General features: G+C 72.2%; 47 protein-coding genes (2 of these 47 cut by a window edge). 22 read left to right on the top strand and 25 right to left on the bottom strand.

The features are described 5' to 3' along the window. Window positions 1-101, bottom strand: partial view of an SGNH/GDSL hydrolase family protein gene (locus tag AB0E24_RS11045; RefSeq protein WP_359376145.1) — the start only. Its footprint begins 1,708 nt before the window's first position; only the first 101 of its 1,809 coding nucleotides appear in the window; it begins with the start codon at window positions 99-101; the stop codon falls past the left edge of the window. Between the two features lie 154 nt (window positions 102-255). Here AB0E24_RS11045 and AB0E24_RS11040 point away from each other — a divergent pair, with 154 nt between their 5' ends. The 5 genes from AB0E24_RS11040 to AB0E24_RS11020 all read left to right on the top strand — a co-directional run bounded on the left by AB0E24_RS11040 (window position 256) and on the right by AB0E24_RS11020 (window position 4,484). Further along, window positions 256-696, top strand: coding sequence for a DUF6278 family protein (locus AB0E24_RS11040; protein ID WP_069867214.1), 441 nt, complete (start codon window positions 256-258; stop codon window positions 694-696). Between the two features lie 588 nt (window positions 697-1,284). Then, the gene (locus AB0E24_RS11035; protein WP_069867067.1) at window positions 1,285-2,031 is read left to right on the top strand and encodes an amino acid ABC transporter ATP-binding protein; all 747 of its coding nucleotides are present in this window, start codon (window positions 1,285-1,287) and stop codon (window positions 2,029-2,031) included. 17 nt (window positions 2,032-2,048) lie between these two features. Beyond that, the gene (locus AB0E24_RS11030) at window positions 2,049-2,963 is read left to right on the top strand and encodes a glutamate ABC transporter substrate-binding protein (protein ID WP_370685071.1); all 915 of its coding nucleotides are present in this window, start codon (window positions 2,049-2,051) and stop codon (window positions 2,961-2,963) included. A 10-nt stretch (window positions 2,964-2,973) separates the two neighbouring features. After that, entirely contained in the window at window positions 2,974-3,618 is a 645-nt protein-coding gene (locus tag AB0E24_RS11025) for an amino acid ABC transporter permease (protein ID WP_069867066.1), read from the top strand. Further along, on the top strand, window positions 3,615-4,484 hold the full coding sequence (locus AB0E24_RS11020; RefSeq protein WP_359376142.1) for an amino acid ABC transporter permease: 870 nt from the start codon (window positions 3,615-3,617) through the stop codon (window positions 4,482-4,484). The genes AB0E24_RS11025 and AB0E24_RS11020 overlap by 4 nt, the downstream gene beginning before the upstream one ends. 22 nt (window positions 4,485-4,506) lie before the next feature. Here AB0E24_RS11020 and AB0E24_RS11015 read toward each other — a convergent pair whose 3' ends face one another. The 3 genes from AB0E24_RS11015 to AB0E24_RS11005 all read right to left on the bottom strand — a co-directional run bounded on the left by AB0E24_RS11015 (window position 4,507) and on the right by AB0E24_RS11005 (window position 7,413). After that, window positions 4,507-6,156, bottom strand: coding sequence for an alpha/beta fold hydrolase (locus AB0E24_RS11015; protein WP_359376140.1), 1,650 nt, complete (start codon window positions 6,154-6,156; stop codon window positions 4,507-4,509). Between the two features lie 310 nt (window positions 6,157-6,466). Then, a complete protein-coding gene (locus AB0E24_RS11010; RefSeq protein ID WP_359376137.1) occupies window positions 6,467-6,772 on the bottom strand; it encodes a DUF6204 family protein in 306 nt (101 codons plus the stop codon). After that, window positions 6,760-7,413 (bottom strand): TetR/AcrR family transcriptional regulator, encoded by a 654-nt coding sequence (locus AB0E24_RS11005; RefSeq protein WP_359376134.1) that lies wholly within the window; start codon window positions 7,411-7,413, stop codon window positions 6,760-6,762. Before AB0E24_RS11005 ends, AB0E24_RS11010 begins: the two co-directional genes overlap by 13 nt. Window positions 7,414-7,504: 91 nt before the next feature. Here AB0E24_RS11005 and AB0E24_RS11000 point away from each other — a divergent pair, with 91 nt between their 5' ends. Both AB0E24_RS11000 and AB0E24_RS10995 read left to right on the top strand, forming a co-directional pair. Further along, a complete protein-coding gene (locus tag AB0E24_RS11000; protein ID WP_079259378.1) occupies window positions 7,505-8,284 on the top strand; it encodes an ABC transporter ATP-binding protein in 780 nt (259 codons plus the stop codon). Between the two features lie 36 nt (window positions 8,285-8,320). Next, window positions 8,321-9,073 (top strand): ABC transporter permease, encoded by a 753-nt coding sequence (locus AB0E24_RS10995; RefSeq protein WP_079259379.1) that lies wholly within the window; start codon window positions 8,321-8,323, stop codon window positions 9,071-9,073. Window positions 9,074-9,088: 15 nt separating this feature from the next. Here the strand turns inward: AB0E24_RS10995 and AB0E24_RS10990 are convergent, their stop codons facing one another. Continuing rightward, the gene (locus AB0E24_RS10990) at window positions 9,089-9,856 is read right to left on the bottom strand and encodes a hypothetical protein (RefSeq protein ID WP_093703880.1); all 768 of its coding nucleotides are present in this window, start codon (window positions 9,854-9,856) and stop codon (window positions 9,089-9,091) included. Between the two features lie 275 nt (window positions 9,857-10,131). Between AB0E24_RS10990 and ggt the strand changes: the two genes are divergently transcribed. Continuing rightward, a complete protein-coding gene (ggt, locus tag AB0E24_RS10985) occupies window positions 10,132-11,907 on the top strand; it encodes a gamma-glutamyltransferase (protein ID WP_079260727.1) in 1,776 nt (591 codons plus the stop codon). 109 nt (window positions 11,908-12,016) lie between these two features. Here ggt and AB0E24_RS10980 read toward each other — a convergent pair whose 3' ends face one another. Genes AB0E24_RS10980 through AB0E24_RS10970 form a run of 3 tightly spaced genes read right to left on the bottom strand, consistent with a single transcriptional unit; the run spans window position 12,017 to window position 14,585 of the window. After that, complete coding sequence (locus AB0E24_RS10980; RefSeq protein ID WP_102937001.1) at window positions 12,017-12,574, bottom strand: isochorismatase family protein; 558 nt, start codon at window positions 12,572-12,574, stop codon at window positions 12,017-12,019. Between the two features lie 53 nt (window positions 12,575-12,627). Then, complete coding sequence (locus AB0E24_RS10975; protein ID WP_359376130.1) at window positions 12,628-14,112, bottom strand: MFS transporter; 1,485 nt, start codon at window positions 14,110-14,112, stop codon at window positions 12,628-12,630. After that, window positions 14,109-14,585 carry a MarR family winged helix-turn-helix transcriptional regulator gene (locus tag AB0E24_RS10970; protein WP_069867057.1) on the bottom strand — a complete coding sequence of 159 codons (477 nt, stop codon included), beginning with the start codon at window positions 14,583-14,585 and terminating at the stop codon, window positions 14,109-14,111. Before AB0E24_RS10970 ends, AB0E24_RS10975 begins: the two co-directional genes overlap by 4 nt. A gap of 162 nt (window positions 14,586-14,747) precedes the next feature. On the opposite strand from AB0E24_RS10970, the gene AB0E24_RS10965 reads away from it, so the two are divergent. From AB0E24_RS10965 to AB0E24_RS10925, 9 genes are all read left to right on the top strand, one after another. Beyond that, entirely contained in the window at window positions 14,748-16,661 is a 1,914-nt protein-coding gene (locus tag AB0E24_RS10965; RefSeq protein ID WP_359376127.1) for a hypothetical protein, read from the top strand. A gap of 917 nt (window positions 16,662-17,578) precedes the next feature. Continuing rightward, entirely contained in the window at window positions 17,579-18,421 is an 843-nt protein-coding gene (locus AB0E24_RS10960; RefSeq protein ID WP_069867056.1) for a nitrilase-related carbon-nitrogen hydrolase, read from the top strand. Next, a complete protein-coding gene (locus AB0E24_RS10955) occupies window positions 18,418-19,905 on the top strand; it encodes an aspartate aminotransferase family protein (protein WP_359376125.1) in 1,488 nt (495 codons plus the stop codon). The genes AB0E24_RS10960 and AB0E24_RS10955 overlap by 4 nt, the downstream gene beginning before the upstream one ends. Continuing rightward, complete coding sequence (gene hydA / locus AB0E24_RS10950) at window positions 19,905-21,305, top strand: dihydropyrimidinase (RefSeq protein WP_069867055.1); 1,401 nt, start codon at window positions 19,905-19,907, stop codon at window positions 21,303-21,305. The genes AB0E24_RS10955 and hydA overlap by 1 nt, the downstream gene beginning before the upstream one ends. A gap of 14 nt (window positions 21,306-21,319) precedes the next feature. Next, on the top strand, window positions 21,320-22,321 hold the full coding sequence (locus AB0E24_RS10945; RefSeq protein ID WP_069867054.1) for a TIGR03842 family LLM class F420-dependent oxidoreductase: 1,002 nt from the start codon (window positions 21,320-21,322) through the stop codon (window positions 22,319-22,321). A 288-nt stretch (window positions 22,322-22,609) separates the two neighbouring features. Beyond that, window positions 22,610-23,647, top strand: coding sequence for a methyltransferase (locus tag AB0E24_RS10940; RefSeq protein WP_069867053.1), 1,038 nt, complete (start codon window positions 22,610-22,612; stop codon window positions 23,645-23,647). Window positions 23,648-23,752: 105 nt separating this feature from the next. After that, window positions 23,753-25,243, top strand: a complete 1,491-nt coding sequence (locus tag AB0E24_RS10935; RefSeq protein ID WP_359376122.1) for an MFS transporter — start codon at window positions 23,753-23,755, stop codon at window positions 25,241-25,243. A 242-nt stretch (window positions 25,244-25,485) separates the two neighbouring features. Continuing rightward, a complete protein-coding gene (locus AB0E24_RS10930) occupies window positions 25,486-26,313 on the top strand; it encodes an inositol monophosphatase family protein (RefSeq protein ID WP_069867051.1) in 828 nt (275 codons plus the stop codon). A gap of 44 nt (window positions 26,314-26,357) precedes the next feature. Continuing rightward, the gene (locus tag AB0E24_RS10925) at window positions 26,358-27,770 is read left to right on the top strand and encodes a phytoene desaturase family protein (RefSeq protein ID WP_173963188.1); all 1,413 of its coding nucleotides are present in this window, start codon (window positions 26,358-26,360) and stop codon (window positions 27,768-27,770) included. 61 nt (window positions 27,771-27,831) lie between these two features. Here the strand turns inward: AB0E24_RS10925 and hemC are convergent, their stop codons facing one another. The 5 genes from hemC to AB0E24_RS10900 form a co-directional block, all read right to left on the bottom strand. Then, a complete protein-coding gene (gene hemC, locus AB0E24_RS10920; RefSeq protein WP_359376119.1) occupies window positions 27,832-28,767 on the bottom strand; it encodes a hydroxymethylbilane synthase in 936 nt (311 codons plus the stop codon). Between the two features lie 30 nt (window positions 28,768-28,797). Then, window positions 28,798-33,291, bottom strand: coding sequence for an SAV_2336 N-terminal domain-related protein (locus AB0E24_RS10915; protein WP_359376116.1), 4,494 nt, complete (start codon window positions 33,289-33,291; stop codon window positions 28,798-28,800). Window positions 33,292-33,294: 3 nt separating this feature from the next. After that, window positions 33,295-34,347, bottom strand: coding sequence for an AAA family ATPase (locus AB0E24_RS10910; RefSeq protein ID WP_359376114.1), 1,053 nt, complete (start codon window positions 34,345-34,347; stop codon window positions 33,295-33,297). A 137-nt stretch (window positions 34,348-34,484) separates the two neighbouring features. Continuing rightward, entirely contained in the window at window positions 34,485-36,704 is a 2,220-nt protein-coding gene (locus AB0E24_RS10905) for a VMAP-C domain-containing protein (protein ID WP_359376113.1), read from the bottom strand. A gap of 4 nt (window positions 36,705-36,708) precedes the next feature. Next, on the bottom strand, window positions 36,709-37,134 hold the full coding sequence (locus AB0E24_RS10900; RefSeq protein ID WP_232638124.1) for a CU044_2847 family protein: 426 nt from the start codon (window positions 37,132-37,134) through the stop codon (window positions 36,709-36,711). Between the two features lie 281 nt (window positions 37,135-37,415). Between AB0E24_RS10900 and AB0E24_RS10895 the strand changes: the two genes are divergently transcribed. Then, entirely contained in the window at window positions 37,416-38,891 is a 1,476-nt protein-coding gene (locus tag AB0E24_RS10895; protein ID WP_359376109.1) for an AlkA N-terminal domain-containing protein, read from the top strand. Between the two features lie 253 nt (window positions 38,892-39,144). Continuing rightward, entirely contained in the window at window positions 39,145-39,669 is a 525-nt protein-coding gene (locus AB0E24_RS10890; protein ID WP_359376107.1) for a methylated-DNA--[protein]-cysteine S-methyltransferase, read from the top strand. Between the two features lie 16 nt (window positions 39,670-39,685). On the opposite strand, the gene AB0E24_RS10885 is transcribed toward AB0E24_RS10890, so the two are convergent. Further along, window positions 39,686-40,438 carry an SIR2 family NAD-dependent protein deacylase gene (locus AB0E24_RS10885; protein WP_359376104.1) on the bottom strand — a complete coding sequence of 251 codons (753 nt, stop codon included), beginning with the start codon at window positions 40,436-40,438 and terminating at the stop codon, window positions 39,686-39,688. A gap of 111 nt (window positions 40,439-40,549) precedes the next feature. Between AB0E24_RS10885 and AB0E24_RS10880 the strand changes: the two genes are divergently transcribed. Further along, window positions 40,550-41,254, top strand: coding sequence for a hypothetical protein (locus tag AB0E24_RS10880; RefSeq protein WP_359376101.1), 705 nt, complete (start codon window positions 40,550-40,552; stop codon window positions 41,252-41,254). Window positions 41,255-41,484: 230 nt separating this feature from the next. Here the strand turns inward: AB0E24_RS10880 and AB0E24_RS10875 are convergent, their stop codons facing one another. Beyond that, window positions 41,485-42,363 (bottom strand): NAD(P)H-binding protein, encoded by an 879-nt coding sequence (locus AB0E24_RS10875; protein WP_359376099.1) that lies wholly within the window; start codon window positions 42,361-42,363, stop codon window positions 41,485-41,487. 101 nt (window positions 42,364-42,464) lie between these two features. Here AB0E24_RS10875 and AB0E24_RS10870 point away from each other — a divergent pair, with 101 nt between their 5' ends. After that, complete coding sequence (locus tag AB0E24_RS10870; RefSeq protein ID WP_359376096.1) at window positions 42,465-43,301, top strand: TetR/AcrR family transcriptional regulator; 837 nt, start codon at window positions 42,465-42,467, stop codon at window positions 43,299-43,301. 155 nt (window positions 43,302-43,456) lie between these two features. Here the strand turns inward: AB0E24_RS10870 and AB0E24_RS10865 are convergent, their stop codons facing one another. Then, a complete protein-coding gene (locus tag AB0E24_RS10865; RefSeq protein ID WP_174886182.1) occupies window positions 43,457-44,536 on the bottom strand; it encodes an ADP-ribosylglycohydrolase family protein in 1,080 nt (359 codons plus the stop codon). 300 nt (window positions 44,537-44,836) lie between these two features. Here AB0E24_RS10865 and AB0E24_RS10860 point away from each other — a divergent pair, with 300 nt between their 5' ends. Further along, window positions 44,837-45,967 carry a glycerate kinase gene (locus AB0E24_RS10860; protein ID WP_099017153.1) on the top strand — a complete coding sequence of 377 codons (1,131 nt, stop codon included), beginning with the start codon at window positions 44,837-44,839 and terminating at the stop codon, window positions 45,965-45,967. Window positions 45,968-47,071: 1,104 nt separating this feature from the next. On the opposite strand, the gene pssA is transcribed toward AB0E24_RS10860, so the two are convergent. The 9 genes from pssA to AB0E24_RS10815 form a co-directional block, all read right to left on the bottom strand. Further along, window positions 47,072-47,938 carry a CDP-diacylglycerol--serine O-phosphatidyltransferase gene (gene pssA, locus AB0E24_RS10855; RefSeq protein ID WP_069867040.1) on the bottom strand — a complete coding sequence of 289 codons (867 nt, stop codon included), beginning with the start codon at window positions 47,936-47,938 and terminating at the stop codon, window positions 47,072-47,074. Beyond that, window positions 47,925-48,572 (bottom strand): phosphatidylserine decarboxylase, encoded by a 648-nt coding sequence (locus AB0E24_RS10850; RefSeq protein WP_069867039.1) that lies wholly within the window; start codon window positions 48,570-48,572, stop codon window positions 47,925-47,927. The genes pssA and AB0E24_RS10850 overlap by 14 nt, the downstream gene beginning before the upstream one ends. A gap of 180 nt (window positions 48,573-48,752) precedes the next feature. Then, window positions 48,753-49,955, bottom strand: coding sequence for an acyl-CoA dehydrogenase family protein (locus tag AB0E24_RS10845; protein WP_079260733.1), 1,203 nt, complete (start codon window positions 49,953-49,955; stop codon window positions 48,753-48,755). Between the two features lies 1 nt (window position 49,956). Further along, window positions 49,957-50,463 carry a MaoC family dehydratase gene (locus tag AB0E24_RS10840; protein WP_069867037.1) on the bottom strand — a complete coding sequence of 169 codons (507 nt, stop codon included), beginning with the start codon at window positions 50,461-50,463 and terminating at the stop codon, window positions 49,957-49,959. A gap of 3 nt (window positions 50,464-50,466) precedes the next feature. Beyond that, window positions 50,467-51,447, bottom strand: a complete 981-nt coding sequence (locus AB0E24_RS10835; protein ID WP_069867036.1) for an HpcH/HpaI aldolase/citrate lyase family protein — start codon at window positions 51,445-51,447, stop codon at window positions 50,467-50,469. Beyond that, window positions 51,444-53,462: an ethylmalonyl-CoA mutase gene (locus AB0E24_RS10830; protein ID WP_359376090.1), complete on the bottom strand. Its 2,019-nt coding sequence runs from the start codon at window positions 53,460-53,462 to the stop codon at window positions 51,444-51,446. Before AB0E24_RS10830 ends, AB0E24_RS10835 begins: the two co-directional genes overlap by 4 nt. Continuing rightward, window positions 53,459-54,871, bottom strand: a complete 1,413-nt coding sequence (ccrA, locus tag AB0E24_RS10825) for a crotonyl-CoA carboxylase/reductase (protein WP_359376087.1) — start codon at window positions 54,869-54,871, stop codon at window positions 53,459-53,461. The genes AB0E24_RS10830 and ccrA overlap by 4 nt, the downstream gene beginning before the upstream one ends. Before the next feature lie 884 nt (window positions 54,872-55,755). Beyond that, window positions 55,756-56,580 carry a TetR family transcriptional regulator gene (locus tag AB0E24_RS10820; protein WP_069867033.1) on the bottom strand — a complete coding sequence of 275 codons (825 nt, stop codon included), beginning with the start codon at window positions 56,578-56,580 and terminating at the stop codon, window positions 55,756-55,758. Between the two features lie 115 nt (window positions 56,581-56,695). Next, window positions 56,696-57,443, bottom strand: partial view of a 3-hydroxyacyl-CoA dehydrogenase family protein gene (locus AB0E24_RS10815; RefSeq protein WP_359376084.1) — the 3' end only. The gene runs 1,091 nt beyond the window's last position; only the last 748 of its 1,839 coding nucleotides appear in the window; its start codon lies off the right edge, out of view; it ends in the stop codon at window positions 56,696-56,698.

Here is a 57,443-nt window from a genome sequence, read left to right as displayed (position 1 = left end):
GCCGGTACGCCGGCCGGTGCGGCGGGGGAGGGTGCCAGGAGTGCGAGGGTGACACCTCCCGCGATGGTCCCGGCCGCTGCCCACGGTCTCGCGACGCGCATAAGTGTCCCCTCTCGCAACCAACCTGACCGGTGATTCGACAGGCGCGGGAAGAACGTAGAAAGGCGGGTGGGTGTCGTCAAGACAAGCAACGCGTCACGGCTCGCGCCGCGCGCCCTGTGGTGCGCCGGTGGCCTGGATGCCACGCTGAGCGGTATGAACATCTCCTTCTTGGGCAACTGGCGCAAGCGACGTGGCCCCGCCTCGGGTACCGCCCTGATGGGCGCCCAGGAGGAGGACCCCCAGGGCGTCGCCCAACTGCTCTCCGAGTGCGAACTGCTGCGTGCGCGGGCCGCGGACGCGGGTATCGGGCTCGATGACTCCACGGCCTCCCTGGAGGCGCTGGACCAGATGGCGCCGCGCTGGCGCGACGACCCGGACGAGCTGACCTGGCTCGGCAACGACGCCGGTCTCTACCTCGGCACGGTCATCGTCCGCACCGTCCCCGGCGCCGTCTGGCAGGTGTGGCCCAACGGCCGACCGGTCGTCAGGCTGTCCTCGGGCCGGGAGGTCGACGTCGTGGAGGCGGGCCAGCAGTGGGCCGCCGACGGCGCCCCCGAACTCTCCCGGCGCTACGCGGAGGTCGCCGAGGCTTAGGGGACGTCTGCCGGATCGCGGCCGCCCGCGGCGGGCTGTCCCCGCCCCGCCCCTTCCCGAAACCGGGGCTCCGCCCCGGACCCCGGTCGGACGACCCGGCTGTGTGCGGGTGCCCGCCCGGCTACCCGCCGCGTCGGCGTGCCAACCGAGATCGGCCCGCCGGTGCGGGGTCACGCCCTCGCTGCCCGCTGTGAACAGCGTCTGCCCCGCGGACGCCTGGCCCACTGCTCACCGGTCGGCCGCTCGACCGCCGCGTCGCAGGCGGCGCGGTCGGCGCCCCGGCCGGTGAGCTGAGCGCGGCGACCGTCGGCTCGCCGACCCCCGGGGTCTGGGGCGGAGCCCCACCACGCGGCGGAGCCGCATGTCGATGCTTCGGGAAGGGGCGGGGAGGGGAACAGCCCGCCGCAGGCGGCAAGCCCCCCGGACCCCGTAGACCCTGTCGGGCGGTATCCGCCCATCGGTGCGTGTCCGTACGTAAAGCTCCGCGTTGGTCTGGATAGCTTGCGCTGACCGGAACACAACTGACCGGGGCACAGCTGACCCGGACACAGCCAACCGGGAGACAGCGGAGAGTGGGTGGGGCCGGGTATGGCCGTCGGTGAGCCGTTGATCGAGCTGCGCGGCGTCAACAAGCACTTCGGCGCGCTGCACGTTCTGCGGGACATCGACCTCACCGTCGGGCGGGGCGAAGTGGTCGTGATCATCGGCCCCTCCGGCGGCGGCAAGTCCACCCTGATCCGCACCATCAACCGTCTGGAGACCGTCCAGTCCGGCTCCATCGTCGTCGACGGCCGGCCGCTGCCGGACGAGGGCAAGGAGCTGGCGCGGCTGCGGGCCGAGGTCGGCATGGTCTTCCAGTCGTTCAACCTCTTCGCCCACCGCTCCGTGCTCGCCAATGTGATGCTCGCCCAGACCAAGGTCCGCCGGCGCGGCAAGCAGGACGCCGAGCGGCGCTCCCGCGAACTGCTGGGCCGGGTCGGACTCGCCGACCAGGCCGGGAAGTTCCCCGCCCAGCTCTCCGGTGGCCAGCAGCAGCGGGTGGCCATCGCCCGCGCGCTGGCGATGGACCCTCAGGTGATGCTCTTCGACGAGCCCACCTCCGCCCTCGACCCGGAGATGATCAACGAGGTGCTGGAGGTGATGCGTCAGCTGGCGCGGGAGGGGATGACGATGGTCGTCGTCACCCATGAGATGGGCTTCGCCCGCTCCGCCGCGAACCGGGTGGTCTTCATGGCCGACGGCCGGATCGTCGAGGACCGCATGCCGGAGGAGTTCTTCCGGGCCCCGGAGAGCGAGCGGGCCCGGGACTTCCTGTCCAAGATCCTCAAGCACTGAGCCGGGTGATGACGGACATGAGGCGTCTGCGCCGCGCGACCGCCGCCCTCACCATCGCCCTGGCCCTGCTGCTCATGCCCGGCTGCGGCAAGGAGGGCAGCCCGCCCGCCAAGGGCCCCCGGGCCGGGCAACTGCCCACCTACAAGGTGGACACCGCCTTCCGGCTGCCCGCCTCTCCCACCTGGCGCAGGGCCAAGCGCCGCGGCCATCTCACCGTCGGGGTCAAGGAGGACCAGCCCTATCTGGGCGAGCGGGACCCGGCCACCGGCCGCTACTCGGGATTCGACATCGAGATCGCCCGCATGATGTCCGCCTCCCTCGGCTTCGACCCGAGGACCATCCGGTTCCAGACCATCGCGTCCGCCAACCGCGAGACCGCGCTCCAGAGCGGCCAGATCGACTACTACGTCGGCACCTACACCATCAATCCGCTGCGCAAACGGCTGGTCGGCTTCGCCGGGCCGTACTTCATGGCCGGGCAGTCACTGCTGGTGCGCACCGACGAGAACGACATCCACGGCCCCGCCGACCTCGCGGGCAGGACCGTCTGCTCGGTGGCTGGCTCCACTCCGCTCCAGCGCATCCAGTCCGACTACCCCAAGGCCCATGCGGTCGCCTACGACACCTACTCGGTGTGCGTGGACAATCTGCTCAGCTTCCAGGTGGACGCGGTGACCACCGACAACACCATCCTGCTCGGCTACGCGGCCAAGGCCCCGAACGAGCTGAAGGTGGTGGGCCGCCCCTTCTCCAAGGAGCCGTACGGCATCGGCGTGCCCAAGCGGGACAACGCGCTGCGCTTCGCGCTGGACGACGCGATCCGGACCCATGAGCGCAACGGCAACTGGAAGAAGGCGTACAACGCGACCCTCGGCCTCTCCGGTGTGCCCGCCCCCCAACCGCCCCCCGTCGACCGCTACCGCACCGGCTGAAGGCCATCCCATGGACGTGCTCACCCAGAACTTCTCGCTCTACGGCAAGGGCTTCCTCGGCACCGTGCAGCTGACCGTCTACGCCTCGCTGCTCGCCCTCGCGCTCGGCGTCCTCATGGCCGGATTCCGGGTGGCGCCGGTCGCCTCGCTGCGCGCGTTCGGTACCGGCTGGGTGACCGTGCTCCGCAACACCCCGCTGACGCTGCTGTTCTTCGCGGTGATGCTGGGGCTGCCGCGGTTCGGTCTTGTGCTGCCGTTCACCGTCTTCGCGGTGCTCGCGCTCGGCTGCTACACCTCGGCCTTCATCTGCGAGGCGGTGCGCTCGGGCATCAACACGGTGCCGGTGGGGCAGGGCGAGGCGGCCCGCAGCCTGGGCATGACGTTCGACCAGACGCTGAGCGCGGTGGTGCTGCCACAGGCGTTCCGCTCGGTCATCCCGCCGATCGGCTCGACCCTGATCGCGCTCGCCAAGAACTCCGCCATCGCCGGGTCGTTCAGCGTCACCGAGCTGCTCGGCACCTACAAGCCGCTCAACGAGCGGGGCTACAGCATCATCTGGTCCTTCGTCTGGATCGCCGTCGGGTACCTGATCATCACCCTCGCCATCAGCGCGATCTTCTCCATCCTGGAACGGCGCTGGGGGGTGCGGCGATGACCGCCCCCTCGACCACCGCCCTCTACGACGTCCCCGGGCCCCGCACCCGGCGCCGGCACCGGCTCTACGCGCTGGCCGGGACGACCGTGCTGCTGGCCCTGCTCGGCTGGGTCGTCTATCTCCTCGTCCACACCGGCCAGTTCGCCTACCGCAAGTGGATGCCCTTCGAGTACAAGGGCATCCAGGAGCTGCTGCTGAACGGGCTCGCGGGCACCCTCAAGGCATTCGGCATGGCCGCCGTCCTCTCGCTCGCGCTCGGCGGGGTGCTGGCCGCCGGCCGGCTCTCCGAGCACCGCCCGGTGCGCTGGGTGGCCACGCTGGTGGTGGAGTTCTTCCGGGCGATGCCCGTCCTGGTGATGATCTTCTTCATCTTCGTGGCGCTGAAGGTCCAGCCGCTGCCCGCCCTCGTCACCGGGCTGACGCTCTACAACGGCTCGGTGCTGGCCGAGGTGTTCCGGGCCGGGGTGAACTCGGTGGACCGCGGCCAGCGTGAGGCGGCGTACTCGCTCGGCCTGCGGAAGACCCAGGTCATGATGTCCGTGCTGGTGCCGCAGGGGGTGCGGGCGATGCTGCCGGCCATCATCAGTCAGCTGGTGGTGGCCCTCAAGGACACCTCGCTCGGCTTCCTCATCACCTATGAGGAGTTTCTGCACGCCGGAAAGCTGATCGCGTCCAATCTCGACTACGACCTGCCGTTCATCCCGGTGGTCATGGTGATCTCACCCATCTACATCGGGATGTGCATGCTGCTGTCGTGGTTCGCCAACTGGGTGGCCAAACGGGAGCGGCGCAGCGTGAAGACCCGTCAGGTCGAGGTCGCCGCCGCCGAACCGGCCGCCCCGATGCCGGGGGACACCCGCGGCTGAGCCGGGGCGGCCGGACGGTGTCTCAGTCGCGGACCGGGACCGTGAGGTAGGACGGGTCGGCGTCCGGGGACGAGAACGTGAGATGGGCGCCGTCGGGGTTGTGCTCGATGTAGAGCGGGTCGACGGTGTCCACGACCAGCGCCAGGCGGTGTCCGGCCGGGACGTCGTACGCGGTGGAGAACAGCTCCAGATCCACTCCGAAGGGCGTGCCCGGGGCGCGGTCGTGGAAGGTGAACGGGGCGTTGGTGATGAGCTTGCCGACGCCCAGCGGGCCCACGTCGTAGAGGTAGGCCACCGCCGTGCCGTCGGGGCGGTCGCCGGTCACGGTGGTGTGGAGCTTCACGCTGCCGCGGACGCGCTGTTCGCGCGCGAAGGCCCCGGTCTGCCAGACGGCCGCGTGGGACCGGGACAGCAGCGGGATCGAGACGAGCGGCGGGATCTTCAGGAACTGGTCGAGGGCGCCGCTGAGCAGCACGGTCCCGGCGTTGGCGCCGGAGTCGTGGTTGGCGGTGATCTTCTCGGTGGTGGTGAGCGGGACGCGGCGCTGTCCGGAGGGGACGGCCGACCAGCTCGGGTAGCCCTCGTAGTCGTCGCCGTCCGCCGCCGTACGGGACATCAGCTGCACCGGCTGCTCGGTGTCGATGCCGTTGCGCTCGCCCTTGAGGTAGCGGTCGAGCCACTGCCGGGCGTGGTTCCAGGCGGTGTTGGGCAGGCCGAGCAGCCCGGTGAGCTCGGCGGTGGCGTGGTCGCCGGGCCGCAGCTCCAGCCGCTTGGGGCCGGTCAGCTTGTCGAAGAAGTCGGCGTAGCTGTTGGGCGGGAAGATCGAGTCGCCCCAGGAGTTGCCCAGCATGATGGCCGCGCCGTTGGCGTTGATCCGGTCCAGGTAGGTGGCGGGGGACCGCTTCTTGCCCCAGGCGATCAGGTCCTGCTCCTTGGCGAGGTTGGAGCTGAAGAAGTCCTCGAGGATCTGCCGGAGTTCCTCGCTGGGCCGGCCGGTCAGCTCCCCGGCCCCGCCGAGCAGCCCGGCGGCCTGGGCGTGCTGGGTGCGGCCGCTGTAGATCGAGCCGACCAGGTCCGCCCAGCCGCTCATGGCCACCACGGCCTTGATCCGCGGGTCGGCTCCGGCCGCGAGCAGGCCGATCCCGGCGCCGTAGGAGAGCCCGGCCATGCCGATGTGGTCGGGGTCGGCGGGGGTGTTGGCGAGCGCCCAGTCGATGACCCTGGAGGCGTCGGCGATATCGGGCAGCCCGGCCGTCTCGATCCTCCCGCCGGACTGCCAGAAGCCGCGGGTGTTGTAGGTCAGCACCACATAGCCGGCTTGGGCCAGCTTCTTGGCCTGGGCGAGATATTCGACCTGGGGCAGGGACCAGCTGGTGGGCAGCACGACGAGGGGAAGGCGGCCGGAGGTGTCGGCGTTCGAGGGTGCCACGACGTTGGCGGCCAGACGGACACCGTCGTCGCCGGGGATGTCGACGAACCGTATGGAGACGCCGGAGGCGGCGAGGTCGGCGGTGGCCGTGGTGGCGGCGGCCGCTGTCGGGGTCGGTGTCGGGGCCGGTGTTGTGGCCTGGGCGGCGGGGGCGAGTCCGAAGGCCGCACCGGCCAGGACGGTCACCGAGACGGCGGCGGCGATGGTGGCGGTGGGACGCGGGGCTTTACGGGCAGGGGTCACTGTGGCTCCTGGTGGGGATGCCGTGGGGGCGGGGGAGCACCGGTGCTTGTGACCCGACGGTAACCCCGGGGTTTACCGACGGTAATAGCGCGGTAAGTTACGCCTGGGTAACGATAGAGGCCGAGGTCGGCTGCCGGGGCGGCCCGGCCCGGAGCGCTATCCGGGGGCCGGACCCGCAGGGGTCCGGCCCCGCCGATGCGGAGTCCCGTACGCCGCTGAAGTGCCGTGCTGGCGCGGGGGTTTGACCCGTCGCCGAGCACCGCCCCCGCGAGGTCCGCCCGTCGCCGCGCCTCGCTCGCCCCGCGGGTGTTCAGCCGTGTCTGCCCTTTCGGCGGATCTTGATGTGCCGCATGTCCGTCACCCCGACGCGGAGGATCCGGTGTTGGTAGCCATGCGCGGCAAGCGCCGCGACGGCCCGCTCGGTCGCCTCGGGTTCACCGTCGTCCGGCCCCGCCGGAACCTGGCAACGGAAGGTGAACGCCGAAAGGCTCCGGTCGCAGGTGAACGTGCCCGCCTCGGTGAAGGCCAGCTGGGCGGAGTCGACCGCGGTGCGCAGCGCCTCGCGCTCGTCCTCGCCCAGCTCCTCGAAGGCGCCGCGGATGGTCACTCGGAACACGGTCGCTCCTCCCGTACGGCGTAGCCCAGCATCGGCGCGCCGAGCATCTCCTCGATGGCGTCGAGGAGTTCCGTCACGGCCTTGGCGATGGTGCCGGGGCGCTCTCCCGCCGTGACGCGGCGGCCGACCTCGCCGAAGATCAGTGAGTGATAGCCGCTGATCTGGGCGGCCACCACGCGCGGCAGCGGATCCTCCGGCGCCGCGCCGGTCTCCTCGGCGAGTACGGCGGCCAGTTCGTCGTTCATCCGGTGGCCCAGTTCCTCCAGCCGGGCGACCAGCGTGGGAGCCCCGCGCATCATCGCGAAGAACGGGCCGAAGCCCTCGGTGAGCCCCAGTGAGCGGTCGCGGCGCTCCACCTCCTCGCGCAGCCGGTCCAGCACCGCCTGCGCGGCGGACCGGCCGGGCGGGCGCTCGCGCACGATCTCGGCGAGCCGCCGCGGGGACGCCTGGTCGGGCGGCAGGACCAGGTCCTCCTTGGCCGGGAAGTAGTTGTAGACGGTGTTGACGGACACCTCGGCCGCCTCGGCGACCTCGGCGACCGTGACCCGGTCGAAGCCCCGCTCCATGAACAGGCCGGTGGCCACGTCCGCGATCCGCCGGCGCGTACGGCGTTTGTGCTTCTCCCGCAGTCCTTCGCTCATGGCCGTCAGTGTATCCCGTTGCAAACTTGCATCTGCCTGAGAGTTTTAAGTCCATTGCAAGTTTGGAGCCCGTTGTGCTCTGATCGTGGGCATGTCCTCATCCGTCATCCGCGTTCGCGGTCTCACCCGGACCTTTTCGCCGGCCAGCGGGCCCGTGCACGCAGTCCGCGGTATCGATCTGACCGTCGGCCGCGGCGAGATCCTCGGCTTCCTCGGCCCCAACGGGGCCGGTAAGACCACGACCCTGCGCATGCTCACCACCCTGCTGCCGCCCAGCGGGGGCGAGGCCGAGATCGCGGGCCGCGATCTGCTGCGCGATCCGGCGGGCGTACGCCGGCGGATCGGCTATGTGGCCCAGTCGGGCGGCCTGGACCCCGCGTGCTCCGTACGCGAGGAGCTGGTCACCCAGGGCCGGCTGCATCTGATGTCCAAGGGGGAGGCGGCCGGGCGTGCCGCCGAACTCGCCGCCGACCTCGGCCTTTCGGGGCTCATGGACCGCCCGACCGGCGCCCTCTCCGGCGGTCAGCGCCGCCGGGTGGAGATCGCGCTGGGCCTGGTCAACCGGCCCCGAGTGCTCTTCCTCGACGAGCCCACCACCGGTCTCGACCCCGGCAGCCGGGCCGAGCTGTGGGACCTGGTGCGGCGCGTCCGCGCCGAGCACGCCACCACGGTCTTCCTCACCACCCACTACCTGGACGAGGCCGACGCGCTCGCCGACCGGATCGTGGTCGTGGACGCGGGGCGGATCGTCGCCGAGGGCACCTCCGCCGAGCTCAAGCGCCGCCATGCGGGCGATCCGGGCGCCAGCCTCCAGGACGCCTTCCTCGCCATCACCGGCCGGGCCACGGCCGGTCAACCCCTCGCCATCTGAGCCATCTGAGCCATCCGACGCATCCAAGGGCCACTCATGACTCTTCTCGCCCACACCGGCATCGTCTTCGGCCGGTGTCTGCGCTCCACGCTTCGCTCGAAGACCAATCTCGTCTTCGGGATGCTCCAGCCGCTGCTCTTCCTCGCCCTCTTCGGTCCGCTGCTGACCGGGCTCGACATGGGCGTCAGCGGATCGTCCTGGCAGACGCTGGTCCCCGGGGTGCTCGTGCAGCTCGCCCTGCTCGGCGGGTCGTACGTCGGACTCGGACTGCTGATGGACCGCAACCTCGGCGTACTGGACCGGATGCGGGTCACCCCGGTCAGCCCGCTCGCGCTGCTGCTCGGCCGCACCCTGCGCGATGTCGTCCAGCTGGTGGCTCAGTCGGTGCTGCTGGTGCTGCTCGGTCTGGCCTTCGGGCTGCGCGCCCCGCTCCCCGGGGTGCTGCTCGGGCTGCTGTTCGTGGCCGTACTCGCGGCGGCCCTGTCCGCGCTCTCCTACGGGCTGGCCATGAACGTCCGCACGGCCCCGGAGTTCGCCGCCATCGCCAACACGGCCGGTATGCCGCTGATGCTGCTCTCCGGGCTGCTGCTGCCGATGACCCTGGCCCCCGGATGGCTGGCGGGCGCCTCGCGAGCCGTGCCGTTCCGCTACACGGTCGACGCGGTGCGCCAGGCGTTCCTGGGGCACTACGCCAACACCACGGTCGCCGTCGGGGCGGCCGTGACCCTGGGCCTGGCGGCGCTGTGCCTGCTGGGCGGGGCGCGGCTGTTCGGCCGGGTCCGGGCCTGAACCGGCCCCGCTGCCTCAGTCGTCCTTCGCCGCTGCCTTGGTGGCCGCCTTCGCGGCGGCACGGGGGCCGGCCGAGGAGGTCGCGGGCTTGGTCACATCCGCGACCAGCTCCACCAGGTCCGGGCCGTACGACTGGGAGTTGACGACCTTCAGCAGCAGGCAGAAGGAGCCCTGGGAGCCGTACTTCCGGGCGAACCGGGTGCGGTTGCGGACGAGGTGGCGGACGGCGGCGCGATGGGTGACCGGCCGCTGACCGGCCGCCAGGAAGACCGGCCGGCTGTCGTCGCCCGCCGTCAGCCGGGCCAGCAGCACATGCTCGACCGCGCCCGGCTCCGGGCGGTAGTGCGTACCGGCGATGGTGAACGTCCCCCGCTCCATGCCGGGGTCGTCCCCGGGGTGCACGGTGACGCCGGGCAGCAGATTGGCGATATGGGCGGCGAGCCTGCGGTGCGCGGTCGGATCACCGATGCAGAACTCGGTACGCGCCCCGAAGCCCTGCAACCCGGTGTCATGCGGGGCCACCTCGGGGTGTGCCCCGCAGTTCTCCACGACCGACGCGATACTCAGCAGCGCCAGCGCGTCATGGCGGGGGATGCTCCAGTGGGCCGAAGTGCTGTCCCGGTGGGTGACCAGCACACACTCCGAACCGTCCGGCAGGCCGAAGAAGAGCTGCTCGCGGGCGCGCTTGCGGCGCGCGAACGCGGAGTGCACGGCCCATCCGGCGGCCAGGCCCACGATCAGGGCCGCCGCGGAGGCGATCAGGTCGGTCAGGGTGTCTGTCATGGCCGCGCATCGTAGCCGCCCATTGGGTACACGTTCGAGCGTACGGGTGAACGAATACAGGAACGGACACATGAACGGATGGCGGGACGGAACGCTCATCCACCCCTGTCGTGAGCATGAGGCTCGCGGGTAGGCTCCGGCCCTGTCGTTTCGCTTGGAGGTCACGGATGGGGCACGCCGCAAGATCAGCCGCGTCGTCAACGAGGTCCACCACTCCCGCGTCCGCCGCGGCGGGCGTCCGGCGCCGGCTGCCCGCGCTGGCGGCCGCGGCCGGTATGGTCGCGGTGCTGGGCGTCGTCCCGGCCGGTGCCGCCGGGCATGAGAGCGCCGCGGAGGCGCCTCCCGCCAAAACGCCCGAGGCCGTCGGCTACGGCGGCGCGGTCTCCAGCGTGGACCCCGACGCCTCGGCGGCCGGGATCGACGTACTGCGGCACGGGGGCAACGCGGTGGACGCCGCGGTGGCGACCGCCGCCGCGCTCGGGGTCACCGAGCCGTACTCGGCGGGTGTCGGCGGCGGCGGATACTTCGTCTACTACGACGCCAAGCGGCACCAGGTCCAGACCCTCGACGGCCGCGAGACCGCGCCCCGCAGCGCGGACAAGAACCTCTTCCTCGACAAGGACGGCAAACCGCTGCCGTTCGCCGACGCCGTCACCAGCGGGCTGAGCATCGGCACCCCCGGCACCCCCGCCACCTGGAACGACGCCCTGAGGAACTGGGGCACCCGATCGCTGGGGCAGGTGCTCAAGCCCGCCGAGCGGCTGGCCGACGACGGGTTCACGGTCGATGCCACCTTCCGCCAGCAGACCGCCGACAACGAGGCCCGCTTCAAGGACTTCCCGGCCACCGCCGAGCTCTTCCTGCCCGGCGGCAAGCTCCCGGCGGTCGGCTCGACCTTCCGCAACCCCGACCTCGCCCGTACCTACGCGCTGCTGGCCAAGAAGGGCGTCGGCGCCATCTACAAGGGCGAACTGGGCCGCGACATCGTCGACACCGTGCGCAAGCCGCCCGTCGACCCGAAGGCGCAGCGGGTGGTGCGCGCGGGTGATCTGACCGCCGAGGACCTGCGGGCCTACGGAACGAAGCGGCAGGCCCCGACCCGGACCTCCTACCGCGGTCTGGACGTGTACGGCATGGCGCCCTCGTCCTCCGGCGGCACCAGCGTCGCCGAGGCGCTCAACATCCTGGAGCGGACCGACCTCTCCAAGCTCGGCGACGCCGAGTATCTGCACCGCTATATCGAGGCCAGCCGGATCGCCTTCGCCGACCGGGGCCGCTGGGTCGGCGACCCCACCGCCGAGGACGTCCCCACCAAGGGGCTCACCTCGCAGCGGTTCGCCGACTCCCGCGCCTGCCTGATCAAGGACGACGCGGTGCTCAAGAGCCCCGTACCGCCCGGTGACCCGAACCACCCGACCGCGCCCGGCTCCTGCGACACCCGTGGCCACGCCGCCCCCACCACGTACGAGGGCGAGAACACCACGCATCTCACGGTCGCCGACAAGTGGGGCAATGTGGTGGCCTACACCCTCACCATCGAGCAGACCGGCGGCAGCGGGATCACCGTCCCCGGCCGTGGCTTCCTGCTCAACAACGAGCTGACCGACTTCTCCTTCGCGCCCGCCGACCCCGCCGTCCACGACCCGAACCTGCCGGGCCCGGGGAAGCGGCCGCGCTCGTCCATGTCGCCGACGATCGTGCTCGACGGCCACAAGCCGGTGCTGGCGCTGGGCTCCCCGGGCGGGGCGACCATCATCACCACCGTGCTCCAGACCCTGCTGAACCATCTCGACCGGGGCATGCCGCTGGTCGACGCGATCGCCGCACCGCGCGCCAGCCAGCGCAACGCCGCCCAGACGGAGCTGGAACCGGCGCTGTGGAACGGCCCGGAGCGCGCCAAGCTGGAGGCGCTCGGCCACTCCTTCAAGCAGAACCCCGAGATCGGGGCGGCCACCGGTGTGCAGCGGCTGTCCGGCGGACGGTGGCTGGCGGCGGCCGAGACGGAGCGGCGGGGCGGCGGCTCGGCGATGGTGGTGAGCCCGAAGCGCTGAGGATGATGTGACGCCGGCGGGCTCCGGGTGTTCGTGCCGGGAGCCCGCCGGTGCGGTGCGCGGTGCGCTCGGCGCGCGGTGTGCTCGGCCCGCTTTGAGCAGCGGGCTTTCAGCCCAGCAGGCCGATGATCGCGTCGGTGGAGTCGGTCTCCCCGAGCCGGGGGAAGATCTTCTCGACGCTGTTGCGGTGCGCCTCGGCGTCCATGTCGGTCATGGCGTCGGTCGCGAGCGTCACGTGGTACCCGTGCGCGTACGCGCCACGGGCCGTGGACTCCACCCCGATGCTGGTGGCGACGCCACCGAGCACCACCTGGGTCACCCCGCGGCGGCGCAGCTGGAGGTCGAGGTCGGTGCCGTGGAAGGCGCCCCAGGTGTGCTTGGTGACCACGACATCGCCGTCCTCCTGGCCGAGTTCCGGCACCAGGTCGGCGAAGTCGGCCGGGAACCGCCCGCCGGCGGCGCTGCCCTGTGCCTCGGTGCGGCCCGGGGCCCCGGCCACCACCCGGACCAGGACGACCGGCAGCCCGCGCTTACGGAAGGCGGCGGCCAGCCGGGCGGCGCGCTCGACGACCTCGGCGGTGGGGTGGACGGTGGGCAGTCCGGTGATGCCCTTCTGGAGGTCGACGAGGACCAGGGCGGTGTTCGGGTCGAGCGTGGTGGCGGGCACGGTGCCTCCTGGAGTGGGTTTCTTCGAGGGGGATTGCGGGGGAATGGCTGTGGTCAGGTGCGGGCGCGGGCGCGCAGGGCTTGGTCGGTGGCGGTCAGCAGCAGCACCGCGAGGCTGAGCGCGGCCGCCACCGTGGCGATGCCGTGCAGCCCGGCGGCGGTCGCCCGCTGTCCGTAGAAGAGCCCGATCAGCCCGGCGGCGGTGATCGCGCCGAGGTACTGCGAGGTGCGCTGGAGCCCGGCCGCCGCGCCGACGCTCTCGCGCGGGGCCTGGGTGTAGACGGCGGCCTGGTTGCCGGTCGAGGACAGCCCCTGCGGCAGCCCGAAGACCACCGCGACCAGCAGCAGCGCGACCAGCGGGGTGGACCCGTCGGCGAGCAGCAGCACCCCGCTCCCCGCGGCGAGCAGGGTGGCCGCGAGGACGAGCGGCGCGTAGATGCCCTTCGTACGGGCGCCGAGCAGTGAGCAGACGGCGGCCGCGCCCGACATGGGCAGCATGATCAGCCCGGCGTGGGACGCGGAGTAGCCGTGCCCCTCCTCGAGCCACTGCGCGTATCCGTACATGACCATGTAGATGACCAGGTACGCCGTGCCATGGCGGAGGTAGGTGGGGGCGAGGGAGCGGTTGCGGCCGATCATCCGCAGATCGATGAAGGGGTGAGGGCGGCGCAGCTGCCACCAGGCCAGGACGGTCGCGAGCGCCAGGACGACGGGCAGCAGCGCCCAGTGGGGCCGCTCCAGATCCATCAGGAAGATCATGAGGGCGGTGAGGGTGGCGGTGAAGAGCGTGACCCCGAGTGGATCGAAGGCCGCGCCCGTGGTCCGCGCCCCGGAGTCGTGGCCGTCCCCGGCCACCGTACGGGTCCTGGGGAGCCAGAGCAGCGCGAGGGCGAGCCCGATGAGGGACAGCGGCACATTGACCGCGAAGATCGCCCGCCATCCCGCCGTGGCGGTGAGCACCCCGCCCAGCACCGGACCGACCGCCGCGCTGCCGAGCGCGGCGAGCGAGAGCCGGCCGAGCACGGGACGCGGCGTCTCCCGGCCGGTGACGAAGGACTGGGCGCGCAGCAGCGCCATCGCCGCCGGATAGGCCGCGGACGTACCGATGCCGAGCAGCACCCGTGAGGCGATCAGCCAGCCGAACGCGGGCGCCAGCGCGCCCACCAGCCCGGCGGCGCACACCAGCAGCAGCCCCCAGAGGAAGACCCGGCGCGGCCCGAGCAGATCGGCCAGCCGCCCCATCGCCGGCTGCGCCACGGCGCTGGCGAGGTAGAGGGAGGCGACCAGCCAGGCGGTCTGTGAGGCGCCCACGCCGAAGTCATGGCCGATGGCCACCAGGCCGGTGGCGATCATCGTGGAGTTGACGGGGTTGAGGACCGAGCCGATGAGCAGCGGGGCCATCAGCCGGGGGCCGAAGGGGTCGGCGGGGGCGGTGCCCACCGTTTCGGCCGCCGCTATGACGGGTTTTTCCGCGGCGGCGGGTTTTTCTACGGCGGCGGGCTCTTCCGCGGCGGCGGGCTTTTCCGCGGTGTCCGTCATTCCTGGACCAGGCGCTTGAGGAGCTCGGTGGCCTCGGCGAGCGTGCGGCGCTCAGCGGCGTCGAGGCGGGTGTCGATCGCGTCGAGCAGCCAGCTCTGCTTGGCCTGCCGTACGGATGCGATCGCCTGCCGCCCCCACTCGGTGACCGAGAAGACCACCTGCCGTCCGTCCGTGGGATGCGGGGCCCGCTCCACCAGCGCCTGCTCCTCCAGCGCCGACAGGATCATGCGCATCGACTGCGGCCGCACCAGCTCGGCGCGGGCCAGCGCGGCGGTGGTGGTCGGCCCCTCGGTGTAGAGCCGGCCGACGACCGCGCGCTGGGAGGGGGTGAGCGCCCCCTGCGAGGAGGCCGCCCGCATACGGCGCATCAGCAGGCTGACGACCGCGGCTAGGTCGGCGGCGATGCGCTCCTCCGCGCGGGGGCTCTCTGCCGGAGCGGCGGCCGCGGCGGGCGGGTGATCAGGCGTGGCCATATGCGACACGGTAGGAGGTCGACAGGCAAACTTGCAAGTTTGCTTGTTGTGTGCGGAGGAGGAAAACCGTCCGTAGCACGGCCGTAACCGGGTCCGTAACACGCGGGGTGTCGAATGCGTGGCCTTGGGTCGTGCATCGTCCGGGGTGAGGGGGTGGCCACGGTGAGCGGGCAACTCCCGCCCGAGGTCGAGGAGTTCGCGAGATACCTGCGCGCGCTGACGAGAGGGCTGGACGCGGGGACAGGCTGGTACGGCGTCTTCGCCCTCCGCGACCCGGAGGGGCTGCGGGCCTGTCTCGACGGCCTCGAGGTGCCGCCGTGGGACCTCGTCCAGTCCCTGCTCCAGGACCTCTCCGCCCAGCGCGGCCCCCAGATCGCCGAGGATGCGGCGGCCCGCGCGGCGACCCTCTACCGTGCCTCGGTCGCGGCCCACGACGCGGGACCCGGCGCCCGCGAGGCGCTCCAGGGCCGCCTGGACGGCATGCTCCGCCAACAGCACAACGCCGCTACGCGCGAACGCGACCTCCGCGCGGCGGTGTCCGCCGCCGAGGACACGGCGGCCCGGGAGCGCCTCGCCGCGGACCTGGCGTGGGCCCACGACGACTGGCAGCGCGCCACGGCCCGCACGGAAGAACTCCACGCCCGCCTTGCCGCGACAACGGCGCCCTCGCCATCGGGTGCCCCCGCGCCCGCCATGTCCGGCTACTCCCGGGGCCTGGCCCCGGAGCCCGAGGCAACCCGCGTGGCCGCAACGGCGACGCCCCCGCCATCGGGCAGCCCCGTGGCCGCCACGTCCGGCTACTCCCGCGGCTGGGCCCCGGAGCCCGAGGCAATGGGGGCCCAGGGTGCCCTGGCGGGTGCCGTAGGCGGGGCCGATGGTGGGGACCTGCGTGGGGCGCGGTTCGCGGCGGCGTACGAGGGGGAGGGCGGCGGCACCACAGGGGTTGCCGCCGAACCCGGCGCCGCGCCGCCCCGGCAGGCCGCGAGCGACACAGAGCCGGCCGGGCCGGTCGGTGAACCGGGAGCCCTCCACCCCTCGGGCGCATCGCCCGCGCCCACCACCGTCCGGCCCGCCCCCGCGAGGTCTCGGCCGCGTGGGGCGCGGTTCGCCGGGGTGGAGGAGGCGGACACGGCATCCCGCCTCTCCTGGCCGTCGGCCCCGGAGGTCACGGCGGCGGCCCCGGCAGTGGGGCTCGCATCGCCGGGTTCCCCTGAGAGTGCCGCAGCGTCTCCTGTGGAGCCGAGCGCGCAGCACCCCGCGCAGGGCCCCGAGCCCGCGACGCCCACGACTACGCCCGCCCCCGCGAGGTCACGACCGCGCGGTGCGCGATTTGCCGGGGCCGGGGACGCGGGGGCGGCGGCACCTCCCTCGGCTGCGTCGCCCTTGGCGGAGAGTGAGGCCGAGGTACGCGCGACCCCGCGTGGTGCGCGGTTCGCCGGGGCGTACGGCGGCGAGGAGGGCGACAAGCGCCGTAAGCGGGACAGGGCGGCCGACGACGGGCGGCGGCTCGCCCGCGAGGCGGCGGAGCGCGCCGAGGCCCGACGCGCCGCCCAGGAGGCGGTTGCGCGGCTCGGCCGACTCCGGGCGGAGGGACGCACAGGCGAGGCCCATGTCGTGCTGTACGAGGCCGCCGCCTGGCCCGCCCCGCGGCTGCCGGTCCTAGCGGAGGAGTTGGAGCGCGCCGGGCTCAGGGCCGATGTGTCCACTCTGCTGTGGGAGATGGCGTGCCTGCCGCCCGCACGGCTCGCCGCCGCTGCCGAGGCGCTGGTCGCGGCGGACCGCGAGGTCGAGGCCGAGCAGCTGCTGCGGCAGAGCGTCTCGCGTCCCGTCCTAGAGGTGGCCCACATCGCCCTGTCGCTCCTCGCGGCGGGCGCCCGTCGCGAGACGGCCCTTCTTCTGGGGGCGCTGATCCGGGCTCGTACGCCGGAGGAGGCGGCGCGGGCGGCGGCGGAGGACCCGGCCGCGCTGATACCCCTGCTACTCGACGCGGCGGCCGAGGTGTCCTCCGGCAGCCAGCACGACCTCGCCCATGCACTGCGCATGGCGGGCCTGCCGGGCGTACCCGGTCTCGCCTGACGCCGGGGCTCTGAGGCTGGGGCTCTGGGATTGGGGGTCTGGGTTGGGGGTCTGGGGTTGTTCGGCTGTTCGTTTGGGTGCGGGTTTCGTTTCGCGCCTTCGGCGCATTTGAGCAGCGGGGTGCGGGGGTGGGGGGTGCGGCATGGCTGCCGGGCGCCGGGCCGGTGGGTGCGGGCGTCGGTGGCGGCTCCTCTAGCCCAGGGCTGGGGTCGGCGCCGGACAGCCGCGAGGGGTTGGGGTACCCCCTCCGAAAACGTTTGACAAATTAGTTGCTTCAGATCAAGCGTTTTTTCGAGGGGTACCCGGAGCGCCCGTCAATCCGGATCCCGCGATCAGAGCAGCCGCCCCGACGACGCGGCCCGCCGTCTTCCATCAGGCCCCCCGCCGGCAGTCCGGCATCGGCCTCAGCTCCCGGGGACAGGTGCCGCCCCGGTGCCCGCACCCGCCAACCCGGCGCCCGGCGACGTGCCCGCGCCCCCCACCCCCTGTCCCGCTGCTCAATTGCGCCGAAGGCGCGAGACGAAACCCGCACTCAATTGAGCCGAGTAGCCCAACGGACCCACCGGCCCGCCGCCCGGCAGCGTGGCTGCGCTGATTGTCAGGAGGGCCCACCCGCTGGCAGTCCGGCATCGGCCTCAGCCTCCGGGCGCAGGTGCCGCTCCGGTGCCCGCATCCACCAACCTGGCGCCCGGCGACGTGCCCGCGCCCCCCACCCCCTGTCCCGCTGCTCAATTTGCGCCGAAGGCGCGAGACGAAACCCGCGCCCAAACGAGCAGCCGAGCCACCTCACCCGAAAAAACACGAAACGTGATCGTCTTTGTTGAGTAACGGCGGCGGTATTGCCAGAGTGGTCAGTGCGCTCTTACGTTCTTCACAGCCGGATTCTACGTGCGTAGACACAGGTTGAGGAGCTGCTCATGGCCAACCTCGTACGCGCCGCTCTCGTCCAGGCCACCTGGACCGGCGATACCGAATCGATGATCGCGAAGCATGAGGATTACGCCCGGCAGGCGGCCGCGCAGGGCGCCAAGGTGATCGGCTTCCAGGAGGTGTTCAACGCGCCGTACTTCTGCCAGGTGCAGGAGGCCGAGCACTACCGGTGGGCGGAGCCCGTGCCGGACGGGCCGACCGTCCAGCGTATGCGGGAGCTGGCCCGGGAGACCGGGATGGTGATCGTCGTCCCTGTCTTCGAGCTCGAGCAGTCGGGCTTCTACTACAACACCGCGGCCGTGATCGACGCCGACGGCAGCTATCTGGGCAAGTACCGCAAGCACCACATCCCGCAGGTCAAGGGGTTCTGGGAGAAGTACTACTTCAAGCCGGGAAACCTGGGCTGGCCGGTGTTCGACACCGCCGTCGGCAAGGTCGGCGTGTACATCTGCTACGACCGCCACTTCCCCGAGGGCTGGCGCGCGCTGGGCCTGGCCGGGGCGCAGCTGGTCTACAACCCCTCGGCCACCTCGCGCGGTCTCTCCGCCTACCTCTGGCAGCTGGAGCAGCCCGCCGCGGCCGTCGCCAACGAGTACTTCATCGCCGCGATCAACCGCATCGGCACCGAGGAGTACGGCGACAACGACTTCTACGGCTCCAGCTACTTCGTCGATCCACGCGGCCAGTTCGTCGGCGATGTGGCCAGCGACAAGGAGGAGGAGCTGATCGTCCGCGACCTCGACTTCGGTCTGATCGACGAGGTGCGCCAGCAGTGGGCGTTCTACCGCGACCGACGACCCGACGCCTACGAGGGGCTGGTGCAGCCATGAGCGGCCACACCGACGGCGGCAATGCCGTAAAGGGCAATGGCAACGCCGTAAAGGGCAATGCCGTAGAGGGCAATGCCGTAAATGCCAACGGCGTAAAGGGCAACGGCGTGAATGACGGCAATGACGTAAAGGACGGCAACGGCGCAAAAAACACCAAGCGCGACCTGAGCCGTGGACCCCACGCCACCCTCCACGCACGGCACCAAGCCGTCCTCCCCGACTGGCTCGCCGTCTACTACCAGCGCCCCATCGAGATCACCCACGGCGAGGGCCGCCATGTCTGGGACGCCGAGGGCAACCGCTACCTCGACTTCTTCGGCGGCATCCTCACCACGATGACCGCACACGCCCTCCCCGAGGTGACCAAGGCGATCAGCGAGCAGGCGGGCCGGATCCTGCACACCTCCACGCTCTACCTCGACCGGCCCATGGTCGAGCTGGCCGAGCGGGTCGCAGCGCTGTCCGGCATCCCGGACGCGCGGGTCTTCTTCACCACCTCCGGCACCGAGGCCAACGACACGGCCCTGCTGCTCGCCACCACCCACCGCCGTTCCAACCAGATCCTGGCGATGCGCAACAGCTACCACGGCCGCTCCTTCTCGGCCGTCGGCATCACGGGCAACCGCGGCTGGTCGCCGACCAGCCTGTCGCCGCTCCAGACGCTGTACGTACATGGCGCGGTGCGCACCCGGGGCCCGTTCGCCGGGCTGTCGGACGGGGAGTTCATCAAGGCGTGCGTGGCCGATCTGGAGGACATCCTCGGGCAGGCGCACGGCAATGTCGCCGCGCTGATCGCCGAGCCGATCCAGGGCGTCGGCGGCTTCACCTCGCCGCCCGACGGGCTGTTCGCCGCCTTCCGCGAGGTGCTTGACCGGCACGGCATCCTGTGGATCACCGATGAGGTGCAGACCGGCTGGGGCCGCACCGGCGATCACTTCTGGGGCTGGCAGGCGCACGACGGCTCCGGGCCGCCCGACATCCTCACCTTCGCCAAGGGCATCGGCAACGGCATGTCGATCGGCGGTGTCGTCGCCCGCGCCGAGGTCATGAACTGCCTGGACGCCAACTCCATCTCCACCTTCGGCGGCAGCCCCATCACGATGGCCGCCGGGCTGGCCAACCTCAACCACCTGGTCGAACACGACCTCCAGGGCAACGCCCGCCGGGTCGGCGGGCTGCTGATCGAGCGGCTGCGCGCCGCCTGCGCCGGTCTGGACACCGTGCGCGAGGTCCGCGGCCGGGGGCTGATGATCGGCGTCGAGCTGGTGGAGCCGGGCACCGGCGAGCCGTCCCCCGAAGGGGCGTCCGCCGTGCTGGAGGCGGCCCGGGAGGGCGGGCTGCTCATCGGCAAGGGCGGTGGGCACAACAGCAGCGTGCTGCGGATCGCCCCGCCGCTCAGCCTCACCGTCGCCGAGGCCGAGGAGGGCGCGGAGATCCTCGAGGCCGCCCTGGGGACCGCCCGGTCCGGAAGGAGGGCGAGCTGATGTCCCGTACCGTGATCCGCGGCGGGCTGGTCGTCACCGCCGCTGAGGAGACCTCGGCCGATGTGCTGATCGAGGACGGTAAGGTCGCCGCCCTCGCCGCGCCCGGCAACGAGTGGGCAAAGGGCTGGACCGCCGACCGTACGATCGACGCCACGGATAAGTACGTCATCCCGGGCGGGGTCGACGGGCACACCCATATGGAGATGCCGTTCGGCGGCACCTTCGCCGCCGACACCTTCGAGACCGGCACCCGGGCGGCGGCCTGGGGCGGCACCACCACCATCGTGGACTTCGCCGTCCAGACGGTGGGCCACGCCCTGCGCGAGGGGCTGGACGCCTGGCATCTCAAGGCGCGGGGCAACTGCGCCATCGACTACGGCTTCCACATGATCCTCTCCGATGTGAACGAGAGCTCGCTCAAGGAGATGGATCTCCTGGTGGGGGAGGGTGTGACCAGCTTCAAGCTGTTCATGGCCTATCCGGGGGTCTTCTACAGCGACGACGGGCAGATCCTGCGGGCCATGCAGCGCGCCTCCGCCAACGGCGGGCTGATCATGATGCACGCCGAGAACGGCATCGCCATCGACGTCCTGGTGGAGCAGGCCCTGGCCGAGGGCAGGACCGACCCCCGTTACCACGGTGAGGTCCGCAAGGCGCTGCTGGAGTCGGAGGCGACCCACCGCGCCATCCAGCTCGCCCGGGTGGCCGGCGCCCCGCTGTATGTGGTCCATGTGTCGGCCGAGGAGGCCGTGGCCGAGCTGACCCACGCCCGCGACCTGGGGCTTCCGGTTTTCGGCGAGACCTGTCCGCAGTATCTGTTCCTGTCCACGGACAACCTCGCCGAGCCGGACTTCGAGGGCGCCAAGTACGTCTGCTCCACCCCGCTGCGGCCCGCCGAGCACCAGGCGGCGCTGTGGCGGGGGCTGCGGACCAACGACCTCCAGGTGGTCTCCACCGACCACTGCCCGTTCTGCTTCGCCGGGCAGAAGGAGCTGGGCCGGGGCGACTTCTCCAAGATCCCCAACGGGATGCCGGGCGTGGAGCACCGGATGGACCTGCTCCACCAGGCCGTGGTGGACGGCCATATCTCCCGCCGCCGCTGGATCGAGATCGCCTGCGCCACCCCGGCCAGGATGTTCGGCCTCTATCCGCGCAAGGGCACCATCGCCCCCGGGGCCGACGCCGACATCGTCGTCTACGACCCACTGGCCCGGCAGACCCTGTCCGCCGAGACCCACCATATGAACGTCGACTACTCGGCGTACGAGGGCAAGCAGATCACCGGGCGGGTCGAGACCGTGCTCTCGCGCGGTGTCCCCGTCATCGACGGGCGGGAGTACACCGGGCGCGCCGGGCACGGCCGGTTCCTCTCGCGCGACACCTGTCAGTACCTGAGCTGAGCCAGGGAGCGAGCATGGACTTCGGACTCGTGTTGCAGACCGATCCACCCGCCTCGGCCGTCGTCGAGCTGATGCGCCGCGCCGAGCGCAACGGCTTCGGCTATGGCTGGACGTTCGACTCCGCCGTGCTGTGGCAGGAGCCGTTCGTCATCTACAGCCAGATCCTGGCCCGGACCGAGCGGCTGATCGTCGGCCCCATGGTCACCAATCCGTCCACCCGCACCTGGGAGGTGACCGCCTCCACCTTCGCCACCCTCAACGAGATGTACGGCAACCGCACCGTCTGCGGTATCGGCCGCGGCGACTCCGCGCTGCGGGTGGCGGGGCGCAGACCCAACACGCTCGCCCGCCTCGGCGACGCCATCGACGCCATCCGCGATCTGGCGGAGGGCAGGGAGGCCGTCGTGGACGGCAGCCCGATGCGCATCCCCTGGATCGAGAACAGCGAGCTGCCGGTGTGGATGGCGGCGTACGGCCCCAAGGCGCTCGCGCTGGCCGGGCGGAAGGCCGACGGCTTCATTCTCCAGCTCGCCGACCCCTTCCTGACGGAGTGGATGGTCAAGGCGGTGCGCACCGCGGCCGCCGACGCCGGGCGGGATCCGGACGCGCTCACCATCTGTGTCGCCGCCCCCGCGTATATCGGCGACGACCTCGACCACGCCCGTGAGCAGTGCCGCTGGTTCGGCGGCATGGTCGGCAACCATGTGGCCGACCTGGTGTCCCGCTACGGCGACCACTCCGGCGCCGTACCCGAGTCCCTGACCGCGTACATCAAGGAGCGGCAGGGGTACGACTACGCCCACCACGGCCGGACCGGAAACCCGGACACGGCCTTCGTCCCCGACGAGATCGTGGACCGGTTCTGCCTGCTCGGCCCGGCCGAGGCGCATATCGAGAAGCTGGAGCGGCTGCGCGACCTGGGGGTCGACCAGTTCGCCGTCTACGCGATGCACGACGCGAAGGAGCGCACGCTCGACGCGTACGGCGAGCGCGTCATCCCCGCGCTCACCGGCTGACACCCGCCGGCCGGTGGTGGACCACCGGCCGGCCTCCGGGCCCCGCACGGCCCCGTTCGTTTCGTCCCCCTCTCCGTGGCCCGCCCTCTCGCTGAAGCGCTTCACTTCCCGGCAAGGGGCCTTTTCTCAAGGAGGGGTTAATTCCGTTTATTCGGCCACTCGCCGACTACGGCCGGAGAGCGAAAGGCGCTCGCTCCCTCAAGCCTTCGAATATGGTTACAATCACCTCGGATTTTGTGCTCTGATGTGCCGTCGGCTGAACGACTCCTTGTCACAGAAGGGTTGGGCATGACGCAAACCGAGGTACCGATAGAGGTGGAGCTCAGAGGGCTCTACAAGGCCCACTATCGGTTTCAGTTCCTGAGCGCGGCATTCCAGTTAGGGCTCTTCGCGCTGGTGGAGAAGGAGCCCGGTCTGGCCGTACGGGAGATCGCCGGACGGCTGGGCCTCAAGGAGCAGCCCACTCGTATCCTCCTTCTCGGCTGTACGGTATTCGGGCTTTTGCGCAAGGACGGTGACGGCTATCACACCACCCCTCTCTCGAAGCCGCTGACCGCCGACTTCGACGAGGCGCCCGCCTCCAACATTCCCTGGGAACAACACGGTATCTACCGGGCGATGGCCTGGTTCTGTGAATCCCTCAAGGAAGACACCAACATCGGCTTGCGGCGGGAGATTCCGGGAACGGCGCCCACCCTCTACGGGCGGCTCGCCGAAAATCCGGAACTGGAAGCCACATTCCACACCATGATGTCCTCGGTGAGCAGGCTCGTGGGCGCCGAACTGGGAGAGAAGCTGGACCTCTCCGGGTGCGCCCATCTCCTGGACGTCGGCGGCGGAACGGCCATCAACGCCACCAACTTCGCCGCCCGCTGGCCGGATCTGCGCATCACCATCGGCGATCTCCCCTCGATCGCGACGGCCGCCAATGAGAAGGTCGAGAAGCTGGGGCTGGCCGACCGGGTGCGAGCGGTGAGCCTCGACGCGTTCAACGACGAGTTCCCGACCGGCTGCGACGGTGTGCTCTTCGCCCACTTCCTGGAGATATGGTCCCCCGAGCGGGTCCAGGCGCTCCTCGCCAAGGCCGCCCGCGCCCTCCCGCCCGGCGGCGGGATCTACGTGGTCACCCCGCGCCAGGACGACGACGGCACCGGACCCGAGCGGGCGGCGCTGCTGTCCGCGTACTTCCACACCATCGCCTCCGGTGAGGGCATGGTCTACACGGGCGCCGAGTACGAGGAGTGGTTTCGCGCGGTGGGCATCGAGCCCTCCGGACGGCTGCCCCTCGGCGCGGACACCGTCGTGATCACCGGCCGCAAGGCATAGTCCGGAACCAGGCGAGGACATCCCCGGCGGGACGGGCCGTTTCGATGCGGAGGTCGTAACGGCCCGTGTGCCGGGGCATGACCCGCCCCGATCAGGAGGCGAACCATGGCCGGCGCCACGAGCCCAGCCACCCCGGACCACGCGGACAGCGGACGGGGCCGTCCGCTGCCGCACGACCGCCACAAGTGGCTGATCCTGGGGATCTGCTGTATCAGCCTGTTCATGGTGGGCCTCGACACCACCATCGTGAACCTCGCCCTGCCGTCCATCCGGAAGGACCTGGACGCCACGCCCTCGGGGCTCCAGTGGACGGTGGACGCCTACACCGTGGTGCTCGCCAGCCTGCTGATGCTCTCCGGCTCCATGGCCGACCGGTTCGGCAGGCGCAGAACCTTTCAGAGCGGGCTGCTGCTGTTCAGCCTGGGGTCGCTGCTGTGCGGGCTGGCTTCCGACACCGGTTCGCTCATCGCCTTCCGGATGGTCCAGGCCATGGGCGGCGCCATGCTCAACCCTGTCGCGGTCTCGATCATCGCCAACACCTTCACCGATCTGAGGGAGCGGGCCAGGGCGATCGGGCTGTGGGGCGCGGTCGCGGGGGTGAGCATCGCGCTGGGCCCCGTCGTCGGCGGTGCGCTGGTGGACTCGACCGGCTGGCAGGCCGTCTTCTGGGTCAACCTCCCGGTCGCCGCCCTCGCGCTGATCCTCACCTCGCTGTTCGTCCCCGAGTCCAAGGCCCCGCGGCCGCGCAGGCTCGATCCGGTGGGGCAGCTGCTGGTGATCGTGGGGCTCGCGACGCTGACGTTCGGCATCATCGAGGGCCCGGTCAGGGGCTGGGGCTCGGCGCTGATCGTCGGCTGCTTCACCGTCGCCGTCGTGGCCGCCGTGACCCTCATCCGCTATGAACTCCGCCGTGCCGAACCGCTGCTGGACGTCCGCTTCTTCCGCAGCCCCTCCTTCAGCGGCGCCATCGCCTCCGCGGTGTGCGGCTTCGCCGCGCTCGCCGGGTTCCTCTTCCTCAACGCCCTGTACCTCCAGGACGTCAAGGACTTCTCGCCGCTGCACACCGGGCTGCTCACGCTGCCGATGGCGGCCATGACGCTGGTCTCCTCACCGCTCGCGGGCCGTATCGTCGGCGCCCGCGGCCCGCGCATCCCCATGGTGATCGCCGGTGCCGGTACGGCGGGGTGCGGACTGCTGCTGACCCAGGTGCGGGCGGACACCCCGATCTGGTACCTCGTCATCGCCTATGTGGCCTTCGGTATCGGCTTCGGCATGCTCGACGCCCCGCTCACCTACTCCGCCGTCTCCGGGATGCCGCGCTCCCAGGCGGGGGTGGCCGCCGCGGTCACCTCCACCGGCCGTCAGGTGGGGGCGGCCCTCGGCGTGGCCGTCCTCGGCTCGGTCTCCACCGCCCGGGTGCACGGCCCCTTCAGCTCCGGATTCCCCGGGGCCAGCCATCTGGGCTGGGCGATCATGGCCGGATGCGGTATCGCCATCGTGACGCTGGGCCTGCTCACCACCGGCGTCCGGGCCCGCCACCCGGCGGAGCCCAGCCCGGAACCGGCCGCCGAGCAGCCCGCCGAGCGCGTGCCCTAAACGCCCGGCACCCCGCCGAACGCGTGCCGTAAACGCCCGGCAGCCTGCCGAACGCGTGCCGTGACCGCCCGCCCGGCACCCCGCCCGGCACCCCGCCCGTTCCCCCTATCGAGGGGGCGGACCGCGATGCCGGGCGAAAGGCGGATCCGAGCGTTTCGCGGCGATCGCTCCCTTCACCTCGATGACACCGCACGTCAGCCGCTGTGCCATCTGCCGTCGCAGAGGCATGATTCGATGAACGCATGATCGATGAATTTCTCGCCGGTGATCTCGGCGCGGTGGAGGAGGCGATCCGCATGGCGGTCGCCGACGAGGTCATGCCGCGCTTCCGGCAGCTCGCCGCCCATGAGATCGTCGAGAAGAACGGCCCGCACGACCTGGTGACCATCGCCGACCGGCAGGCCGAGGAGCGTCTGACCGATGCCCTCACCAAGCTGCTGCCCGGCTCCGTGGTGGTGGGCGAGGAGGCCGTGCACGCCGATCCGGCCGTGCTCAGCCACCTCGGCGGCGACGCGCCCGTATGGATCGTCGATCCGGTCGACGGCACCCGGCAGTTCGTCCACGGCGACCCCGGTTTCGCGACGCTGGTCACCCTCGCGCAGGGTGAAGAGCTCCTCGCGTCCTGGACCTACGCCCCGGTGCTCGACCAGATGGCGATCGCCCGCCGGGGCCGGGGCGCGCTGCTCAACGGCGAGCCGATCCACTGCGGCTCCCCCGAGCCCGGCGCGCCCCTCCACGTGGCCGTCTCCCACTTCGACTTCACCACCGACGCGGAGAAGCGCACCCTGGCGAGCCTGCGGGCGCCGGGAGTTGAGGTGCGCCCGTGTGGTTCGGCCGGTCTGGAGTATCTGAACGTGGCCCGGGGGCTGCTCGACGCCGTCGCCTTCACCTGGGAGAACGCCTGGGACCACGCCGCCGGGCTGCTGCTGGTCGGCGAGGCGGGCGGGGCGCAGGCCACGCTCGGCGGCGAGCCGTTCCGGATCGCCGGGGGCAATGCCCTTCCTTTCACGGCGGCCAGGGACGAGGCGGCCGTTCGGCATATCCTGGGCCTGCTGGCCGCCGCCGGCTGATCGTTCCAACGATTCCTCAAGGACGAGGGGGCCATGTGCCGTCCATGCTCGACGCGGTAGTCGTGGGTGCCGGGCCGAACGGGCTGACCGCGGCCGTCGAACTCGCCCGCCGCGGCTGTGCGGTGGAGATCTTCGAGGCCGCGGACACCATCGGCGGGGGCTCACGCACCGAAGAGCTGACCCTCCCCGGCTTCCGGCACGACCCCTGCTCCGCCGTGCACCCCCTCGCCATCGGCTCCCCGGCCTTCGAGCGGATGCCGCTCGCCCGGTACGGCCTGGAGTGGCTGCACCCCGAACTGCCGCTGGCCCACCCCTTCCCGGACGGCACGGCCGCCGTGCTGGCCCGCTCGGTCGGCGAGACCGCCATGTCGCTCGGCCCGCGCGACGCCGGTACCTACCGCCGGCTGATCGCGCCCTACCTCGGCCGCTGGGCCACCCTCGCCCCCGATCTGCTGCGCGCCCACTGGGACGGGGTGCCCCGCGACCCGATCACCTGGGCCCGCTTCGGGCTGCATGCGCTGCTGCCGGTCTCGCTGCTCGCCGGTCCGCTGCGCTTCCGCGACGAGAAGGCGCGGGCCCTGTTCGCCGGGCTGGCCGGGCACGCCATCGCGCCGACCAGCGCGGTGGCCACCGGCGGACCCGCCCTGATCTTCGCCATCGCGGCCCATGAGGTCGGCTGGCCGATTCCGCGCGGCGGCTCCCAGTCGATCGTGAACGCGCTGGGGGCCTACCTGCGCGAACACGGCGGGAAGATCCACGTCTCCACCGAGGTCAAGCGGCTCGACGAGCTGCCGCCCGCCCGTGCGTACATCTTCGACACCTCACCGCGCGCCCTGGCCCGTATCGCCGGTCTCGGCAACGCCTACCGCCACTACCGCTACGGCGCCAGCGCCTTCAAGATCGACTACGCGCTGTCCGGTCCGGTGCCCTGGACCGCGCCCGACGCCCGGCGGGCGGGCACCGTCCATATCGGCCCCACCTCGGGCGAGATCGGCGCGGCGCTGCGGGCCGCCGTCGACGGCCGGGACCCCTCCGTACCGTTCCTGATCACCTCTCAGCCGACCCTCCTCGACCCGTCCCGGGCCCCGGAGGGCAAGCACACCTTCTGGGCGTACGGCCATGTGCCCAGCGGCTGGAAGGGCGACGCCACGGAGGTGATCGAGCGTCAGATCGAGCGCTTCGCACCAGGCTTCCGCGATCTGGTCCTGGCCCGCGCGGTGGCCGGCCCGCCCGAACTCGCCGCGCGCAACGCCAACTACATCGACGGCGACATCGGCTGCGGCGCCTTCGAGGGCATCCAGGCGGTCATACGGCCCAAGCTGGCCCGCGTCCCGTACGCCACCGCCCACCCGGCGGTCTTCCTGTGCTCCTCCGCGACCCCACCGGGGCCCGGTGTCCACGGCATGTCCGGCCACCACGCGGCGCGTGCGGTCTGGCGGAGGCTGCGGGGGCGGTAGCCCCCGGGGCCCCGGGAGGGGACGGCTGCCACCTCAGCGCTCGATGCTCAGTGCTCAGTGCTCAGTGCGGGATCGTGTCGATGACCTCGCGGGCGCCCTGCCGCAGCAGCGCCACCGCGACCGACGTCCCCAGGGTGGCCGGGTCCAGCGGGCCCGCCCACTCGTGGGCGTCCAGCACCGTCTTGCCGTCCGGGCTGAAGACCCGGGCGCGCAGCGAGAGCCGGCCGTCGCGCTCGGCCCTGGCGTATCCCGCGATCGGCGAGTTGCAGTGCCCCTGGAGCACATGCAGCAGCATCCGCTCGGCGGTGACCTCTTTCCACACACCGGCCTCGCCGAGCCCGGCCACGGCCTCGATCGTCTCGGTGTCGTCCTCCCGGCACTGGAGCCCCAGCACCCCGGCCCCGATCGGCGGGCACATGGTCTCCACCGGCAGGATCTCGCTGATCCGGTCCGTGCGGCCGATCCGCTTCAGTCCGGAGACGGCCAGCATCAGGGCGTCGCATTCGCCCGCGTCCAGCTTCTCCAGCCGCCGGTTGGCGTTGCCGCGCATCGGCACGCACTCCAGATGCGGATGGCTCATGGCCAGCTGGGCCACGCGCCGCACCGACGAGGTGCCGATCCGGGTCCCCGCGGGCATCTCGTCGAGGGTCAGCCCGCCCGGGTGCAGCACGGCGTCGCGGATGTCGTCCCGCTTGAGGTACGCGGCGAAGACCGTGCCCGCGGGCAGCGGGCGGTCGGCGGGCACGTCCTTGATGCAGTGCACGGCGAGATCCGCCTCGCCCGCCAGCAGCGCGGCGTCCACCTCCTTGGTGAACGCCCCCTTGCCGCCCAGCTTCGCCAGATCGCCCATCCACCGGTCGCCTGAGGTGGTGACGGGCACGACCTCCGTACGGACACCCGGCCGCAGCGCGGCCAGCTCGGTACGGACCCGCTCGACCTGGGCGAGTGCCATGGGGGAGGAGCGGGAGACGATGCGGATCAAATCGGCGGACGACATGGCCTAGAGGATAGGCCCTTGGCGGACCGCTCAGTCCCCGGCCCCGGGGAACCCCTCCGCGACCAGGGCGGCGAGGTCGAGGTAGGCGTCGAGGGTCCTGGACGCGAGCCGCCGGAGGTCGATCTCGCCCCGGGACGCCAGATGCTCGTCGTACGGCGCCACGACCACGCCGCGGCAGCGGTCCCGGAACTCCGCGGTGAGGTCCTCGTAGTAATGGGTCCAGGGCACGTCGTGCGACATGTTGACCACGGTGATGGCGCCTCGCACCAGATCCGCGTGACCGTCCTCGGCCAGCCGGTCCAGGGTCTGGTGCGCGCTCCTCATGTGCTCCACCAAGGGCGTGGTGACGATGATCAACTGGTCGGCGAGATCGAGGATGCCCCGCATGCTGCCGTGGAGTGCGCCGGTGTCCGAGTCGCTGAGGACGATCGGGTAGTGCCTCGCCAGAAGGGCCATGACGCGGCGGTACTCCGTGTCGTCGATCGGGGCAGCCCGGCCCACCAGACTCATCGGGGTGGAGTCTCCGAGGAGGACCTCGAGCCCGGAGGGCAGCCGCGAGGTGAAGCGCCGGATGGAGTCGGCGTCATCGCCGGGGAGGTCGGCGCGGGCCAGATCGTGGACGGTCCAATCGGACCGGGCATCGACTCGACGGCTGAGGGTGTCACCGCCGGGCATCGCGTCCACCGCGATGACCTCGTCCTGGCGCTCGCCCGCCAGGACCGCCCCCAGGGCGAGGGTCGTGACGGTGCGCCCCGCGCTCACGGGGCGGCTGATCACCGCGATGCGGTGGCAGGACGGCAGCGGCGTACGGATGAGGTCCAGCTTGTGCTGCCGCTGCTCCGCCTTGGCCGACCGCCCGCCGAGTCCCACGAGCGCGGCCAGACGGGAGCGTGTGGAGCGAGAGGGTGGCGGCTCGGCTGCCGTCGTGGGGGCGGGCTCGGCCTCCGGCGTCCCGTCCGGCGGTGGAGTGGCGGCCGGGGTCTCGGCCTCGTACGGCGTATGGGCGGATGCGCGCACGGTGGGCAGGGACTTGACGAAGACGTCCGCCACCTGACTCGCCGACGGCCGCTTGCTCGGCTGTTCGTTCAGACAGGCGGAGATGATCGAGAGGGGGTTCTGCCACAGGGCTCCGGCCTGGGAGAGCCGCGCGGTCGGCTGCGAGTCGCTCAGGGCGCGGAGAATCTTGCCCAGCGCGTAGACGCTGTCTGCGGGGGTGGGTGCTCCCGGGAGGCGGTCGTTGAGGTTCGCGTCGGTCCAGCCGATGAGTTTTACCGTGCGGTCGGTGACGAGCACGGTGTCCGGCGTAAGGGTCCCGGGCACGACGCCCTTGAGCGCGCACATGTTCACCGCCTCGGCCAGGCGGAGGCCGATGGTGGCGGCGTGCACGGGGTCCAGCTTGGACGAGCCGTCGGGCTCCCGGCCGAGGAGCGAGGACAGCGGTGGGGCCGGTGAGCCGTCAGGGAGTCGGACGCATTCCATCACCAGCCGCGGAGGGTTGGAGGACGAGGCATCGACGAAGAGGCGGGGGGCGTAATGCCCGGACATCCGCCGCAGCGCCTCCGCCTCGGCCCGCAGTTCCCGGCCGGCGCCCGGGGCCATGCGTATCACCACTTCGCGCTGCGCGCCCGGCCGACGGGCCAGATAGACGTCCCGCCCCTGGCTGCCGCCCAGCCTGCGGTAGGCCCGATACCCGTCGACCGACGGCAGAGCGCTGCCTGGCTCCGCGCGGGGAGCGCGAGCGGAGCCAGGCTCGGGGCGGGGCGGTGCCGACACCGGCGGAGAGCTGTACAGATCCACCCCGCACCCGTCGCAGTAGCGATCGCCCGGTTCCAGCGGGTTGCCGCACTGCGAGCAGGCGAGGGGGCCCCCGGGACGGAACAGGGGGCGGCGGACGCGGGACGAGGGCTGCTCGGCGCGGGCCCGCGGCGGCGCGGCGTCCGGCCGAAAGTCCATGAGGAGTTCCCAGATCCCGTATGCGGTGTGGCGGCGGGGATTCTCCCGGCACGCCATCACCATGGCGCGGAGCGGCTCCCAGACGGCGCTGCTCCAGCGCGGCATGAAGTAGAGACCAGGGGCGGGCCGACGCGTCAGTGCCCCGCCGCCGAGGCACAGCAGGATGTCCCCCAGCGCCTTGACGTTGTCCTCGGGGGCCGGTGGGCGGCCACCGGCGGACGCCGGGGACGGCGTCCCGTCGATGGCGGCCGATGACCAGCCGGTCAGGAGGATGTCCTCACCGGCGATGTGCACGGTGCTGACGCTGAGGTCGCCGTGGACCACCCCCGCGTCCTCGGCCGTCCGCACCGCGTCCGCGACCTTGCGGGCGAGCGCGAGGGCGGTATGCCCGTCCCAGCGTTCGGGGGCGGCGAGGAGGGCGTCGTCCGGCCGGTCCCCCCACTGCTCGGCGTAGCCGCGCAGGACGTAGTCCAGCCGTTCCCCGATGAAGGCTTCTTCCGCGATCCACGGAACGTCGTCGGTCAGCCCCTCGCGCAGCAGACGGCGGGCATAGCGGCCGTCCATCCGGCGCAGCGCCTCCGCCTGCACGTCCAGCAGTGCGGCGGCGGCCTCTCCCCGCGCATGGCGGGCGGTCTGGAGGACGGCCTCCGCGTCGTAGGCGTCCTGGCCGAGATACGGAGTGAGCCGCGCTCCCGGTGGTCCGGCCATCGTCAGCCGGTACGGACCCAGCGTGCGGGGATCGCCGGGTTCCAGGTGGCGCCACGTCCGCGCCGCCGTCGGCATCGTGAACACCGACGGCCGAGGCGGCGCCCCCAGCCGGGCCGCCAGCCGTCGCTCCACCGCGCTGAAGGGCCGGGCACCGGCCGGCAGCCGGTCGCTGCCGCCGGGGTCGGCCAGCCAGGCCGGGAAGTCCGGTGAGCGGCCCGCCAGTTGCTCAAGACGACGACCGATCAGCCGACTGGTCGAGACCAGCTCCGCCAGCGGCACCGCGCCCAGCAGCGCCCGCTGGGCCGCGTCGGTGAAGGTGAAGGGCCGGTGCTCGGGCGGCAGTGGGTCCTGCCCCGCCGAGGCGGGCGGTTCGACGGGGAGCATCAGCCCGCCCAGGAACACCTCGGCCAGACGACCGGTGTCGGTCCGGCCATCCACCGCCTTCTGCACCATCCGCATCACCGGCACCGGCAGCGGAGCCACGGCGGCCATATGGGCGGCCAGCCGGTACGCCTCCGGGGACGCCGCGTCCCGGAAGCGCTGGACACGGCCCACCTCATCGCCCGGGCCCGGGGCGGCGGCCGGGGCGGGGCGGGGGCCGCCGCGCCCCGGGTCGAGCAGCGGCAGGACGGCCGTACCGCTCGCGGAGGCGATCAGCCGGGCCCAGTCGGCCAGCGGTCCGGCGTCCGGTTCCAGCACCGGCACCGGCACCCCCTCGAACCGCGCCAGGGCGGCGGGCAGCACCGGGTCCGCGACCGTCCAGTCCGTATTGGCCGAGCCCGGTCTGCGGGTCCGCACCTGCCAGCGCCGGGCCCGGATCCCGGAGCCCTCCCACAGCCGGGGCGGCAGCGCGTGCACCACCGCCGTGGGGCCGACCCCCGCCCAGCGCGCCAGCACCTGGCCCATCCGCCCGTCGCGCCACGCGGCCCCCACCCCGTCGCTCACCACGAGCACCAGCGTGTGCCCGGAGGGGTCGGACAGCGCCGTCGTGGGCAGCAGGGGAGCGTCCGGGGCGTAGGGCCGGGCGCGCAGCGCGGGTGCGTCGCCGCCGCGCGTGCGCAGGCCCAGCACCCGGACGACGCGGAAGGCGCCCGAGCGCTGGAGCACGGTGCGCAGCTCGACGGCGAGCCGCCGCCACAGCAGCATCGACATCCCGTCGTCGATGACGAGCGCGAGATCGAGCCAGCGTTCGCGGGCGGGGCGGGTCACCACGTCCGGCAGTCCGGTCTCGGCGAGCGCCGTGGCGGTGGCGGCCTCGTCGAACTCCCGCCTGAGCGGATTGGGGCGGTGCTGTTTGAGCGGGCGCAGGGCGCGGCCGATGGACAGCTCCTGGTGCAGCGCCTTGTCCTCGGGCACGCGCAGCGGCAGCGCGCGCCGCGCGCCGGCGGCCGCGTCCTCCGCGCCGTCCGCACCGCCCGCACCGGACCCCTGGCTTCCGCCGTACAGACCGCGCAGTTGGCGATCGTCGCGGGGAGGGGTCAGGCCGTGGCGCTGGTCCCGCGGACCGTCCGGCTGCCGCTGCGCGGGGGCGGACGGCTGGGCACCGGGTACGGAGCCGTTGGCCCGCGGCGTCTGGGAGGGCTCGGACGGCAGGGCGGACCGCTGGTCGGTTTGCTGTACGGGTGCGGCCGTTGAGGCCGTGGCGGCGGGGCGGGCGGGCTCGGGGCGCGTGGCGGGCAGTGCCGTTCCGCCGCGGGTCACCGCGCGGGCCAGAGGCGCCCGCTCCGGGCCGTCCTCGGGCAGCCGCCCGGCCAGCCAGAGCGCGTCGAGCAGCTCCTCCCTGGACAGTTCGAGACCGCCGGCGGTGAGGATCGCCATCGCCTCGTCAAGCCGTGCCAACCGCCCGGTGCCGCCCCCCGCCATGTGTCACACCGCCCCGCCGAGCCGGTGCAGCACCGCTTCCAGCAGCCCCTCCGCCGTCACGTCCATGCCGCCCGCCCGCAGGAACACGGCGTTCAGCAGCTGGTCGGTCGCCAGCTCACGCGCCGCGCGCCGACGGAGGAAGGTGTCCAGCAGCTGGTCGACCTCCTCCAGCGCGTCGTCTCCCAGATGCGCGGTGACGATCGCCCGCAGCCGCCCTTCGTCGGGGGTGGGCAGTTCAAGACGTACGCAGCGGCGGAGGAAGGCGGGCGGGAAGTCGCGTTCGCCGTTGCTGGTGATCACCACGACCGGGAACTCGTCGCACACCAGCCGACCCCGCCGGACCGTGGCCCGTTCGCCCGGCCGCTCGGTGAGCACCTCCACCACCGACTGGTCCTCCGGCAGCCGGGCCAGCTCGGGGATCTCGAACTCGCCCTCCTCGAAGACGGTCAGCAGGTCGTTCGGCAGGTCGACATCGCCCTTGTCGAGCTCGTCGACGAGCAGCGCCCGGGGGCGTTCGCCCGGCACCAGCGCGGTGCCCAGCGGCCCGAGCCGTACGAAGCTGCCGATGTCGGGCTCGGCCTCGTCGCGGTCGCGCCGCAGGGCCGTCTCGCGCAGCCGCCCGATCGCGTCGTAGCGGTAGAGCGCGTCCTGCACGGTGGAACGGCTGTTGACCGGCCAGCGCAGCACCTCGCCCAGATCGAGCTCATGCGCGATCGCCCGCGCGAGCGAGGACTTGCCGGTCCCCGGGCTGCCGGTGACGAGCAGCGGACGCCGCAGATGGAGGGCGGCGTTGACCACGTCCGCGTGTTCGGGCGCGATGAGATACGGGGCCGGGCGCGACCGGCCGGAAGCGGGCGGCGCCTGTTCCCCGCCGGGGGCGGCCCGTTCCTCGCCGGGAGATGGCTGCTCCCCCTCCGGGGATGGCCGTTCCCCTTCGGGAGACGGCCGCTCCCCGCCGCCGAAGCGGCGCCACGGCGGGGCGGGTGGCATCTCCATGTGCCGGGGCACGCCGTCTCCCCGGAACAGCCGCCAGTCGTCCCGCTCCGGTGGATTCATCGGGGAACCTCCCTCTCGGCCCGCCTCAGCGGACATCGCACGCCTCCTGACGTCCCGTCACCACGCCTCGCCATCCCCACGCGTCGCTCTCCCCGCGCCTCGTCCTCCCCGCATCCCACCGTCATCGCGTCTCACCGTCACTCCGTGGGATCCGCGAGGTCCAGCCGGGGCAGCGCCCGCCCGGCGTCGGCCCAGGCGAGCACCGGCCGCCCGGTGTACTCCTCGGGCCTCTGCATGGTCTTCGTGCGGTAGATCCGTACCGCTTCCGGCAGTTCACGGGCGCTCATCCCCGCCGCGTGGCGCACCGCCGGGGACTCCGGCTCGCCGCTGCGGTCCCACAGCACCACCGGAACGCCCGCGGCGAGACACATCTGCACCACACCGGTGCGCCGGTGGGCCGCCACATCGATGGTGACCCGGGCGGTGAGCCGCTCCATGACCAGACCGCACACCGCCTCGGGGTCGGGGGCCGTGGCGTCGTCGATGTGCAGGGGCTCCTCGGCGTCCAGCCGGGTCCAGCGCTCCCGCCACTGGTCCAGCATCGTGCCGCCGTTCAGCTCGCGCAGCTCGGGGCAGTTGACGACCAGGGGGTACGGGGTGCCGAGCCGGATGGGGAGCACCGCCCCCGGCCCCGCGGCCTTCCAGCGGTCCACGGGCACCTCCAGGGCGTCCCGGTCCACGATCAGCTCGATGACGGGCCGCGGCCCCGAGGGGTCGGGCCGACGGAGCGAGCCCACGGCGGCGAAGATCTCCTGGGCCACCTCCTCGGCGCCACGCGGCCGTTCACTGTCGTCCGACACCTGGCGCAGCCCGTCCCCGTCGTCGCACCACAGCCGCAGCCGGTAGCGCTCCGGCTCCTCGCGCGCCGCCGTCGCCGTCGTCGTGCCGCCGCCCGATGCGGGCCCGCAGGGGTCCAGCTTCGCCACGACGCGGGGCGCGGTGCCCCGGGAGGCGCTCCGGGCCCACTGCCCGGCGTCGTGGCGACGGTCCATCAGGGCGGCGTCATGGACGCCGAGGCGACGGGCGACCGCCGCGTTCCACCGCCGCAGCGCGGCGCCCTGGTCCGCCGGACAGCATCCCGCGGCCACGAACTCCACGGCCCGCAGCAGCCCCGGCACGGCCATGGCGCCGTCGTCGGCCGGCGAGCTGTCCCCGTGCAGCCCTTCCAGGTGGGCGATGAGCGCCTCGAACCGCTCGTCGCGCTGCCCGCCGTTGACGTCATGGCGGCCGTGGCCGCCCACCGCGCCGTCACAGCCGTGGCCGCCGTCCTCGCCGGTGAGCAGTGCCGTGGGCAGGGCCGCCAGCGGCAGTGCCGCCCTTACGGCCCCGGGGACACCGGCCGCCGCGGTCGCGGACAGGGCGCGCAGCTGGACCAGCAGCCGCTCGTGCTCGCCTGGCGAGAGCAGCTTGGGCAGCCCGTGACGGCGTCCTACGGCGAGGAGGTCGTCGGCCACCGGGCCCGCCGTGCCGCGTACCGCCTCGACCAGCGCGGGCAGGGCTCGCGCCCGGGTGAGCAGCAGATGGGCGAACTCGTCGGCCGAGGGCAGGCCGTCGGCGCGATGGCCGAGGCCGCACTGCCGGGCGACCGTCCGGCAGCAGCGCGTCCAGCCCTCGGACAGCGCCAGCGGCCCGTCCAGCAGGGCGACGAGCTCCCCGTAGGCGGGGTGGTCGCGTATGTCCTCCGCGGGCTGCCGGGGCAGCAGATGGCCCGCCCCGGCGTCGTCCAGCTCGCGCGTGACGCGCTGCCAGGGGATCCCCCACGCGCGGCGCAGCGTGCCCCGGACGCGGAGCTTCGCCGTCACGAGCCCGACGACGGCGCTCTCCTCGTTGGACCACAACGGGCCGCCGCTGTAGGCGGGTTCGATGTCCAGGGTGCGTTCGGCCCCGTCGAAGTAGCCGAACCGCCCGTCGCATTCGCGCACTTCGGCATCGGCGAAGACGCCCGGCTCACCGCTGCCGTGCCAGGCCCGTACGAGCTGGCGCTCGGCCATCGGGTGCCAGCGCGGCGGTTCGACCGCGGTCGGCAGGGCCCCGGTCAGCCGCAGTACGGCGAGGTCGCCGTTCCACTCGAAGGCGCCCAGGCCGCCGTCGTCGGTCCGCGGCGGTATCCAGACCGCCAGCTCGGCATCGGCCTCGACGGTGTGCTCCGGTGCGTGGAGCCGTACGGAAACGGCGATCGGGCCCGGGTGATCCGGGGCCAGCATGTCCTTTCCGAGGGCGCTGTTGACCACATGGGCGCAGGTCAGCAGGTGGCGGCGGGGCAGCAGGACGCCCGCCCCCGCCGGTCTTCCGTCGGCCTTGGCGAGAATGGACACCGCGGGCCGCGACGAGGACCCGTGCGCGTGGAACCACCCCATGGGCTCAGGCCGTGGGGCCGGAGTGGGACGGCCGCGGTGGCACCGTCGGCACCGTCGGCCCGGATTCCTCCGAGGGCCTCCAGGTGGCCGAAATGGTCAAGTTGGCATTGCCGTTGGCGCCCACGATGCCGAGTTTGAGGTCCTGGCCGACCTGCACCCCGAACTGCACGGTGAACTCCTCGGGCGGATGAGGAGTCGAGCGGACGGCGTCGTGCACCTCCTGGAGCACCGACCCAAGCCCTTCGAGGATGACGCCCAGACCGGCGTTGGCGAGCGTGGCCGCGGCCCGCGCCCCGCGCCCCACCGGGGTCACGCCCCCCACGCCGCCGTACGCGTCCTCGGGGGAGGGCTCCCCCACGGGGGCCAGTTCCAGCCGTACGGTCGTGCCGTTCGCCAGGGGTATCTCACGGTGTTCCGTCACATTCCTCATCATGCCGATCATCAGGCCCCCGGTCTCCCCCTTCGCACCAAACACCGCCGGAACGACGGACACGGGCGGCGTCGCGAGGCGGCGCGGCCGCGCCGGGCGGGGCGCGGGTGGGCGCCGCCGGGCGTGGCGGATGGCGGGGCCCCTGGGCGAGGTCCATGCCGCATTCCCTGGACGAGGCGGACGTCGGACTCCCCGGACGAGGCGGATGCCGCACTCCCCGGGCAAGGTCGATGTCGGATTCCCGCGAGAACGTACCCGCCCGGCTGACGGATGCTGGACGCATGCACACCGACACCGACCGGTGCCTCCGCGCCGCACAGGCGAAGGACGCCCGCTTCGACGGGTGGTTCTTCATCGCCGTTGTGACCACCGGGATCTACTGCCGGCCGAGCTGTCCGGTGGTCGGGCCCAAGCCCGAGAACATGCGGTTCTACCCCACCGCGGCGGCCGCCCAGCAGGCCGGGTTCCGGGCCTGCAAGCGGTGCCGTCCGGACGCCAGCCCCGGATCGCCGCAGTGGAACGAGCGCGCCGACCTCGTCGCGCGGGCGATGCGGCTGATCGCCGACGGAGTGGTGGACCGGGACGGGGTGCCTGGCCTGGCGGCCCGGCTCGGCTACAGCACCCGGCAGGTCGAGCGGCAGCTGCTCGCCGAGCTCGGCGCGGGCCCGCTCGCGCTCGCCAGGGCGCAGCGGGCGCAGACCGCGCGGCTGCTCATCGAGACCAGCGAGCTCCCGATGGCGGACATCGCCTTCGCGGCCGGGTTCGCCAGCGTCCGCGCGTTCAACGAGACCGTACGGGAGATCTTCGCGCTCGCCCCGACCGAGCTGCGGCAGCGGGCGCGGCGCGGGCCGCGGGCCAGTGTGCCGGGGGCGCTCACGCTGCGGCTGCCGTTCCGGGCGCCGCTGTGCCCGGACAACCTCTTCGGGCACCTGGCCGCCACCGCCGTCCCCGGCGTCGAGGAGTGGCGCGACGGCGCGTACCGGCGCACGCTGCGGCTGCCGTACGGGCCCGGGGTGGTCACCCTGCGCCCGCGGCCGGACCACATCGCCTGCCAGCTCTCCCTCGCCGACCTCCGCGACCTGGCCGGGGCGATCAGCCGCTGCCGGCGGCTGCTGGACCTCGACGCGGATCCGGCCGCCGTGGACGACCTGCTGCGTACGGACCTCCAGCTGGCCCCGCTGGTCGACAAGGCACCGGGGCGGCGGGTGCCGCGCGCGGTGGACGCCGACGAGTTCGCGGTGCGCGCCGTGCTCGGGCAGCAGGTCTCCACGGCGGCCGCCCGCACCCACGCCGGACGCCTGGTCGTGGCGCACGGCGAGCCGGTGGAGGACCCGGCGGGCGGTCTGACCCACCTCTTCCCGTCCGCGCAGGCCCTCGCCGGGCTGGACCCCGAGAAGCTGGCCATGCCCCGTACCCGCCGCACCACCCTCACCGGGCTGGTCGGCGCGCTCGCGGGGGGCCGAGTCGCGCTCGGCGTCGGCAGCGACTGGGACGACGCCCGCGCGAGCCTGGGTGCGCTGCCGGGGCTCGGCCCCTGGACCGTAGAGGTGATCGCGATGCGCGCCCTGGGCGACCCGGACGCCTTCCTCCCGACCGACCTCGGGGTGCGCCGCGCCGCCGCGGAACTGGGGCTGCCCGCCACGCCCGGCGCCCTCACCCGCCACTCGGCACGCTGGCGCCCCTGGCGCGCGTACGCCGTCCAATACCTATGGGCCACAGACCCCGCCCATGCCATCAACCGCATACCCGCAGCCTGACGACCCATCACCCAGCACCCAGCAACGAACCGGCGGACTGCCGGTACGCACCCAGCAACGAAACGGCGGACCACTGGTACACACCCGGCCGGGCGACGCACCGGTTTGTGGGCAATCGTCCCGCGGGGCGGGACGGGTGGGCACAAACCGACCACCGGCCCGCACCCGGCAACGAAACGATGGCCCGTTACCCCGGGAGGCCGCCCAACCCGCACCGCACCGCACTCCGCACCCAAACCCCGCCGAGGAACACATGAATCGCACCCACACCACCACCCACACCACCATCGACAGCCCCTACGGCCCCCTCACCCTCGTGGCCACCGGCACAGAGCTGTCCGGCCTCTACATGGTCCAGCAGCGCCACCGCCCACCCGAGGAGACCTTCGGCGCGCCCGGCGACCCGGCCGACACCCCCTTCGCCGAGGCCATCCGCCAGCTCACGGCCTACTTCGCGGGCGAGCTGACCGAGTTCGACCTGCCGCTGCACCTGGACGGCACGCCCTTCCAGCGCCGCGTCTGGGCCGAGCTGCGGCGCATCCCGTACGGCGAGACCTGGTCGTACGGCCGACTGGCCGACCGCATCGGGCAGCCGACCGCGTCCCGCGCGGTGGGCCTGGCCAACGGCAAGAACCCGGTCGGCATCATCGTCCCCTGCCACCGCGTCGTCGGCTCCACCGGAAGCCTCACCGGCTACGGCGGCGGCCTGGACCGCAAGCGGCGGCTGCTGGAGTTCGAGGCGCGACAAGAGCGGCAAGAACTACCCGGCCTCTTCTGAGGCGGGACGGGGGCGATCAGCCCCCGTCACCCACCGCAATACGATCCAACACAGCAGGCAGCGCCACACTGATGGGCTCGCGGACGACCTCGTCCGCGAGCCCGTCGTACGGCGTGGGCTCGGCGTTGACGATGATCAGCCGGGCGCCGTGCTCGGCGGCCAGCCCGGCGAGCGAGGCCGCGGGCTGCACCTGGAGGCTGGTGCCGACCGCGATGAAGATGTCGCACGCCCGCGCCACCGCGACCGCCTCCGTCAGCACGTCCGGATCGAGGCTCTCCCCGAACATCACCGTGGCCGACTTCAGGATCCCGCCGCACTCCCGGCACACCGGATCCGCCTCGCCCGCCGCGACCCGCTCCAGCGCCTCCGCCATCCCGGTCCGCGCCTGGCAGTGGGTGCACCGCACGGCCCGCGCGGTGCCGTGCAGTTCGAGCACCTTGCGGGCGGGCATCCCGGCGATCTGGTGCAGCCCGTCGACGTTCTGGGTGATCACCCGCACCGGCACCCCCGAGCGCTCCAGCCGGGCGACGGCCTCATGCGCCCCGTTGGGCCGGGCCCGCAGCGTCTCGCTGTCGCGCCGCATCAGCCAGGAGCGGCGCCGGATCTCCGGGTCCGTCATGTAGTACTCGTACGTCACGAGCTTCTCGGCCTCGGGATCGCGCCGCCACAGCCCTTGCGGACCGCGGTAGTCGGAGATCCCGGAGTCGGTGGAGATGCCCGCCCCGCTGAGGATCGCCACCAGCGGCCGGTGCGTCGTCTCGCTGCTCATGCGGCGAGCGTACGCACGCGCCGCGGCCGACGGCGAGCGCGTTTCTCCGGACGGGCAGAGGTAGGCTCCGCCCGGCACGGCGTCGGAGGCTGCGGACGGGGGAGTACGGGGATGGCACGTTTCCTATGGCTGAGCGGCCGGACCGTGGGGGAGGAGGACGAGTCCGCGGAAGGCGGCGTCCCCTGGACGATACGGATCTCCGACGACCCCGCACGCCGCGGCCGCATCAGCCGCCCGCTGGCCTTCCCCGAGCGGCGGAACCCACCCGGCGGCGGGCTCCCCGAGTACCGTGCCGCCCGTAAGGAGGGCACCCGCGCGTTCACCCTCTGGGCCGACCCTCATCGCGGGCAGGTGTTCGCGCAGGTGGCGACCAAGTCGGCCACCAAGGGCGGGCCCGCGACGTACGAAGTCCTGGGCGCCGCCGGTGAACCCCTGGCCCTCGTCACCCGGCGCCCCGCGATGAAGGGTGGCCTCCGCACCCGCTGGACCGTCCAGCAGACCGGTTCCCGGCCCGCCGTCGGCTGCAAGGGGCGGCCGGTCTGGTGGGGTGTCTGGTGGCTGTTCCTGCCCCTCCAACTGCTGATCGTGATCGGCAGCGTCCTCAACGGCGGCGGCGACCCGGCCCGCACCCCGCGCCGCACCAGATGGCGGCTGGACCGCAGGGTCGTCCTCGACTTCCACAGTGGCCCGGGAACCGCCTTCGAGCTGAAGGTCGTGACGGACGGGTGGGACGACCGTGTGACCGCAGCCCTCGTCGCCCTCCTCGACAGCCACGGCGGCTGGCTGGGCAGCGCCTGGGACACGGCGGAGCACTGACCGGGCGGCGGCGGAGCACTGACCGGGCGGCGGCCGACCGGGCCGTGTCCCGTTCCAGCCGGGCCGTATCCCGTTCCAGGGGGCAGGGCCGGGCCGTATTCCCTGGAACGCGCGACAGCCGGGGCAGGGCCGACACCTTCGGCGCACCCTTTGGGCGGGGCCGGGAGACGACGCGGCCCGGCCCTGCCGTGGGCTGGGCCGAGTGGGTCCCCTTCGCTCCAGGCGCGTCGTCACCGGGCCGGAGCGAGAGCCGACTTCAGGTAGTCCTCCATACGCACGGTGGGGCGGCCGAGGAGATCGGCGAGCGTGGGGTCGGCCGGGGCGAAGTCGCCGTCGCGGCTGGCGGCGAAGAGGCCGACGAGCATGTCGGCGGCGTGCTCGGGGAGGCCCGCGGAGAGCAACCGCGCACGGTAGTCGGCGTCGGAGACGACGACGCGGCGGATCGGGCGGCCCGTCAGCCGGGTGAGGATGTCCGCGATTCCCGCCATGTCGATCGCCTCGGGGCCGGTGAGCGCCGGGGTCAGTCCGTCCGGGGCCGCGTCGGTGAGGGTCTCGCCGGTGAGGGCGAGGACCGCCGCGTCGGCGAGGTCGGTATGGGCGGTCCAGGCGACCGGCCCGTCCTCGGGCGCGGCGAGGACGCCCGTCTCCAGCGCGGCGCTGATCAGCATCACGGCCGATGAGGCGTAGAAGCCGTTGCGCAGTGAGGTGAAGGGGACACCGGACTGCCGGAGCGCCTCCTCGGTGGCGGCGTGGTCGCGCATCGGGGGGAAGGGGGAGGACGGGTTCGAGCCCATGTGGCTCGTATAGAGGATCCGCTGGGCCCCGGCCTTCGCCGCGGCCTCGACGGCCGTGCGGTGGTGCCGGACGGCCGTCTCGCCCGTGCGGTCCGTCGAGACGATCAGGACCTTCGAAGCGCCCTCGAAGGCGTGGGCGAGCGTCGCCGGGCCGGTGAAGTCGCCCATGCGGACGCGTACGCCCTTCGCGCCGAGGTCCTGGGCCGCGTCCACGTCGCGCACGCTGACGCCGATCTCCCTGGCGGGGACGCGCTCCAGCAGCCGCTCGGTGACCATCCGGCCGAGCTGGCCATTGGCTCCGGTAACGATGATCACGGCGATCTCCTCCGCGTGTTGCCATTGTTTCCGTTGATATTGCTGTCAACGTATCACTGGAATCGAATGCCCGCTAACGTGATCCTGTTATCGTTGGAAGTATGGAGAGCGAGGACGTCACCGCGGCGGACGGGACCCACACGGTGAACCGCGAGGGAAGCCACGAGGCGAAGCCCGATGGGAGCCATGACGCGCCCAGCGACGGGAACCGCGACCGGGACGGGAACGGCACCCGGGACGGGAACCGCGAGCGGGACGGAAACCGCGAGCGCATCGTCGCGGCCGCCGCCCGGCTGTTGTCCGACGGCGGGCCCGACGCGGTCTCGACCCGGGCGGTGAGCTCCGCGGCCGGAGTGCAGCCGCCGACCATCTACCGGCTCTTCGGCGACAAGCAGGGCCTGCTCGACGCGGTCGTGGCGTACGGCTTCACGGAGTACCTGAGCAGCAAGGCCGCCCACGAGGCCGGCGATGACCCGGTCGAGGACCTGCGCGCCGGGTGGGATCTGCACATCGGCCTCGGCCTGGCCAACCCGGCGCTGTACTCGCTGATGTACGGCGGACACCGCCCCGGAGTGCCCTCACCGGCCGCCGTGGCTGCCTTCGACATGCTCGCCCGGCTCATCCGGCGCATCGCCGAAGCGGGGCGGCTCGCCATCCCCGAGGAACGCGCCGCGGCCCTCGTCCACGCCGCCGGCTGCGGTACGACGCTCACGCTCATCGCGACGCCCGAGGCCCGCCGCGATCCGGAGCTGTCCCGTACCGCGCGCGAGGCGGCCATCGCGGCGATCACGACGGACGCGCCCGCGGCCGCCGAACCCGGGCCCGTCGCGGCCGCCGTCACCCTGCGCGCCGCACTGCCCAGGACCGACGCCCTGACCGTGCCCGAACGCAACCTCTTGCGGGAGTGGCTCGACCGGATCGCCGATCCGGCCCGCTGACGGCGTCGCTGGACTCACGGCTCAGGGTCGATGCGGACGGCCTCAAGGCCCACGGACGGCGTCGACAGACGTAAGGCCCAGGGACGGCGTCCACAGACGTGAGCTCCGCTGGCGCCGTCGACAGACGTAAGGCCCGCCGATGACACCGACGGGCCCTAGCGCTCCGCCGAGGAGACCGCCAGCCGGTGCGTACGCGCCGCCAGGTCGCTGATGCGGGCGCCGTCGAAGCCGAAGACGGCGCTGCGCACCCGGTCCTCCAGCGGCTCTGTCCACTGCGGCGGGATGGCCGCCGCGCCGCACAGCACCCCCGCGACCGATCCGGCCGTGGCGCCGTTGGAGTCGGTGTCCAGGCCGCCGCGCACCGTCAGGGCGATCGTCGCCGTGAAGTCGCCCGCACCGTAGAGCAGCCCGGCCGTGAGGACGGCGGCGTTGGGGACCACATGGATCCAGTGCAGCCCGGTGGTCTCCTTCTCCAGCTGGGCGAGCGCGTCCGCCCACGCCACGCCCGCGTCGTACAGGGACATGGCCCGGCGCACCGTACGGGCCAGCCGGCAGCGCGGCGGGATCCGGTCCAGGGCGCTGGCGACGGCGGCGCGCGGACCGTCCGCCGTGAACGCGGCCGCGACCAGCGCGGCCGCCCACATCGCCCCGTACACCCCGTTGCCGGTGTGGGAGAGGACGGCGTCGCGGCGGGCCATCGCGGCGGCCCGGTGTGGATCGCCGGGGTTGACCCAGCCGTGGATGTCGGCGCGGATCAGGGCGCCGATCCACTCCTGGTAGGGGTTGTCGAGGGTCGCGCTGAGCGGCGGTTTCACCCCGGCCGTGAGATTGCGGTAGGCGGCCCGCTCGGCGGTGAACGTTTGCAGATACGGCAGCCGCAGCAGCCACATCTCGCCGACCTGCTCGGTGCTGAAGCCGGGCCCGTGGGTCTCCAGCAGATGCAGGCCGAGGACGGAGTAGTCCACGTCGTCGTCGCGGCAACTGCCGTGGATCCGGCCGCGCACGCACCGCTGCCACTCGGGGCGCAGCTCGAACTCCACCGGGTCGGGCGGCGGCTCCAGCGCGGGGAGGTAGTCGGTCAGCGGCAGGGCGTCGGCGCGGCGCAGATACCGGTCGATGCGGTCGCGGGTCCAGTGTTCGCCGTTTTCGACGGGCTTGCCGAGCATGTTCCCGGCGATCCGGCCGAGCCAGCCGCCGTGGATCCGGTCCGCGAGTGCGCTCCCGCTGAGGGTCATGGGCCAGGTGTACCCAACTGAGGTGGGTGTACCGGTGTGCCCGCGCCGGATAGGGTCACAACGGCGCGACCGCCTGTGCGAATGCGAGGAGTTACCAAGGTGACGGACGCTTCGACGGAGGCTTCGACGGCATCGGACGCGTCGGAGGCAACGGACGCATCGCAGACTTCGAAGACGCGGGAGGCTCCGGGGACTCCGGGGATTCCGGGGGCTTCTGGAACTCCGGGGGCTTCGAAGACAGATGCCGCGGCACGGACCAGGACGTGGGCGGAGGGGCAGGCGACGCCCCCGAGGCGCGTACTGATCGCCGCGGACAAGTTCAAGGGCTCGCTCACGGCGGTGGAGGTCGCCGAACGCGTCACGGCGGGGCTGCGCCGCGGCGCGCCCCATGGCGGCGAGGGCCTGCGGATCGAGGCACTGCCCGTCGCCGACGGCGGGGACGGCACGGTGGACGCGGCGGTCGCGGCCGGGTTCGAACGGCGCGAGGTGAGGGTCACCGGGCCGCTGGGCGCACCGGTGACCGCGGCGTACGCGCTGCACGGAGCCACGGCCGTGGTGGAGATGGCCGAGGCGTCCGGGCTGCGGCATCTCCCGGCGGGCGTCTTCGCGCCACTCACGGCGACCACGTACGGCAGCGGGGAACTCCTGCGAGCGGCGCTCGACGCGGGCGCCCGCACGATCGTCTTCGGCGTTGGCGGCAGCGCCACGACGGACGGCGGCGCGGGGATGCTCAGCGCGCTCGGCGCGCGCTTCCTGCGGGCGGACGGTACCCCCGTCGCCCCGGGCGGTGGTCCGCTGCGCGACCTCGCCACGGCCGATCTGTCCGGCCTCGACCCGCGCCTCGCCGACACCGAGACCGTCCTGGCCAGCGATGTCGACAACCCCCTGACCGGCCCGAAGGGCGCGGCGGCGGTCTACGGCCCGCAGAAGGGCGCGGGCGAGGACGATGTGGCGGCCCTGGACACCGCCCTCGCCCACTACGTACGCGTCCTGGAGCGCGCGGTCGGCGCCCCGGCCGCCGAATACGCTCTCGCGCCCGGCGCGGGCGCGGCGGGCGGCATTGGCTTCGGAGCCCTGGTCGGCCTGGGCGCGACCTTCCGCCCCGGCATCGAGGTCATGCTCGATGTCCTCGGCTTCCCCGCCGCGCTGGAGGGCGCGGACCTGGTGATCACGGGGGAGGGCTCGCTGGACGAACAGACCCTGCACGGCAAGGCCCCGGCGGGCGTCGCGGCGGCGGCCCGCGCACGCGGCATCGAGGTGGTCGCGGTCTGCGGCCGCCTGGCCCTGGCCCCGGCGGCCCTGGGCAACGCGGGCATCCGCCGCGCGTACGCCCTCACGGACCTGGAACCGGACCCGGCCCGCTGCATCGCCGAAGCGGGCCCCCTCCTGGAACGCACCGCAGAACGCCTGGCCAAGGACTTCCTCCCCTGACCCCAGCCACGGACCTCCATGAGGACCGCACCCGGCCACGCGTCTGAACGCCAGAGGGCGCACCGCCGGGGCGTTTGTTCCCCACCCCGCCCCTTCCCGAGTCCGGGGACAAGTCCCCGGCCCCCCGACCGGGGCTGCGCCCCGAGCCGCGCAAGGGCTGTGCCCGGTGGTCCCGAACCGGGGCTAGTCCCGGGACCCCGGATGAGAGCTGCGTCCTGGAACGGGCGGCCGGTCGCCCGGCGGCGGTTCCCGGCCCTGTGAGACCGGGCTGGCCGGCGGGGTGTTTGTTCCCCGCCCCGCCCCTTCCCGAATCCGGGGATAAGTCCCCGGCCTCCCGACTGGGGCTGCGCCCTGAGCCGCGCAAGGGCTGTGCCTGGTGGGTTCGAACCGGGGCTGGTCCCGGGACCCCGGATGAGAGCTGTGTCCTGGAACGGGCGGTCGGTCGCCCGGCGGCGGTTCCCGGCCCTGTGAGGCCGGGCTGGCCGGCGGGGTGTTTGTTCCCCGCCCCGTCCCTTCCCGAATTCGGGGATAAGCCCCCGGCGCCGCGACTGGGGCTGCGCCCTGAGCCGCGCAAGGGCTGTGCCTGGTGGGCCCGGACCGGGGCTGGTCCCGGGACCCCGGATGAGAGCTGTGTCCTGGAACGGGCGGTCGGTCGCCCGGCGGCGGTTCCCGGCCCTGTGGGACCGGGCTGGCCGCCGGGGCGTTTGTTCCCCGCGCCGCCCCTTCCCGAACCGGGGCAGGCCCCTGACCTCATGTGGCGGGTGCGCCCCGAACCAGGTGGCTCCGGCCTTGGCTGCTGGGCGCGGTCCTGTGACGGCGTCGGGCCGCGAATCCCGTGTGCGGTCGGGCCGGGGGACCGGGCGCTCGGTCGTGGGTCTCCTGGCCGAGGGCGGGGCGTCTGGGCCTCTTGGCCGGGGCCCGGCGCGTGGCGGTGGGGCTCCTGGCCGGGGGGCCGGGGGCTTGCCCCCGGGTTCGGGAAGGGGCGGGGTGGGGAACAAGCCCCCGGCAGCCCAGCCCAGCCCCGGTCCCGGACACGGCAGCGGGGTGGGCCCGAATGGTTTGTTCGGGCCCACCCCGGTGGGCTGGTGCGGTCGGACGGCGGCGCTAGGGGAGTTGCGCCGCCCTCGCCTCGCGGCGGTTGTCGCGGAACGCGTTCACCCGGCGGGCCGTGGCGAACAGCGGAATCACCGCGCCCATGACGACCTGGAGCGCGCACGCCGACTGGAGCAGCAGCTCACCGCCGGGGGCCTCGAAGGCCCAGGCCGCCAGGAGGGCCATGCTGGTGACGATCCAGCTGAGCATGGCCACCGCGAGCCGGCCGCGCGGCTTCGGGTACTCCACACGGCTCACCATCAGCCAGGCGACGCCGATGATCGCGAGCAGGGTGGGCACGAACGGCAGGCCCAGCAGGACCACCGAGACCACGGTCAGAGCGCCGAAGGGGCTGGGCATGCCCTGGAACACGCCGTCACGCAGCGTGACACAGGAGAATCTGGCAAGCCGCAGCACCACCGCCAGCAGCACCACGATCGCGCCCACCACCGAGACCCGCTGATACGCGTCGTCGGAGACCATCCCCCAGACCAGCACGAAGTACGCCGGCGCCAGGCCGAAGCTGATCAGGTCGGAGAGGTTGTCCAGCTCCGCGCCCATCGCCGAGCTGCGCAGCTTCCGCGCGACGAGCCCGTCGAAGAGGTCGAAGACGGAGGCGAGCAGCATCAGCATGACCGCGGAGGCGGCGCTGTGCCGGGTCATCCCGCCGTCCTCGCTGCCCGTGAGGTGCGGGATGAGGACGCCGGTGGTGGTGAAGTAGACCGCGAGGAAGCCACAGGTGGCGTTGCCCAGGGTCAGCGTGTCGGCTATCGACAGGCGCGTCGACAGCGGCATGTCGTCCGTCTCGTCGACGTCCGCCTCGTCCACCTCGGCCTCCGGGACCCAGGCGGCCTGTGTGTCGGGATCAATCACGGTCAAGGCGAGTCACCCCCGCGGTGGTGGCCTGGCCGACCTCGACCGCGACATCGACACCCTCGGGGAGGTAGATGTCGACGCGCGAGCCGAAGCGGATGAGACCGATCCGCTCACCCTGTTCGACCTTGGTGCCCTGTGGCACATACGGCACGATACGCCGGGCTACCGCACCGGCGATCTGGACCATCTCGATGTCACCGAGCTCGGTGTCGAAGTGCCAGACGACCCGCTCGTTGTTCTCGCTCTCCTTGTTGAACGCGGGAACGAAGCCACCGGGGATGTGCTCCACGGAGGTGACCGTGCCGGCCAGCGGGGCGCGGTTGACGTGGACATTGAGCGGGCTCATGAAGATGGCGACGCGGGTGCGCCCGTCCTTCCACGGCATGATGCTCTGCACCACACCGTCGGCCGGAGAGATCACACGGCCATGCGTGATCTCTCTCTCGGGGTCGCGGAAGAACCACAGCATGCCCGCCGCGAGCGCGGTGGCGGGCACGGCGACCGCCGTCCAGCGTCCGGAGCGGCGGGCCCGAGCAAGGCTGACCGCCGCGGTGGCGACGGTCGGTAGGAGCCACGGCGACGCTCCGCGCGCGAGGCGGACGCGACCGCGTTGTGCAGAGGATTGGCTGTGGGGCATGGATGACCTTCGTAGCGGAGGATGCCGCGACGCAAGACTGGGGACGGCGGCTTTCCGGGATGGTATCGGTTGCGAGCGGTAACTGGGCAAGCGCCAGGGCCTGTCGGTGGCTTGTCAGTGACCGAAGACCCTCGGCGCGGTGTGACCTTCTTCTCTCGGATACCACCCCAAAAGGGACGTTCAGTCTTGGGTTCGGTATTCCTCCAGGAGTCTCCGTCCAATAATCATTTTCTGAATCTCGGCGGTTCCTTCGCCGATGAGAAGCATCGGGGCCTCTCGGTAGAGGCGCTCGATCTCGTATTCCTTGGAGAAGCCGTACCCGCCGTGGATGCGGAAGGCGTCCTCCACGACCTCTTTGCAGTACTCCGACGCCAGGTACTTCGCCATTCCCGCCTCGAGGTCGTTGCGCGCGCCCGAATCCTTCTTACGGGCCGCATTGACCATCATCGCATGAGCCGCCTCGACCTTTGTTCCCATTTCGGCCAGTTTGAACTGGATGGCCTGGTGCTGGGCGATCGGCTTGCCGAAGGTATGCCGCTGCTGTGCGTATGCAACGCCCAGCTCGAATGCGCGCCGCGCCACTCCACAGCCGCGCGCGGCCACATTCACCCGGCCGACCTCCACTCCGTCCATCATTTGGTAAAAACCTCGGTTCGGCGTCCCGCCGAGCACCCGATCGGCCGGAATGCGCAGTCCGTCCATGATGAGCTCGGTGGTGTCGACACCCTTGTAGCCCATCTTCTCGATCTTGCCGGGGATGGTCAGACCGGGCCGGACCTCGCCGAAGCCCGGCTCCTTCTCGACCAGGAAGGTGGTCATCGCCTTGTGCGGGGCGACCCCCTCCTGGGCCTCGCCGGTCCGGCACAGCACCGCCACCAGGGTGGCGGTGCCGCCGTTGGTCAGCCACATCTTCTGGCCGTTCAGAACGTACTCGTCGCCGTCCGGCACCGCCTTGCTGGTGATCGCCGACACATCCGAGCCCAGCCCCGGCTCCGACATCGAGAAGGCGCCCCGGATCTCGCCCAGCGCCATCTTGGGAAGGAAATACTCCTTCTGCTCCTCGGTGCCGTGCTGCTTGAGCATGTAGGCCACGATGAAGTGGGTGTTGATGATGCCCGAGACGCTCATCCAGCCGCGCGCGATCTCCTCCACACACAGCGCGTAGGTGAGCAGCGACTCACCCAGACCGCCGTATTCCTCCGGGATCATCAGCCCGAAGACGCCGAGCTCCTTCAGCCCCTCCACGATCGCCGTCGGATATTCATCGCGATGTTCCAACTCGGTCGCGACCGGCAGGATCTCCTTGTCGACAAAATCCCTGACCGTGGAGAGGATCTCCCGCTGGATGTCGGTCAGGCCCTCCGTCTGTGCGAGGCGGCTCATATCACTGCCCTCCCAGCTCCGGGCGGCCCGGCTGCTCGCCACCCCGCTCCTTGATGTATGTGGCGGTCGGCACCATCACCTTGCGCCGGAAGACACAGACCAGGGTGCCGTCCTGCTTGTAGCCCTTGGTCTCCACATGCACGATGCCCCGGTCCGTTTTGGACTTCGACGGCGTCTTGCCGAGCACCGTCGTCTCGCCGTAGATCGTGTCGCCGTGGAAGGTGGGCGCGACATGGCGCAGCGACTCGATCTCCAGATTGGCGATGGCCTTTCCGGAGACATCGGGGACGGACATGCCCAGCAGCAGCGAGTAGATGTAGTTCCCGACCACCACGTTCTTGCCGAAATCGGTCGTCTTCTCGGCGTAGTTGCTGTCCATGTGCAGCGGGTGATGGTTCATGGTGAGCAGACAGAAGAGGTGGTCGTCGTACTCGGTGACCGTCTTCCCCGGCCAGTGCCGGTAGACGTCCCCCACCGTGAACTCCTCATAGGTACGGCCGAACTGCATGGCTCACGCCTCCGGGGGCTGGAAGGTGGACGTACGGGCCATCCCGGCCGCGCGGCCCTTGCCCGCGATGACCAGGGCCATCTTGCGGCTGGCCTCGTCGATCATCTCGTCGCCGAGCATCGCCGAGCCCTTCATACCGCCCTCCGCCGAGGTGCAGTAGTCATACGCGTCCAGGATCAGCTCGGCGTGGTCGTAGTCCTCCTGCGACGGCGAGAAGACCTCATTGGCCGCCTCCACCTGGCCGGGGTGCAGCACCCATTTGCCGTCGTAGCCGAGGGCGGCGGCGCGCCCGGCCACCTCGCGGAAGCCGTCCACGTTCCGGATCTGGAGGTAGGGGCCGTCGATCGCCTGGAGGTCATGGGTGCGGGCCGCCATCAGGATCCGCATCAGGATGTAGTGGTAGGCGTCCGCCGGGTAGCCGGGCGGCTGCTCGCCCACGACCAGCGACTTCATGTTGATGGACGCCATGAAGTCGGCCGGGCCGAAGACGATGGTCTCCAGGCGCGGCGAGGCGCCGGCGATCTCGTCCACGTTGACCAGGCCCTTGGCGTTCTCGATCTGCGCCTCGATGCCGATCCGCCCGATCTCGAAGCCCATGGTCTTCTCGATCTGGGTGAGCAGCAGGTCCAGCGCGATGATCTGCTGGGCGTCCTGCACCTTGGGCAGCATGATGCAGTCCAGGTTGGGGCCCGCGCCCTCGACCACCGTGATGACGTCCCGGTACGTCCAGTGGGTGGTCCAGTCGTTGACCCGCACCACGCGCGTCTTACCGGTCCAGTCGCCCTCGTTCAGCGCCTTGACGATGGTGTGCCGGGCATCCTCCTTGGCCAGCGGCGCACAGGCGTCCTCCAGGTCCAGGAAGACCTGGTCGGCCGGGAGCCCCTGGGCCTTCTCCAGGAAGCGCGGATTGGAGCCGGGGACGGCCAGGCAGGAGCGGCGCGGGCGCAGCCGGCTGGCCGCATCGGAACGGTCGGGCGCGGTCATACGAGAACCTCCAGAGGGGGAAGCGTGTTCGCGGCGCGGATCTCATCGACAATACGGCCGATGATCTCCGTGATGCCGAAGTCCTTGGGGGTGAAAACGGCGGCGACACCGGCCGCGCGCAGTGCGGCGGCGTCCGCGGCCGGGATGATCCCGCCGACGATGACGGGGATGTCCTGGGCGCCCGCGGCGCGCAGCCGATCCAGCACATCGGGCACCAGCTCGGCATGCGAACCGGACAGGATGGACAGCCCCACGCAGTGCACGTCCTCGGCCACGGCCGCCGAGACGATCTGCTCCGGGGTGAGCCGGATGCCCTGGTAGACCACCTCGAAGCCGGCGTCCCTGGCCCGTACGGCGATCTGCTCGGCGCCGTTGCTGTGCCCGTCGAGACCGGGCTTGCCGACCAGCAGCCGCAGCCTCCCGCCGCCCAGCTCGGCCACCGTCTTGTCGACCTTCTCGCGGACGGAGGCCAGCGGGGAGCCCGTCTCCGTGGCGACGGTCAGCGGCGCGCCGCCGACCCCGGTGGGGGCGCGGTACTCGCCGAAGACATCGCGCAGCGCCCAGGCCCACTCCCCGGTGGTCACGCCCGCGCGGGCGCAGCGCAGGGTCGCCTCCATCAGGTTCTCGGTGCCCGCGGCGGCCTTACGGAGGGCGGCGAGGGCCTCCTGGGCGGGGCCCTCGTCACGCTCCTCGCGCCAGGAGTGCAGGGCCGAGACCACCCGCGCCTCGTTCTCCGGGTCCACCGTCATGATCGCGGTGTCGAGGTCGGCGGTGAGCGGATTGGGCTCGGTGGACTCGTAGCAGTTGACGCCGACGATCTTCTCCTCGCCCGCCTCGATCCGCGCCCTGCGCTCGGAGTGGGAGGCCACCAGCCGCGCCTTGAGGTAGCCGGACTCGACGGCGGCCATCGCCCCGCCCATCTCCTGGATCCGCTCGATCTCCGCATCGGCCTCCTCGACCAGCGCGGCGACCTTGCTCTCGATCACCTTCGAGCCCTCGAAGATGTCGTCGTACTCCAGCAGATCGCTCTCATGGGCGAGTACCTGCTGGATGCGCAGCGACCACTGCTGGTCCCAGGGCCGGGGGAGGCCCAGCGCCTCGTTCCAGGCCGGGAGCTGGACGGCGCGGGCACGGGCGTCCTTGGAGAGGGTGACGGCCAGCATCTCCAGGACGATGCGCTGGATGTTGTTCTCCGGCTGGGCCTCGGTCAGGCCGAGCGAGTTCACCTGGACGCCGTAGCGGAACCGGCGGTGCTTGGCGTTCTCGATGCCGTACCGCTCCCGGGTGATCCGGTCCCAGATGCGGCCGAAGGCGCGCATCTTGCACATCTCCTCGATGAAGCGGACGCCCGCGTTCACGAAGAAGGAGATCCGGGCCACCACGTCGCCCTTACGGTCCTCGGGAACCTGGCCGGAGGCGAAGACCGCGTCCAGTACGGCGATCGCCGTGGACATCGCGAAGGCGATCTCCTGCACCGGAGTGGCCCCGGCCTCCTGGAGGTGGTAGCTGCAAATGTTGATCGGGTTCCACTTGGGGATGTGGTGGACCGTGTACGCGATCATGTCGGTGGTCAGCCGCAGGCTCGGGCCCGGCGGGAAGACATGCGTACCGCGCGAGAGGTACTCCTTGACGATGTCGTTCTGCGTCGTCCCCTGGAGCTTCGCGATATCGGCGCCGTGCTCCTCCGCGACGACCTGGTAGAGCGCCAGCAGCCACATCGCGGTCGCGTTGATGGTCATGGAGGTGTTCATCCGCTCCAGGGGGATCTCCTGGAACAGCCGTCGCATGTCGCCCAGATGCGAGACCGGGACCCCGACCCGGCCCACCTCGCCCCGGGCGAGGATGTGGTCGGGGTCGTAGCCGGTCTGGGTGGGCAGGTCGAAGGCGACCGAGAGCCCGGTCTGGCCCTTGGCCAGGTTGCGCCGGTACAGCTCGTTGGACGCCTCGGCGGTGGAGTGCCCGGCGTAGGTCCGCATCAGCCAGGGCCGGTCCTTGGGACGGGGCGCGCCACTCATCGGACGTCCTCGCCGCGCTTGTTGGTCCGTTCCGACACGTCGTCACGGCTGTGCTTGTTGGTCCGCTCCGACAAGTCGTCACGGAACAGATTGATGGCGTCGATGTGCTGGTCGCGCATCGCCTGGTCGCGTACGCCCATGCCCTCCTCGGGGGCCAGGCACAGCACGCCGACCTTGCCCTGGTGGCGGTTGCGGTGGACGTCGTACGCCGCCTGCCCGGTGTCCTCCAGCCGGTAGGTCCTGGACAGCGTCGGGTGGATCTTGCCCTTGGCGATCAGGCGGTTGGCCTCCCACGCCTCGCGGTAGTTGGCGAAGTGCGAGCCGACGATCCGCTTCAGCGACATCCACAGATAGCGGTTGTCGTACTCATGGGTGTAGCCGGAGGTCGAGGCACAGGTGACGATCGTGCCGCCCTTACGGGTCACATAGACGGACGCGCCGAAGGTCTCCCGGCCGGGGTGCTCGAAGACGATGTCCACGTCCTCGCCGCCGGTCAGCTCGCGGATCTTCTTGCCGAGCCGCTTCCACTCGCGTGGGTCCTGGGTGCCGTCGTCCTTCCAGAACGTGTAGTCCTCGGCGGTGCGGTCGATGATCGCCTCGGCGCCCATCCGCCGGCAGATCTCGGCCTTCCGCGGCGAGGAGACCACACAGACCGGGGTGGCCCCGCCGGCCAGTGCGTACTGGGTGGCGTAGGAACCCAGCCCGCCGCTCGCGCCCCAGATCAGGATGTTGTCGCCCTGCTTCATCCCGGCGCCGTTACGGGAGACCAGCTGCCGGTAGGCGGTGGAGTTGACCAGGCCGGGGGCGGCCGCCTCCTCCCAGCTCAGATGGGCCGGCTTGGGCATCAGCTGGTTGGACTTGACCAGGGCGATCTCGGCGAGCCCGCCGAAGTTGGTCTCGAAGCCCCAGATGCGCTGTTCGGGGTCGAGCATGGTGTCGTTGTGGCCGTCGGCGCTCTCCAGCTCGACCGACAGACAGTGCGCGACGACCTCGGCGCCCGGCTGCCAGACGTTCACGCCGGGACCGGTGCGCAGCACGACGCCCGCGAGGTCGGAGCCGATGATGTGGTACGGCAGGTCGTGCCGCTTGGCGAGGGGGGAGAGCTTGCCGTAACGCTCCAGGAAGCCGAAGGTCGGCAGCGGCTCGAAGATCGAGGTCCACACGGAGTTGTAGTTGACCGAGCTGGCCATCACGGCGACGAGTGCCTCTCCGGGGCCCAGCTCGGGCACCGGCACCTCGTCCACGTGCAGCGACTTGCGGGGGTCCTTCTCCCGGGTGGTGAGGCCCGAGAACATCTCGGCCTCGTCCTTGCGCACGGTCACCGCGCGGTACGACTCGGGGATGGGCAGGGCCGCGAAATCCTCGGGTGCTGTGTCCGACGCCAGGATCGCGTCAAGTATCTCGTTCATCGGTGCCTCCGGCGAAGCGTCCACGGGGGGACGCCTGAGGGAACGCTGGGCTCGTGACGGGTGATGTTGATGCGGTGCCGTCGGTTCGGCGGAGGTGGTGCTCGATATGGCGCGGGTGGCGCCGGGTGCCTGGTGACGCAGGCGTTGTCCGGGCGCGCGAAGCGGCTTGCGGGGACAGCCGGCGCACGGAGGTTGGCAGCGCGCCGGCCGCCCGGACACCCTCACGGTATGGCACGCTGTGCCACCTCGCAAGACACTGGGTGCCAACAAATTCCCTCAGTTGTCATCTCCGCTGCACACATGAGCAAGCCGACCGCCCCCAGGGCGGGCGGTGAGTGGCCCCCTGGGCGCTGGCTCTGGGGCCGGGCCCCTTCTTTCCGCCGCGACGGCGGGACGTTGGGCGGCGCAGTCCGGCGGTGCCGAGCCGCCCGCATGGGCGGACGACCTCAGCCCAAGTCGCCCCGGGAGGCGAACCCAAACCAGCGGCGCCGAGGTGGCCCCCGGGCGCTGGCTTCCGGGGCCAGGCTGGGCCCCCTTTTTTCCGCCGCGACGGCGGGACGTTGGACGGCGCAGTCCGGCGGTGCCGAACGGCCCGCATAGGTGGGCGACCTCAGCCCAAGACGCGGGCCACCCGCCCCGAGAGGCGAGCCCCGGACGGGGGCGGCGCCGAGGCGGCTACCTCGGTGCTGGCCCTGGGGCCCGGCCGGGCCCCTCTCCCCGCCGCGACGGCGGGTCGCCCGATGGCGAGGCCCGGCGGTGCCGAACCGCCCGCATAGGTGGGCGACCTCAGCCCAAGAAGGGGACCACCAGCGCCAGGAGGCGAGCCCAAACCAGCCCCAAACCAGCCCCAAACCAGCCCCAGACCGGCCCCCACAGCGGCAGCGCTACCGCTTGAGCGCTTCCCGGATCGTCCGCATCACCTCGGTCAGCGGCGCGTCCGTGCGCGCGACCATCACCATGACCTCGTCCTCCTTCGTCGCCGACACCGTCGCCGCGGGGCGGCCGCCGGCCACGGTGGGCCGCCCCCCGATGCCGTTCCCGAAGGTTTCGCGGACGATCGCGAAGGCGTGGTCCAGCTGGGTCTCCACATCGCCCTCGCCACCCGCCCGCAGCCAGCGCCGCAGCACATGGTTGTGGGCCGTGACCACGGCCGAGGCGGCGACCTCTGCCAGCAGCGGATCGTCGTCGCCGTCGTGGTGGGCGCCCTCGTCGAAGTGGCCCAGCAGATAGCGGGTGAACAGCCGCTCGTAGCGGGCCACCGAGGCGATCTCCCGCTCCCGCAGGGCCGGTACCTCACGGGTCAGCTGGTAGCGCTCCACGGAGACGCTCGGCGCGGACGCGTACATCCGCATGACCTCCTTGATCCCGCGGCACACGGTGTCCAGGGGGTTCTCATGCGGAGGCGCCGCGTCCAGCACCTCGGCGGCCCGCACCAGCGTGTCGTCGTGGTCCGGGAAGATCGCCTCCTCCTTGGAGCGGAAGTGCCGGAAGAAGGTGCGCCGGGCCACCCCCGCCCTGGCCGCGATCTCGTCGACGGTCGTCGCCTCGTACCCCTGCGTCGCGAACAACTCCATCGCCGCGGCCGCGAGTTTGCGGCGCATGGACAGACGCTGAGCCGCGGCGCGGCGACTTCCCGCGCTCCCACCGGCACCGGACGAGGGGGATCGCTTCGTACGCTCCGTACGCGTGGCCTTCACGGGCTGGGACATGTGGGGAACGTAACACGCTTGTGAGTGCCGGTGCGGGGGCAGACCGACGGAAGGTTCCAGCAGTCCGCCCCACCCGGAACCGGACTCAGCCAGTCCGCCCCACCCGGTGACGTATTCAGGCTTTGGCATACTCGCGGAAGCCGCGCCCGGTCTTGCGCCCCAGGCACCCCGCGGCCACCAGATGCTCCAGCAGCGGCGCCGGTGCCAGGCCCGGTTCACGGAACTCCCGGTGCAGCACCCGCTCGATGGCCAGCGACACATCGAGCCCCACGACGTCGAGCAGTTCGAAGGGGCCCATGGGATAGCCGCCGCCCAGCTTCATCGCGGCGTCGATGTCGTCCGGGGTGGCGTAGTGCTCCTGGACCATCTTCACGGCGTTGTTGAGGTACGGGAAGAGCAGGGCGTTCACGATGAACCCCGCCCGGTCGCCGCAGTCCACCGGATGTTTGCCCACCGCCGCGCACACCGCGTGCGCGGTCGCGCGCACATCGTCCGCGGTGAGCACGGTGTGCACCACCTCGACCAGCTTCATCGCGGGCGCCGGGTTGAAGAAGTGCAGACCCACCACGTCCTGCGGGCGGGAGGTGGCCCGTGCGCAGGCGATGACCGGCAGCGAGGAGGTGGTCGTGGCCAGCACCGCACCCGGTTTGCAGACCTTGTCCAGCACCCGGAAGAGATCCCGCTTGACCGCCAGGTCCTCGGCCACCGCCTCCACGGCAAGATCGACCTCGGCGAACGCGTCGAGGGTGTCGGCCGGGGTGATCCGCGCCAGCGCCCGCTCCCGGGCCTCAGCGCTCATCCGGCCCTTGGACACCGCACGTTCCAGGGATTTCCCTATGCGGGCCTTGGCCGCCGCGGCCTTC

This window comes from Streptomyces malaysiensis subsp. malaysiensis, from assembly GCF_040653035.1.
Lineage (GTDB): Bacteria > Actinomycetota > Actinomycetes > Streptomycetales > Streptomycetaceae > Streptomyces > Streptomyces malaysiensis.
Note: the sequence above shows the minus strand (reverse complement) of the source record. Positions and strands in the feature narration are given on the sequence as shown.

Coding starts and splice junctions, on each gene's coding strand:
- AB0E24_RS11040 (WP_069867214.1), top strand. CDS start 256: ATGAACATCTCCTTCTTGGGCAACTGGCGCAAGCGACGTGGCCCCGCC.
- AB0E24_RS11035 (WP_069867067.1), top strand. CDS start 1,285: ATGGCCGTCGGTGAGCCGTTGATCGAGCTGCGCGGCGTCAACAAGCAC.
- AB0E24_RS11030 (WP_370685071.1), top strand. CDS start 2,049: ATGAGGCGTCTGCGCCGCGCGACCGCCGCCCTCACCATCGCCCTGGCC.
- AB0E24_RS11025 (WP_069867066.1), top strand. CDS start 2,974: ATGGACGTGCTCACCCAGAACTTCTCGCTCTACGGCAAGGGCTTCCTC.
- AB0E24_RS11020 (WP_359376142.1), top strand. CDS start 3,615: ATGACCGCCCCCTCGACCACCGCCCTCTACGACGTCCCCGGGCCCCGC.
- AB0E24_RS11005 (WP_359376134.1), bottom strand. CDS start 7,413: ATGAGCGAAGGACTGCGGGAGAAGCACAAACGCCGTACGCGCCGGCGG.
- AB0E24_RS11000 (WP_079259378.1), top strand. CDS start 7,505: ATGTCCTCATCCGTCATCCGCGTTCGCGGTCTCACCCGGACCTTTTCG.
- AB0E24_RS10995 (WP_079259379.1), top strand. CDS start 8,321: ATGACTCTTCTCGCCCACACCGGCATCGTCTTCGGCCGGTGTCTGCGC.
- AB0E24_RS10990 (WP_093703880.1), bottom strand. CDS start 9,856: ATGACAGACACCCTGACCGACCTGATCGCCTCCGCGGCGGCCCTGATC.
- ggt (WP_079260727.1), top strand. CDS start 10,132: ATGGTCGCGGTGCTGGGCGTCGTCCCGGCCGGTGCCGCCGGGCATGAG.
- AB0E24_RS10975 (WP_359376130.1), bottom strand. CDS start 14,112: ATGACGGACACCGCGGAAAAGCCCGCCGCCGCGGAAGAGCCCGCCGCC.
- AB0E24_RS10970 (WP_069867057.1), bottom strand. CDS start 14,585: ATGGCCACGCCTGATCACCCGCCCGCCGCGGCCGCCGCTCCGGCAGAG.
- AB0E24_RS10960 (WP_069867056.1), top strand. CDS start 17,579: ATGGCCAACCTCGTACGCGCCGCTCTCGTCCAGGCCACCTGGACCGGC.
- AB0E24_RS10955 (WP_359376125.1), top strand. CDS start 18,418: ATGAGCGGCCACACCGACGGCGGCAATGCCGTAAAGGGCAATGGCAAC.
- hydA (WP_069867055.1), top strand. CDS start 19,905: ATGTCCCGTACCGTGATCCGCGGCGGGCTGGTCGTCACCGCCGCTGAG.
- AB0E24_RS10945 (WP_069867054.1), top strand. CDS start 21,320: ATGGACTTCGGACTCGTGTTGCAGACCGATCCACCCGCCTCGGCCGTC.
- AB0E24_RS10940 (WP_069867053.1), top strand. CDS start 22,610: ATGACGCAAACCGAGGTACCGATAGAGGTGGAGCTCAGAGGGCTCTAC.
- AB0E24_RS10935 (WP_359376122.1), top strand. CDS start 23,753: ATGGCCGGCGCCACGAGCCCAGCCACCCCGGACCACGCGGACAGCGGA.
- AB0E24_RS10930 (WP_069867051.1), top strand. CDS start 25,486: ATGATCGATGAATTTCTCGCCGGTGATCTCGGCGCGGTGGAGGAGGCG.
- AB0E24_RS10925 (WP_173963188.1), top strand. CDS start 26,358: ATGCTCGACGCGGTAGTCGTGGGTGCCGGGCCGAACGGGCTGACCGCG.
- hemC (WP_359376119.1), bottom strand. CDS start 28,767: ATGTCGTCCGCCGATTTGATCCGCATCGTCTCCCGCTCCTCCCCCATG.
- AB0E24_RS10915 (WP_359376116.1), bottom strand. CDS start 33,291: ATGGCGGGGGGCGGCACCGGGCGGTTGGCACGGCTTGACGAGGCGATG.
- AB0E24_RS10910 (WP_359376114.1), bottom strand. CDS start 34,347: ATGAATCCACCGGAGCGGGACGACTGGCGGCTGTTCCGGGGAGACGGC.
- AB0E24_RS10905 (WP_359376113.1), bottom strand. CDS start 36,704: ATGGGGTGGTTCCACGCGCACGGGTCCTCGTCGCGGCCCGCGGTGTCC.
- AB0E24_RS10900 (WP_232638124.1), bottom strand. CDS start 37,134: ATGAGGAATGTGACGGAACACCGTGAGATACCCCTGGCGAACGGCACG.
- AB0E24_RS10895 (WP_359376109.1), top strand. CDS start 37,416: ATGCACACCGACACCGACCGGTGCCTCCGCGCCGCACAGGCGAAGGAC.
- AB0E24_RS10890 (WP_359376107.1), top strand. CDS start 39,145: ATGAATCGCACCCACACCACCACCCACACCACCATCGACAGCCCCTAC.
- AB0E24_RS10885 (WP_359376104.1), bottom strand. CDS start 40,438: ATGAGCAGCGAGACGACGCACCGGCCGCTGGTGGCGATCCTCAGCGGG.
- AB0E24_RS10880 (WP_359376101.1), top strand. CDS start 40,550: ATGGCACGTTTCCTATGGCTGAGCGGCCGGACCGTGGGGGAGGAGGAC.
- AB0E24_RS10870 (WP_359376096.1), top strand. CDS start 42,465: ATGGAGAGCGAGGACGTCACCGCGGCGGACGGGACCCACACGGTGAAC.
- AB0E24_RS10865 (WP_174886182.1), bottom strand. CDS start 44,536: ATGACCCTCAGCGGGAGCGCACTCGCGGACCGGATCCACGGCGGCTGG.
- AB0E24_RS10850 (WP_069867039.1), bottom strand. CDS start 48,572: ATGCCCCACAGCCAATCCTCTGCACAACGCGGTCGCGTCCGCCTCGCG.
- AB0E24_RS10845 (WP_079260733.1), bottom strand. CDS start 49,955: ATGAGCCGCCTCGCACAGACGGAGGGCCTGACCGACATCCAGCGGGAG.
- AB0E24_RS10840 (WP_069867037.1), bottom strand. CDS start 50,463: ATGCAGTTCGGCCGTACCTATGAGGAGTTCACGGTGGGGGACGTCTAC.
- AB0E24_RS10835 (WP_069867036.1), bottom strand. CDS start 51,447: ATGACCGCGCCCGACCGTTCCGATGCGGCCAGCCGGCTGCGCCCGCGC.
- AB0E24_RS10830 (WP_359376090.1), bottom strand. CDS start 53,462: ATGAGTGGCGCGCCCCGTCCCAAGGACCGGCCCTGGCTGATGCGGACC.
- ccrA (WP_359376087.1), bottom strand. CDS start 54,871: ATGAACGAGATACTTGACGCGATCCTGGCGTCGGACACAGCACCCGAG.
- AB0E24_RS10820 (WP_069867033.1), bottom strand. CDS start 56,580: ATGTCCCAGCCCGTGAAGGCCACGCGTACGGAGCGTACGAAGCGATCC.